Source organism: Mycobacterium sp. 050134, from assembly GCF_036409085.1.
In the GTDB taxonomy this organism is placed as follows: Bacteria; Actinomycetota; Actinomycetes; order Mycobacteriales; family Mycobacteriaceae; genus Mycobacterium.
Genome location: NZ_JAZGLV010000016.1, coordinates 57672 through 115342, shown reverse-complemented (window position 1 = coordinate 115342; position 57671 = coordinate 57672). Strand labels below are relative to the sequence as shown.

The following is a 57671-nucleotide window of genomic DNA, read 5'->3' as shown; positions in this document are numbered from 1 at the left end:
TGTTGAGGCATTCCCAGATCTCGCTGGACGTGACCTCCCGCGCCGACTTCGCGTTCTCCCGGGCCGCCGTTACCGCGTCGACGATCGAACAGCCGCCGGTCGTGTTCGTGCCGAAGGCCACCAAGTCGGTCAACGACCACACGTCCAGGTCGTGATCGGGCGGCTCGATGCCGAGCACCCGCAGCAGGAGCCGCGACGCCTGGTCGGGGTCGACGCTGGAGTCCTCCAGCAGTTGGTGCAGTGCCACGTCGAGGATCCGCGCGGTGTCGTCGGCGCGCTCCACGTAGCGGCCGATCCAGTACAGCGCCTCGGCGTTGCGGGCCAGCATCAGGGGACCGTCCTTTGCTGCTGCTGTTGCTGGGTCTGTTCGTGCTGCGGCGGGTCGGTGGGCTGCGCCGGCTGCTGCGCCAGCCGTGGGGCGCCGTCCAGCGCCGGGTCGGGCATGGACTTCGGCAGCGACCGCACCACCTCGGCGGCGCCCAGCTCGCGGTCGCCGCCGGTCGCCCGCGGCGCCAGCACCCAGGTGTCCTTGGACCCACCGCCCTGGCTGGAGTTGACCACCCGCGAGCCCTCGACCAGCGCCACCCGCGTCAACCCGCCCGGCAGCACCCACACGTCGTCGCCGTCGTTGACCGCGAACGGCCGCAGGTCGACGTAGCGCGGCGCCAGTGCGCTGCCGACCTGCGTCGGGACGGTCGACAGCTCCATCATCGGCTGGGCGATCCAGCTGCGCGGGTCGTCGCGGATCTTCTTGGCGACGGTGGCCAGCTCCTTCTCGGAGGCGTCCGGGCCGAACACTATGCCGTAGCCGCCGGAGCCCTCGACGGGCTTGAGCACCAGCTCGTCGATGCGGTCCAGCACCTCTTCGCGTTCGTCGTCCAGCCAGCACCGGTAGGTCTCCACGTTGGCCAGCAGCGGCTTCTCGCCGAGGTAGTACTCGATCATGGTTGGCACGTAGGTGTAGACCAGCTTGTCGTCGCCGACCCCGTTACCGATCGCGCTGGAGATCACCACGTTGCCCGCGCGGGCGGCGTTGACCAGGCCCGCCACCCCCAGGACCGAATCGGCCCGGAACTGCAGCGGATCCAGGAAGACGTCGTCGATGCGCCGGTAGATGACGTCGACCTGGCGCTCGCCCTCCGTGGTGCGCATATAGACCTGGTTGTCGCGGCAGAACAGGTCCCGCCCCTCGACCAGCTCCACGCCCATCTGCCGGGCCAGCAGCGAATGCTCGAAGTACGCCGAGTTGTAGACGCCGGGGGTCAGCACCACCACGGTCGGGTCGGCCTCGTTGGTGGCCGCGGAGTTGCGCAGCGCGCGCAACAGGTGCGACGAGTAGTCATCGACCGCACGCACCCGGTGGATCGCGAACAGATTCGGGAACACCCGAGCCATGGTGCGGCGGTTCTCCATGACGTAGGACACCCCCGACGGCGACCTCAGGTTGTCCTCGAGGACCCGGAAGTTGCCCTTCTCGTCGCGGATCAGGTCGATGCCGGCGACGTGGATTCGCACCCCGTTGGGCGGGACGATCCCGACGGCCTGCCGGTGGAAGTGCTCGCACGAGGTCACCAGCCGCCGCGGGATGACGCCGTCGTTGAGGATCTCCTGGTCGCCGTAGATGTCGTCGAGGTACAGCTCGAGGGCCTTGACGCGCTGGATGATACCGCGCTCGAGCTTGCTCCACTCCGGGCCCGAAATCACCCGCGGCACGAGGTCGAGAGGGAACGGGCGCTCCTGGCCGGACAGGGAGAACGTGATGCCCTGATCGAAGAAGGCGCGGGCCAGAGCTTCGGCGCGGGCCTTGAGCTCGGAGGCGTCCGACGGCGCCAGCTCCGCGTAAATCCCCTTGTAGGGGCCGCGGACCTCGCCGTGGGCGTCGAACATCTCGTCGAAGGCCTTCGAATACACCTCCGCGTAGGCGTCCGACGCGGTATACCCGCCGAAAATGCGCTCGGAACGGGGCGCGGGCAACCCTCTGGTCTCCTTCAGCTCGTTTGTAACACTCACTTGTCAGATGCTGCCTCAAACCGAGGTTACGGCTGGCTGTGGGTCTCCATTTTGGGAGAAAACGTAACCGACTGCTAACCTGGGCAGTCGCCGTCGGGATAGAGGCGACTCTGACATGCACCGACTCCGGCAGACACCAACGACTTAACGAAGGAACGACACGCGTGGCCAACATCAAGTCGCAGCAGAAGCGCAATCGCACCAATGAGCGCGCCCGCCTGCGCAACAAGTCGGTGAAGTCGTCGCTGCGCACGGCCGTACGCGCTTTCCGCGAGGCCGCCCACGCCGGCGAGAAGGACAAGGCCGCGGAGCTGCTGCTGGTGACCAACCGCAAGCTCGACAAGGCGGCCAGCAAGGGCGTGATTCACAAGAACCAGGCGGCCAACAAGAAGTCCGCGCTGGCGCGCGCCCTCAACAAGATCTGACCTCGGCCGCGTTCTTCAGCGGGACCGGTTGGCGGCCAGCTCCGCGACGGTCCGCACCGCGGATTCCATTGCATAGTCGGCGTCGGCCACGGCGCCTTTGACGTTGGCGTTCAGCGCCGCGACCACCTGCATCGCCGTCGCCACCGATTCGCGCGACCAGCGCCGCCCCTGCTTCTGCGCCTTCTGCACCCGCCAGGGCGGCATTCCCAGCTGCGCCGCCAGGCGATAGGGATCGCCCGAGAGCGGACCCACCCGGCCGATCGAATGGACCGCCTCGGCCAGCGCATCCGCCAGCACCACCAGCGGCTCCCCCCGCATCATCGCCCAGCGCAGCGCCTCGACGGCGCCCTCGACGTCCCCGGTTACGGCCTTGTCCGCGATGTCGAAGCCCTTCACTTCGGCCTTGCCGCTGTGGTAGCGGCGTACGGCCGCGGCGTCCACGGCACCGGCGGTGTCGGCGACCAGTTGCGAGCAGGCCGAGGCAAGTTCGCGCACGTCCGAGCCGACGGCGTCCAGCAGGGCGGTGACCGTCTCCTCGTCGACCTTGACGCGCAGCGCGCGGAACTCCTTGCGGATGAAGTCGACCCGCTCGCTCAGCTTGGTGATCTTGGCGCAGGGATGCACGATCGCACCGAGCGACTGCAGCTCGGTGGCCAGCGCCTTGGCGCGCCCGCCGCCCGAGTGCACGACCACCAGCGTGGTGCCCGCAGTCAGATCGGCGGCGGCCGACGTGATCATGGCCGCCGTCTCCTTGCCCGCTTCGCCGGCCGCCTCCAGCACGACGACGCGCTCGTCGGCGAACAACGACGGGCTCAGCAGCTCGGCGAGCTCGTAGGTGCCCACGTCACCGGCCCGCATCCGGTTGACCGGAATGTCCACGTCGTTCGGGGCTTTGGCCCGCTTGCGGGCCACCCGCAGCACCTCGGCCACGGCGCGCTCGACCAGCAATTCCTCGTCGCCGAGGACAAGGTGCAACGGCGAATCCTCGCTCATCCCACGATGGTGTCACGACCGACCGACGGCCCCGCCGGACGGATCCCACTGTTCGCAGAGCAGCCAGGCCAGCGCCCATAGGCCAAAGGCGATCAGCGTGACGCGGCCGGTCGCCCGGAACCAGCGCCATCGCCACAGCAGGACCGCCGACACCGCGACGGCCCCGACCACCAGCGTGCCTGGCACACCGGCCGGAACCGGGACGGTCGCCGCCGGTATGCCCGCCGCCGACCGCGCCACGCGCAGGACCCACCACACCTCGGGGCCGGTGAACCGGATGAGCAGCTCCGCGGCCGGACGCCACACCACACACGCGACGGCCGCCGCGCTGCCCAGCACGGTGATTGGCGCTATCACCGGGGCGACCAACAGGTTGGCGCCCACCGCGACCAGGCTGACCCGACCGGAGATGCCGGCCACCAGCGGGGCGGTCACCACGTGCGCGGCCCAAGCGACCGCGAACGCGTCCGCCAGCGGCTTGGGCCACCCGCGACTGACCAGGCGCCGCGACCACACCGGGGCCGCGACAACCAGTGCAGCCGTCGCCAACACGGACAGCGCGAAGCCCACGTCGACGGCCAGGTGCGGGGCGACGGCCAGCAGCACGAGGACCGTCGCCGACAGCGCCGGGATCGCTTGGCGCCGGCGGGACGAAAGGATCGCCGCCAGCGCGATGACGCCCATGACGGCCGCCCGCAGCACGCTCGCGGTCGGCTGGACGACGACAACGAATGCCGCCAGCGCCATGGCGGCGAGCGCGACGGCCGCCCTGGGACCGATCAGCCGCGCCGAGAACAGCACCGCGGCGCACACGATCGTGACGTTGGCCCCCGATACCGCGGTCAGATGGGTCATGCCCGCCGCGCGGAACGCGCGGCCTGTTTCGGCGCTCACGGCCGAGGTGTCGCCGAGAACCAGGGCGGGCAGCATCGCGGCCTGGTCGGCGGGCAGGACGGCCCGGACCGCGGCGGCGAACCGGCCGCGCACGGTCTGGGCGGCGCGTTGCGCCGCGCCCGCGGTGCCGGCGGTCGGCCGGCCGGTGGCGGTGAGCACCGCGATCGTCAGATCGTGGCGGAGCGGACGGCCGATGCGCGCCGTGAACCGGACCGGCCGGCCGGGCAGCACCGGTCCAGCCTGAGGGCCGTCCTTCGGGTCGTCTTGGACGGTGAACTCCGAGGCACGCGCGAACACGACGACGCGACCGGACAGCTCGTCGTCGCCGACGCGCCGCAGGTTGGCCCGGAACATCAGCCGGCCACCCCCGAGCGGCACAGCGCTCTCGGTGGGCGTGACCGTCACCGGGGCCGCCCTGCCGTAGGCGGCGGTGATCGGGTGGTGACCGACCGCGTCGGCGCGCAGCGCGATCGCGAACCCGTAGCCCGCGCCGACCACGCCGACCACCGCCAGTCCGGCGCTCACCGCGCGGAGGCGCTCGCCCCGGTAGGGGCGGCGCGCCACGCGCCAGGCCAGCGCGGCGGAACCGGCCGCCAGGCCGACACAACACAGCGCCGCGCCCCGGCCGACCGGCCAGCAGATCCCGGCGGCGGTCACCACCCAACACGCGAGCGCGGCCGGTACGAGCCGCACGTCGACCTTGGCGGGTGCCGGCTCGGCGGCGGGAAGCACGCGGCTCAGACACGGACCAGGGCGCGCAATTTGTCCAGGCGCGCCGGGCCGATGCCGTCGACGTCGGCCAGCTGTTCGACGCTGGTGAATTTGCCGTGGGCCTGCCGCCAGGCCACGATGGCGGCCGCGGTGACCGGCCCCACCCCGGGCAGGGCGTCCAGCTGCTCCATGGTCGCGGTGTTGAGGTCGAGCACCTCTCCCGCCTTGGGCTTGGCCGGGCCCGGCCCACCCCCCGGTGCGGGCGTCCGCGAAGTCGGCGGCGAGCCCGACGCCACCGAGCTGCCCAGCGCGGGCGGCTGCCCGGCGGACGGGGCGAGCCCGACGACGATCTGCTCGCCGTCGCCGACCGGCCGCGCCATGTTCAGCCCGATGGTGTCCGCCCCGTTCACCGCGCCACCGGCGGCCTGCAGCGCGTCGGCGATGCGCGCGCCGGGAGCCAGCGTGACCAGACCGGGGGTGCGCACCAGGCCGACGATGCTGACCACCACCGGGTGGTCGGCCCCACCCGGCGGCCCGGGATTGGCGGAGGACCGCGGGGACGCGGCGGTGGCTCGCTCGACCGGGGGAAGCTTGGCCGACATCACCGGGGCCGGACGGTCGCGCAGCATGGTGAGCACCGTGACCAGGACGGCGAGCACCGCCACGATCGCCAGCCCGATGGCGCCCGCCCGGCCGGGGTCGGCACGCATCCTGGCCGCCCAGCCGCGGGCCGGCGACGCGTCGGGTATCCACCTGGGCAGCAACGAGTTCTGGTCCTCGTCCGGGGACCGGTCGGAGTCCCCCGAGTCCGCCGACGAGAGGTCGGCGCTGGGGGCGGCAGGCGGATCGGCGTCGGGGTCCGCCCCGAGCCTTCGGTGCAGCCGTTCGGCGGGCAGTTCTGTTCGCATGCGCCGACCGTAGGTGCGCCGACCGCCAGACCGGGGCGCCCCGACGGCGCCGCGCGGCCCGCCTGTGCATTAACCCGAGGGTGTGGACAAGCACCGAGGGCGATGGGTCAAGATGGAGGTTGGAGCGAACGACCGGACGGGACGTGGCGCGACCGCAGCGGCTCACCGCGCTCCCCCCGGACCGACAGGAGTCTGCCATGCAACTGGCGCTGACACCGGAGGAAGCCGCGTTCCGCGACGAACTCCGCACGTTCTACACCACCCAGATCCCCGAGGAGCTGCGCGTGGCGGTGCGCGAGGGCGCGCCGGTGACCAAGGAGCACATCGTCACGAGCCACAAGATCCTCCACGAGCACGGCCTGGCCGTGCCCAACTGGCCGGTCGAATGGGGCGGCAAGGACTGGACACCCACCCAGTTCCAGCTGTGGGCCGACGAGATGCAGTTGGCGTGCGTGCCCGAACCGCTCAACTTCAACACCAAGATGGTCGGGCCGGTGATCGCCGAGTTCGGGTCCCGGGAGATCAAGGAGCGTTTCCTGCCACCGACGGCTAGCATCGACATCTGGTGGTGCCAGGGGTTTTCCGAGCCGGAGGCCGGCTCCGACCTCGCGTCGCTGCGTACCACCGCGGTGCGCGACGGCGACAGCTACGTCGTCAACGGGCAGAAGACGTGGACGACGCTCGGCCAGTACGCGGACTGGATCTTCTGCCTGGTGCGCACCGACCCGCAGGCGCCCAAGCGGCAGGCCGGCATCTCCTTCCTGCTGATCGACATGGAGACGCCGGGAATCACCCTGCGGCCGATCAAGCTGATCGACGGCGGTTTCGAGGTCAACGAAGTGTTCTTCGAGGATGTCCGCGTTCCCGCGAATCAGCTCGTCGGACAAGAGAATCAAGGGTGGGCGTACGCGAAATTCCTGCTGGGCAACGAACGCACCGGCATCGCCGGGGTGGGCCGGACCAAGGTAAAGCTCGCCGAGGTGAAGAAGCACGCCGCACAGACCGGGCTGCTGGAAGACCCACTGTTTGCCGCCCGGCTGGCCGAGGCCGAAAACGAGATCCTGGCACTGGAACTCACGCAGTCGCGGGTCACCACGGACTCCACAGGCGGCAAGCCGAACCCGGCGTCGTCGGTGCTCAAGATGCGCGGCAGCCAATTGCAGCAGCTGGCAACCGAATTGATGGTCGAGGTCGCCGGCCCCGACGCGCTGCCGGTGGATGGCGACGGGGCGATCGCGTCCCCCGAGTGGGCGCAGTCCAGCGCCCCGCGCTACCTCAACTACCGCAAGACGTCCATCTACGGCGGAAGCAACGAAGTGCAGCGCAACATCATCGCGTCCACCATTCTGGGATTGTGAGGCAGCCATGGACTTTCAGCTGAGCGACGAACAGAGCCTGCTGCGGGACACCACCCGCGAGCTGCTGTCGCGCACCTACGACCCGGAGAGCCGCAACAAGGTCATCGCCAGCGATCTCGGCTGGAGCCGCGAGGTCTGGAGCCAGCTCGCCGACACCGGGATCCTCGGCCTCGGCTTCGACCCCGACGAGTCGGGCCAGAACGAGATCGCGGTGGTGCTCACCGAGATCGGCCGGCGACTGGCGCCCGAGCCCGTTTTGCACGCCGCGCTCGGGCCCGGAGCGGTGATCGCACAGCTCGGTAGCGCCACGCAAAAAGAACTCCTCGACGAGGTCGCATCGGGGCAGCGGCTGCTCGCCTTCGCCCACCAGGAGGCCGGGCACCGGAAGCCCACCGCCGCCGTCACCACTTCGGCCGAGCGGCAAGGCGATTCGTGGGCGCTCACCGGCACGAAGAACCCGGTCCTGGCGGGCGACTGCGCCGACACGCTGGTGGTCAGCGCCGCGCTGCCCGGCGGCGGCACCGGGCTGTTCCTGGTCGACGGCGAGGTGACGGCGCGGCACCCCTACCCCACGCTCGACGGGCAGCGGGGCGCGCAGATCGACTTCGACGGCACACCCGCCGAACCCCTCGGTGACGCCGCCGAGGTGCGCGACGCCTCGGCCGCCATCCGCGACGCGATCGTCCGGATCCAGTCGGCGCTGTGCTCGGAAGCCGTCGGCGCGATGGAGGAGGCGCTGCGGCTGACCACCGATTACCTCAAGGCGCGCAAGCAGTTCGGCGTCACGCTCAACAAGTTCCAGGCCCTCACCCAGCGCGCGGCCGACATGTACGTGTCGCTTGAGCTGGCGCGCAGCATGAGCTATTACGCCGCGATGTCGATCGCTGACGGCAACCTCGACCCGCTCATCGCGTCGCGGGCCAAGCTCCAGATCGGCCGCTCGGGCCGGCATATCGCGCAGGAGGCGATCCAGATGCACGGTGGCATCGGCATGACCGCCGAATACCCCGTGGGCCATTACGCCGCCCGGCTCACCGCGATCGAGTACACCCTGGGCTCGTCGCAGGACCACCTACACGTCCTGATCGATCGCATCGGCGACTACGACCTCGCGCGGCTGTAACCGCCCGTGACCGAACCCGCGAAGCTCTCCGATCGAGTGGTCTCGTTCCTGTCCGCGGGCACCCGCACCGGCATGCTCGGTTATGTCGCCGCCGACGGCCGGCCGCTGGTGGCGCCGGTGTGGTTCGTCGTGCAGGACGGTCAGCTGGTCTTCAACACCGGCCGCCAGACGGCCAAAGGCCGGGCGCTGACCCGTGATCCGCGGGTCGTCATCTGTGTCGACGATCCGCACCCACCGTATTCGTTCGTGCAGGTGCAGGGCCTGGCGACGACGAGCGAGGACCCGCAGGAGTTGCTGGACACCGCAACCCGGATCGGCGCCCGGTACATGGGCGCCGACCGGGCCGACGAGTTCGGGCGGCGCAACGCCGTGCCCGGCGAGCTGGTGGTCCGGGTCCGGCCGACCAAGGTCAACTCGGCCTTCGACATCGCCGACTGACGCGGGGCGTCAGTTCGGTTCCGGCGCTTCGGTGTCCGGCCCCGCCTGCGGCTGCGGCGACACCGCATCCTCCGGCTCCGGCATCTGAGCGGCCAGGTACTCGGCCAGCCCGCCGATGGTCGGATAGTCGAACACCGCGGTGGCGTTCAGCGTGAACGCGCCCCCGAACTGGCTGTGCAGCCGGTTGCGCAGTTCGACCGCCATCAGCGAGTCCGTGCCCAGGTCCAGGAACCGACTGCTTGCCGCCGGCGGCTGCGCGAGCCGCAGGAAATGCTGCACCTCGCGCTGCAGGAACTCGGTGATGAAGCCGGCGCGCTGCGCCACCGGGATCTCCTGGAGTTGCCGGAGCATCTCACTGTCACCCGTCGCCTCCCCCACCGCGCTCGGTAACACGAGGTCGAGGATCGGTGGGCGCGAAGCGCCCAGCACCTTGGCGGCACGCTGCCAGTTGGCCTTGATCACGGTGGCCTGCGCGGTGCCGTTGGCGACCACCTCGGCGAGCGCGCCGAGGGCGGCCGAGGGTTCCAGCGGAACCAGGCCCTGCGCACCGATGTTCGCGCGCGCGGCCTCCGACGACGCCATGCCGCCCTTGGCCCAGGGGCCGAAGTTGACGCCGGTCGCCGGCAGGCCCCGCGCCTTGCGCGCCGCGACCAGCCCGTCGAGCAGCGCGTTGGCCGTCGAGTAGTTGGCCTGCCCGGGTGAACCTAACAGGCTGGACACCGAGGAGGACACGATGAAGAAGTCCAGTGCGTCGTCCTTCGCCAACCGGTCCAGGTGGCAGGCGCCGAACGCCTTGGGCGCCAACGTCGTCCGGAATCGCTCCGCGTTCTGTTGGGACAGCAGCGCGTCGTCGAGCACGCCGGCGAGATGGACCACCCCGGCCAGCGGCGGCAAGTCCGCGCGGATTCGTTCCAGCAGCCGCTCGACCTGGGCCTCGTCGCCCACGTCGGCGGCGAACGTGTGGATGCGGCACCGGTAGCGCTCGGTGATGTCGTCGATCGCCCGTTGCGCCTCAGCGTCCGGCGTGCGCCGGCTGGTCAACACGATGTCGCCGGCGCCGAGTTGGGCCAGGTAGGCGGCCGTGTGTAAGCCGATCGCGCCCAGCCCACCGGTGATCAGGTAGCTCCGGTCGCCGCGCGGTTGCAGCGGGCTCGGCATCTGCAGCACGATCTTGCCGATGTGCCGGGCCTGCTGCATCCTCCGAAATGCCGTCTTGGCCTCCGTCAGCGGATAGATCTCGGCGGGCAACGGCGTCCACTCGCCACGGGCCAGCCCGTCCGAAACCTCGCCCAGCAGGGTGCGGATGCGTTCGGGCTCCTGGAATGTGACCGTGTCCAGCGCGACGATCTCGTAGGCGATGTCGGGACGGGCCGCCGCCATCTGTTCCGGAGTCCAGATGTCCCGCTTGGCGATCTCGGCGAACCGGCCGTTCTGGGCGGTGGCCCGCACGGTCGCCTCGATGAAGCCCTCGTTGGTCAGGCTGTTGAGCACCACGTCGACCCCGGCGCCGTCGGTGTCGGCGAGGATCTGGTCGGCGAAATCCGTACTGCGCGAGTCGTAGACGTATTCCACACCCAGCTTGCGCAACGTCGCGCGCTTGTAGGCGCTGGCGGTGGCGAAGACGACCGCCCCGTGCTGCTGGGCCATCTGGATGGCGGCCAGACCCACGCCGCCGCTGGCGGCGTGGATGAGCACCCGGTCCCCCGGCTTCAGCTGCGCCCAGTCGAACGCAAGCCTGGCCGTCAGGGCGGCCGCCGGGATGGTCGCCGCGTCCACCGCACTCACCCGGGCGGGAATCGGCGCCAGCAGTTGCGCCGGCACATTGAACCGGCTGGAGAAGGCGCCCTGCATGAAGCCGTAGACGCGCTGGCCGACCTCGAGCCCGGTGACCCCGTCACCCAGCTGGGTGACGGTGCCCGCGAAGTCGCCACCGATCGGGCCGGGGTCACCCGGGTAGAGGCCCAACACGTTGAGGACGTCGCGGAAGTTCAGCCCGGCGGCCTCGACCCGGACCTGCACGTAGCCGTCGTCCGGCGGTGGCACGTCGGCCTCGGTCAGGCGCAGGTTGTCGATCGCGCCGCGTTCCGTGGGCGCCAGCACGTAGTCGGTCGCCCGCGGCACCGCGAGATGACCGCTGCGCGACCACTGCAGCAATCGGGAGGCGAAGAACTTCCCTTGCCGCAGGGCGAGTTCGGGCTCCTCGACGGGCGCGCCGAGCAGGCCGGCCAGCGAGCGCACGGCCTGCTCCGACCCGTCGTGGTCGACGAGTCTGCAGCGCAGGGCCGGCTCCTCGTTGACGATGGTGCGGCCGAGTCCCCACAGCGCGGCCTGCACCGGGTCGACGGGCTCGCCGGATTCGGTGGCCACCGCCCGTTCGGTGATGATCCAGAGCCCGTTGGGCAGTTTCATCGCCTCGCCGGCCTGCACCGCGTGCACGGCGCTCAGCAGCTGGGCGACCTCGGCCTCCAGCCGTGCGGCGCCCTCGGCGCCGGATTCGTCCGCGCCGGGTGCGCCGGCGCGCCAGACGATCCCGGAGAACGGCATGCCGCGCTCCTTGGCCTGCGCCAACAGCTTCCCCACCGGCTCCGGGTCCGTGGTCCGGTCGAACGAGACGCAGCCGGGCAGCTCGGCCGCCAGTTCGTCGAATCCGGCCACCAGCCAGGTGCCCATCGCGTCCCCGGGCGCGTCGGCCGTAAGCGGCACCTCGTGCCAGCCCAGGGCGTACAGCAGCCGGGTGGCGTCACCGCCGAGCCCGCGCAGCAACGCCTCGCGGGGGGCGCGTTTGACGGTGAACTCGCGGATCCCGCCCAGCCGGCGGCCTTCTCGGTCGACGAAGTCGAGATCGAAGACCTGGGTCTCGCTGTCGAGGCCGCTGGTGTGCCACCTCGCGCGGCAGTAGAACCGCCGCGGCATCTTCTCCCGCAATTCCACCTGCCCGTACCGCAGCGGCAGGAACAGGTCGTTCACGCCCTGCTCGGCCGCGAGCAGCGCCGGGAACGCGGGGAAGGCGACGCCGGTGCACAGGTCGAGCAGCACCGGGTGGATCGGCTCGGCGCCGAGGTGTTCGGCGAGCTCCTCCCCGACGCTGACGTCGCCGATCGCCTCACCCTCGCCGACCCACAGCGATTTCAGGGAATTCGACCAGGCCGGTCCCCAGGCCAGCTCCATGTCGGCGAAGGTCTCGAACAGCTGCTGCGGACGGGTGCGTTCCATCCCCTCGATCGCCACGTCGACCGGGGCGTCCGACGAGTCGGGCGCCGGCTCGTCCTCGACACCGGTGACGACCTTGCCGTCGGCGTTCAGCGACCAGTCGGCGTCGCGGACGCCGTAGGGGCGACTGTGCACCCGGAAGCTCCAGCTCGCCGCGCCCTGCGGGCCGTCGTCCAGCGGATGCAGAGTCAGCTGCACCTCACGGGAAGCCTTCTCGGGCAGAATGATCGGCTCATAGAAGAAGACGTCTTGCACCCTGGCGGGCGTCCCCACCGCGGCCAGGGCCATCGCCGCGTACGTCGCCCCCGGGACGACGACGGTGCCGTAGATGACGTGATCGGACAGCCACGGCTGCGACTTGACCGACAGCCGGCTGGTGTAGACGGAGTCGCCGGAAGCGAGGTCCTTTGCGCTGCCGACGATTCCGGCCGCACCCGCGCCCGGACCGTCGATGCCGGCGATGCCGCTGGTCCCGGAGGTCTTGGGCCAGAACCGCCTGCGCTGGAACGGATAGGTGGGCAGCTCGAGCTTGCGGCGCGGGTACCGTTGCAGGGCGGCGAAGTTCGGCCGATGGCCGCTGACATACGCCCCGGCGACCGCCTCGGCGATCTGGCGCCGGTCGCCGATGCCCTTGCGCAGGGAGACGATGGCGCGCGGTGAGGCCAGATGGTCGGGCCACACCTGCACGGCGGCACCGGTCAGCACCGGTTGCGGACCGATCTCCATCAGCACCGAGCAACCGAGTGCCGCCACGGTGCGCACGCTCTCGGCGAACTGCACCGGCTGGCGGGAATGCCGCCGCCAATACTGGGCGTCCAGCGGGGTTTCGGCGGTGAGCACGGCGCCGGTGCGGTTGCACACCAGCGGCAGCGTCGGCACCGCGTAGTCCAACCGCGCCGCGTACGACTCGAACTCGTCGAGCGCCGGCTCCAGAAGCTCGGAATGGAAGGCGTGGCTGGTGTCCAGCCAGCTGCAGCGGATCCCGTCGTTGCCGCATCCGGCGACGAGTTGTTCGAGGTCCTCGCCGGGACCCGACAGCACCGTGTTGGGGCCGTTGTAGGCGGCAACCGACACGCGGGGGCACTGACCGGCGATCTCCTCGACGTACTTCGCATCCGCAAACACCGCCACCATCCGCCCGCCGTCGGGCAGGCCGCCGAACAGCCGGCCGCGCTCGGCGATCAGCCGGGCACCCTCCTCGAGGCTGAAGACACCGGCCACGCACGCGGCGGCGTACTGGCCCACGCTGTGCCCCAGCACCACGTCGGGCTGCACGCCCCACGACTGCCACAGCCGGGCCAGGCCCATCTCCACGGCGAACAGAGCTGGCTGCGCAAAAGACGTGTGCCGCAACGTTTCCCCGGCCTGACCGCCGGTGTCCCGGTCGGTGGCGAAGAGCACGTCAAGCAACGGCCGGGGCAGGATCGGATTGACCGCTTCGGCGCAGCGCGTCACCGTATCGGCGAAAACCGGCTCGGCGCCGAACAACTCGCGCGCCATGCCCGGGTACTGACTGCCCTGCCCGGTGAACAGCCACGCCGTCGTCGGCCGGTCGGCGCACTCGCCACGAGCCACCCCCGGGCGCACCCGGTTGTCGGCGAGCTCGGCCAGCGCGTCACGGGCGCTCGCCACCGAATCCACGACCAGCGCGGCCCGGTGCTCGAAATGCGAGCGGCCGGCCCCGGCCGTGAGGCAGACATCGGCGATGTCGACCTTCGGGTTGGCGTTCAACCATCGCCCGTATCGCTCGGCCAGGGCCACCAGCGCCTGGGGCGACCGCGCCGAGAGCGGCAACACCTCGACGGGTTCTTCCTCGTTGGCCAGCTCCGCCGTCGCGAGGACGTCGTCGGGCAGGTCGCCCGTGGAGTATTCGTCGGGCGTCGCCGGCTGGACGGGCGCCTCCTCGATCAGCACGTGCGCGTTCGTGCCGGTGAAGCCGAACGAACTGATGCCGGCGCGCCGCGGCTTGCCGTTGGGCTCCCAGGGAGTCGCCTTGTCCACGACGCGCACCGGCAGCGAATCCCACGGGATGTGCGGCGACGGCTTCTCGAAGTGCAGGCTCTGCGGCAGCATCTCGTGCTGCAGCGAGAGCACGACCTTGATGAGGCCGGCCACGCCCGACGCCGACTCGAGGTGCCCGATGTTGGTCTTCACCGACCCCATCAGCAGCGGCCGGTCCGCGTCGCGGGCGGCACCGTAGACCGCCCCGGCGGCCTGCACCTCGATCGGATCGCCCAACGGCGTGCCCGTGCCATGCGCCTCCAGGTAGTCGACGTCGCCGCCGACCAGGCCGGCCCGGGCCAGCGCCGTGTTGATGAGCCGTTGCTGCGCACCACCGTTGGGCACGGTCAGCCCACTGGACGCACCGTCCTGGTTGACCGCGGTGCTGGGAATGACCGCGCACACCCGATCGCCGTCGCGCACCGCATCGCTCAGCCGTTTGAGGACCAGGATCCCGCAGCCCTCACTGCGCACGTAACCGTCGGCGGAGGCGTCGAAGGTCTTGCACCGGCCGACCGGGGAAAGCATCCGCGCCCGCGAGGCCGCGATGATCGACACCGGGCTCAGCAGGACGTTCACCCCACCGGCCAGGGCCATGTCGCAGTCACCGGAGTGCAGCGCCTGGCACGCCTGGTGGACGGCGACCAGCGAGGAGCTGCAGGCCGTGTCGACCGCGACCGCCGGTCCCTCCAGACCGAGCGCGAAGGCGACCCGGCCCGAGATCGCGTTGAGCGCGTTGCCGGTGATGAAATGCGGCTCGATCTTCTCGACGGAGTCGGCGGACAATAGGTGCGAGTACTCGTTGACCGCGACCCCGACGAAGATGCCGCTTCGGCTGCCGCGCAAGGACGCCGGGGAGTACCCGGCACGTTCCAGGCCCTCCCAGACCGTTTCCAGCATCAGCCGCTGCTGCGGGTCGATCCATACGGCCTCACGCGGCGAGATCCCGAAGAACTCGGGGTCGAATCCGTCGATCTCGTCCAGGAATCCGCCGAAGCGGCTGTAGATCTTGCCCGGTGTCTCCGGGTCAGGGTCGTAGAACTCGTCGATGTCGAATCGATCCTCCGGGATCTCCCGGATCGCGTCGACGCCGCCGGACAGCACCTCCCAGAACGCCTCGGGGTTGGGCGCCCCGGGGAAACGGCACGACACCGCGACGATGGCGATCGGCTCGTCGGTGCGGGTCGTCACCGCCGCGGCCAGCTGCGCCCGCGAGTCGGACGACTGCTCGCTCAGGCCGAGCACGTCGGCGAGCAGGTAGTCGACCACGTCGGAGAGCCGGGGGTGGTCCATGGCCAGCGTCGCCGGCACCTCCTTGCCCACGGCCTGCTCGATGCGGCGCCGCAGCTCGACGGCCATCAGCGAGTCCATGCCGAGGTCGAAGAACCCGGCGTCCTCGCGGATCTCGGCGGCATCGACCCGCGTCACCTCCGCCACGGCGTCGCGCAGGTGGTCGGTGAGCAGCTTCTTCCGCTGCTGCACCGGGGCGTTGGTGAGTTGCTCGACCAGCCGGGTGCGGCCGGACGGTCCGGCCGCGGGAGCCGAATCCGGCAGCTCGCGCTCGAACTCCGACAGGAACGCGCGACGGCCGGCCTGTTGGTAGAGCGGGAGGAAACGGGCCCAGTCGATCCGGGCCACCACCCCTTGCGCCGGCCCCTGCGCAGGTCCTTGCGCGCAGGCGGCCGCCATCACATCGGCCAGCCCGGCCAGCGCGTCGGCGGGGGACAGCGTCCGCACCCCGCGCTCGTTCAGCCGGGCGCGGGACTCCGCGTCGGCCATGCCCGCCGACCACGGGCCGAAGTTGACGCTCACCCCGGGCACGCCCCGCTCGCGCAGCCGCCAGGCCAGGCCGTCGAGGAAGGCGTTGGCCGCGCCGTAGGCGGTCTGGCCGAACCCGCCCCACACCGAGGCGATCGAGGAGGTGGCTAGGAAGAAGTCCAACTGCAGGTCGGCCGCCGCCTGGCTCAAATGCCAAGCGCCCCAAACCTTGCCGGCGAACACCCGGTCCACCTCTGCTTGCTGGGAGGCGTCGTCGAGCGTGCGCAGCGGGGTGGTGCCGATCTCGCCCGCGGCGTGGACGATGCCCGCAAGGGGCGGCAGTTCGGCCCGCACGGTGGCCAACAGCCGTTCGACGTCCTGCCCGTCGGCGACGTCGGCGGCGACGACACGGACCTCGCAGCCGCGCTGTTCGCGGATCGCGTCGATGCGCAGTTGGGCCGCGTCATCGGGCGCGCGCCGGCCGGTCAGCACCAGGTGCCCGGCACCGTGCGCGGCAAGGTAATCGGCGATCTCGAGACCCACCGAGCCCAGGCCGCCCGTCACCAAATATGTTGCATCGGAACGCAACTCCATCGGGACCGCGGCCTGCTGCCCGATCCGGCGAGCCAGCCTCGCGACGTAGACCGCCTGATCACGCACCGCGAGTTGGTCTTCCGCGATCGCCGGGTCGCGGGGCGCCGCCACCAGCTGGTCGATCAGCCGCGACCATTGGTCGGCCTCGTTCTCCGCGCCTCCCGAAAGGTCCGCCAGCCCGCCCCACATCTGCGGGTGCTCCAGCGACGCGGCCCGCCCGAAGCCCCACAGGCAACTCTGGTCCGGTGACACGGAATCGGCGTCGGTGACTCGCTGCGCGCCGCGGGTCACCAGCCAGATGGGCCTGCGCAGCTCGGCCGCGGCCGCCGCGCGGAAGACCCGCCGGGTGCCGCCGAGGACCCGGTGCTGCATGCCGGGCAGCGACCCCATCGATTCGAGCGCCGCGACGTGCAGGATGCGCAGCGCTGGTTCGTCCGCCACCGCGGCGCGCAGCGTGGCCTCGAACCCCTCCTCGTCGGCGTCGGACGCCGGCAATCCGACGATCTGATGCCGGTGCCCGCGCGCGGTGAGCGCGTCGGCCAGGGGCCGGACCGCGCCGGCGTCGTCACCGACGACGAGCCAGGCCGCGGTTTCGGCGTCCGGCGCCGGGGTCCCGGGGGCGGCCTTTTCCCACCGGATTTCGTAGCGCGCGTCGGCGATCGACTGCGTCTTGCGCTGCAGGTTGTGCTGCGCGGCAAGACGAGTCAGCACCTTGCGGGTCTGGCCATCGCCATCCCCGCCGTCAAGCAGGGCCGCGAGTTCCTCGATCCGGCCGTCCTCGAGGAGGCGGACCGCCTCGGTCCGCGCGGACTCGTTCTGGTGCTGGTTGGGACGTTGCCGATCGTCCCGATACCAGTACTGCCGGTGCTGGAAGGGATAGGTGGGCAGGTCGAGCTTCCGCGCGGGCCCGGAGGCGGCCCCGAAGTCGGGCAGGTGGCCCAGGACGTACGCGTCGGCCAGGGCTTCGGCGACCTGCCGGTGGTCGGCCGTGTTGCGGCGCAGGGACGCGATCGCCCGCGGTGCGGTCACCGGGTCGGGCCAGGCCCGCAGGGCGGCGGCGGTCAACACCGGTTGCGGGCCGATCTCGAGCAACACCTTGCATCCAAGGTCGGCCAGGGTGCGCACGCTCTTGGCGAACTCCACCGGCTGGCGCGCGTGCCGGCGCCAGTAGGCGCCATCGAGCTTCACGCTCCTGCCGAGCGCGGCGCCGGTGCGGTTGCACACCAGGATCCGTTGTGGGGCGGCATAATCGAATCGGTCGGCGTACGCCTCGAACTCGTCGAGGATCGGGTCCAGCAGCGCCGAGTGGAAGGCGTGGCTGGTGTCCAGCCCGTCGCAGCGGACCCCGTCGGCGACCAACCCGGCCACCGCCCGGTCCAGGTCCTCTTCGGGGCCCGACAGCACGGTGTTGGCGCCGTTGTAGGCGGCGACCGACAGGCCGGGGAACTCGTCGGTGAGACGCTCGACGCGCTCGGGGGAGGCGAATACTGCGGCCATCCGGCCGCCGGGCGGCAGGCTGCCGAAGAGGCGGCCACGCTCCGCCATCAGCCGCGCGCCGTCCTCGAGGGAGAGGATGCCGGCGACGCAGGCCGCCGCGTACTGACCGACGCTGTGCCCCAGCACCACGTCCGGTTCGAAGCCCCATGACTGCCAGAGGCGGGCCAGGCCCATCTCCACCGCGAACAGGGCGGGCTGGGCGTAAGAGGTCTGCCGCAGCGTCTCGTGGCCGTCCGCGCCATCCGCCTCGAAAATGACGTCCAGCAACGGCTTTTCGAGCCCGTCGTCGACCACCGCCGCGCAGCGGCGCAGCGCCTCGGCGAAGACCGGCTCCGTGTCGAACAGCTCGCGGGCCATGCCCGGGTACTGGCTGCCCTGTCCGGTGAACAGCCACGCCGTCTTCGGCGTGTCACCGGACTCCCCGCGCACCAGGCCGGGCGCCGGGCGGTCGTCCGCCAGCGCGCCGAGCAACTCGCTGGCGGATTCCTTCGAATTGACCACCATCGCCGCGCGGTGCTCAAAGTGTGCTCGCCCGGCCCCGGCGGTGAAGCACAAATCGGCCAGGGTGGCCTCCGGATGGGCGCGCAGCCAGCGGCGGTACTGATCGGCGAGCTCAACCAACGCGGCGGGGGTGCGGGCCGACAGCGGAAGCACGCTGAACCGCCGGTCCGCGGGCCGGTCGAAGGGAACGGGGGCCGGCGCGGGCCGCTCCCCCGGCTCGGCGGGCGCCTCGGAGATGATCACGTGCGCGTTCGTCCCGGCGAACCCGAACGAGCTGACGCCCGCGATGCGCGGTCGGCCGTCGCGTTCCCAGGCGGTGGGCTCCTGGACGACCTGCACGGGGAGTTCGTCCCACGGGATGTGCGGCGAGGGATTGCGGAAGTGCAGGTGCTGCGGGAGCAGCTCGTGCTCGAGGGACAGGATCACCTTGATCACGCCCGCGATCCCCGCGGCCGCTTCGAGGTGGCCGATATTCGTCTTCACCGAGCCCATCAACAACGGCCGGTCCGGCTCGCGGCCGGCACCCAGCGCCGCCCCCGCGGCCTGCGCCTCGATCGGATCGCCCAGCGATGTCCCGGTGCCGTGCGCCTCCAGGTACCCGACATCGCCGGGTGCGATGCCGGCCCGTTTCAGGGCCTCGGTGATAACCCGTTGCTGGGCAACGCCGTTCGGCACCGTTAGGCCGCCCGATGCGCCGTCTTGGTTGATCGCGCTGCCGCGGATCACGGCCCGGATCCGGTCGCCGTCGCGGATCGCGTCCTCGAGTCGCTTCACGACGATGACGCCGCAACCCTCGCCCCGCACGTACCCGTCGGCGGCCGCGTCGAACGTCTTGCACCGGCCGTCGGGCGCGAGCATGTGCGCATGGGAGAAGGTGATCATCGTCGCCGGTGTGAGCAAGACGTTGGCGCCGCCGGCGAGCGCGAGGTCGCATTCGCCCAGGCGCAGCGCCTGGCATGCCTGGTGGATCGCCACCAACGACGAGCTGCACGCCGTGTCCACGGCGACCGACGGCCCCTGCAGCCCCAGCCGGTAGCTGATCCGCCCCGCGGCGGCGGCGTTCGACGTCCCGATTGCCATATAGGCCTCGATCTCGGGGTAGGTCAGCTCGTCGGACGCCATCCCGAGGTAGTCGTGGGTGGCCAAACCGATGAAGACGCCGGTGTTCGTGTTCGCCAAAGACGTTGGCGCGGTGCCCGAATGCTCCACCGCCCGCCAGGCCGTCTCCAGCAGGAGCCGATGCTGCGGGTCCATCAACCTGACCTCGCGCGCCGACATGCCGAAGAACGGTGCATCGAATCCGGTGACGTCGTCGACGAAGCCGGCCCGGCGGGTCACCACCTTCCCGGGCGCGTCGGGATCCGGGTCGAAGAACTCGTCGACATCCCACCGGTCCTGGGGCACCTCGGAAACCGCGTCCCGGCCCTCGGCCAGCACCTGCCAGAACTCGTCCGTGTCCGCGGCACCCGGGAAACGCGCCGCGTAGCCGACGATCGCAAAGCCCCCCGAACCCAACGCCCGCCCCATCGGGTCCTCGACGGATGTCATGCGGTTGTCCTTCCTGTCCAGCCCGGAGGATTTTTGCCCGCGCCTTTGCGGCGCCGGGGCCGTGGTTGCTCCGAACCACCAGTTGAGCCGCTCAGCAACGCACGCACCCAGGCTGAGACCTGGTGTAAATCCCCCCGGCGTACTGGCTCCAGCGACCGTCGTGGCGAATGTACACATGCCGGACTGGTTGCCGCAGCCGAATCACCTCCGACGTCAAGTATGGCAGCGCGGATGCTTGCGGGGGCCGCGCCGCGCACGTCCCGCGCGCGTGGCGGGCACCGGGCTCACCGGGGCCGGGCCCTTCGCCGGCCAGTGCGCGGTCTATGCGTATCGGCGCATGTGGGCTCGGCCGACGGCCCGGGAGGTTATGTTGGTGTCGCTGCCGGTGGGGGCCGGGCTAGGCATCCACAGCAGAAAAGCCATTCACCGACGAAAAGCCATCCAGAGCAAAAAGCCGTCCGGAGGAGAAGAGCTTGCGGATTGGGAAGATCACGATCGGCTCACTCGGCGATTACTCGCCGAAGCCAGGATCGGTCATCTCGTGGCAGCCGACGGCCACGGCCCGGGAGAAGGCCCGCCATGCGCCGGTCAGTTCCGTCCCGGTGAGCTACATGCAGGGCCAGCATCTGCGTAATTACCACGAACGGACCTCCGCTGGCCTGGACTTCTCCCGGCAGATCATCGCCACCTGTGAGGTTCCCGGCCAGTGCGACGTCGCCGCCATGGATCACGCCCTCAACGCCTACCTGCGTCGGCACGACACGTTCCGCAGCTGGTTTCAGCACACCGGCGACGGAGAGTTCGTCCGGCACACCCTCACCGACCCCGCCGACATCGAATTCGCGCCCGTCGAGCACGGCACGATGACGGTCGACGAGATCCGCGCCCACGTCGTCGGCATACCGAATCCGCTGGAGTGGGGCTGCTTCACCTTCGGCGTCGTCCAAAGCGAGGGCCACTTCACGTTCTTTGCCGCCATGGATCACGTCCACGGGGACGCGACGCTGATCGGCACCACGATGCTCGAGGCCAACGGGATGTATGCCGCGCTGAGCGGGGGCGGTGAGCCGCTGGCGCTCCCGGACGCCGGCAGCTTCGACGACTTCTGCGCCCGCGAGCGGCAATACGCGTCCACGCTGACCACGGACTCGCCGCAGGTGCGCCAGTGGATTGACTTCGCCGAGAACAACAATGGTGGCTTTCCCGAATTCCCGCTGCCACTGGGCAACCCGTTGGAGCCCAGCGACAGCGAGATGGTGTCCGAGCTGCTGTTGGACTCGGCGCAGACGGAACGGTTCGAGGCCGCCTGCACGGCGGTCGGCGCGCGCTTCGTCGGTGGCCTGTTCGCCTGCCTCGCCCTGGTGGAGCACGAGTTCACGGGCGCTCCGACGTACTACGGGCTGACCCCGCGGGATACCCGCAGGACCACGGACAACTTCATGACGCAGGGCTGGTTCACCGGCCTGGTCCCGATCACCGTGCCGATCGCGGCGGCCTCGTTCGGCGACGCCGCGTGGGCCGCGCAGTCCTCGTTCGACTCGGGCCTGCACCTGGCGAAGGTCCCGTACTACCGCGTGCTGGAGTTGGCGCCGTGGCTGAGCTGGCCGCAGCCGAATTTTCCGGTGACCAACTTCCTGCATGGCGGCGCCGCACCGCTCAACGCGGTCCTGGCGGCGGCAGAGCTGGGTTACGCCAACAACATCGGGATCTATTCGGACGGCCGGTTCTCGTATCAGCTGACCGTGTACATCTTCCGGTACGGCGAGGGCACCGCGATGGCGATCATGTTCCCCGACAACCCGATCGCCCAGAAGTCGGTCGTCCGCTACATGGAGGCGATGAAGTCCGTATGCGCGCGGGTCGCGCAGAGCGGACACTGGGGACGCGTTGCTTAGCGAGGGTAGTGCGATGTCTCTTGATCGACCCGGGTCGCGAAGCCGCGGGCCGGCCGGGCGCGGCCCGGGGGTGAAGGCGACATGCGACGGCTAGCCGATTTCGTCGTCCGGTGGCCGTGGCTGGTGATCGGGGTGTGGCTCGCGATCGCCGTCGCGCTGCCGCTGACGTTCCCGTCCTTGAACGCGATGGCCCAGAAGCATCCCCTGGGCATCCTGCCCAGCGACGCGCCGTCGAGCGTCACCGCACGGAAGATGACCGAGGCGTTCCACGAGTCGGGTTCCGAAGACCTCCTGCTGGTGGTCCTGACCGACGACAAGGGGCTGGGCCCCGCCGACGAAGCCGGTTACCGCAAACTGGTTGACGCGCTGCGCCAGGACACACGCGACGTCGTGATGCTGCAGGACTTCATCAGCGCGCCACCCCTGCGTCCCATCCTGACCAGTGCGGATCACAAGGCCTGGGTCCTGCCGGTCGGCGTCGCCGGCGAGTTGGGCACCCCACACGCGTACGCCGCCTTCAAGCGGATCGGCGACATCGTCGAGCGCACCGTCGCCGGAACGCCGCTGACCGCAAACCTCACCGGGCCCGCGGCGACCGTCGCCGACCTCACCGTCGCGGGCGACAAAGACCGGCTCCCGATCGAGCTGGCGATCGCCGTCCTGGTGCTGATCGTGCTGCTCGTGGTCTACCGCAGCGCCATCACCATGCTGCTGCCGCTGATCACCATCGGGCTGTCCCTGGTCATCGCGCAGGCGCTAGTGGCCGGCTATTCCCAATTGACCGGCTCGGGCGTCTCGAACCAGTCCATCGTCTTTCTGAGCGCGATCATGGCCGGCGCCGGCACCGACTACGCGGTCTTCCTCATCAGCCGATATCACGACTACCTGCGTTCGGGCGACGGTTACGACGAGGCCGTCAAGCGGGCGATGGTCTCGATCGGAAAAGTGATCACCGCCTCCGCCAGCACCGTGGGCATCACGTTCCTGCTCATCAGCTTCGCCCGGATGGGCGTGTTCAAGACGGTGGGCGTCTCGTCGGCGATCGGCATCGGCGTCGCGTTTCTCGCCGCGATGACGTTGCTGCCCGCGATCGTCGTGCTCTCCGGGCCGCGTGGCTGGATCAAGCCGCGCCGCGAACTGACCGCCACGTTCTGGCGTCGTTCCGGCATCCGGATCGTGCGTCGGCCGAGGCTGCACCTGGTCGCCAGCGTGCTGGTGTTGATCGTCCTGGCCAGCTGCGCTGCGCTGGTGCGGTACAACTACGACGACCGCAAGGCCCTGAAGGCGTCGGCTCCCAGCTCCATCGGATACGCCGCGCTGGATCGCCACTTCCCGGTCAACCAATCCATCCCGGAGTACATCCTCGTCCAGTCCCCGCACGACCTCCGCACGCCGCAGGCCCTCGCCGACCTCGAGCAGATGGCGGACCGAGTGAGCCAGCTGCCGAACGTCGCCGCGGTCAGCGGCATCACCCGGCCAACCGGAAACGTGCCGGAACAGTTCCGGGCCACCTATCAGGCCGGCGCGATCGGCACCCTGCTGGCGGGCGGGTCCACGCTGATCAACGACCACACCGGCGACCTCAACCGGCTGGTCGACGGGGCGGGCACGCTGGCCAGCAGCCTCGGCGACGTGCGCGGCCAGGTCACCCAACTCGCCGCCAGCGTGCAGGAGCTGGAGAACGCCTTCGCGTCCGCGAAGAACCAGTACAGCGGCGACGCGCTGGTCCATGAGGTCGACATCGCGGCCCAGCTCGTCGACCACGTCAACTCGCTCAGCAACGCCATGGGCTGGAACTTCTCGGCGGGCAAGAACATGTTCGCCTGGATCGGCCCGGTGCTGGCGGCGCTGCAGGGCAACCCGGTGTGCGACGCCGACCCGTCGTGCAGCGCCACCCGCGGGACGTTCGAGCAGCTGGCCGGGTCGCGCGACCAGGCCGACCTCGACGCGATCAACGACCTGGCCCATCAGCTGCAGGTCTACCCGGACAAGCGGGCCCTCAAGGCGTCGACGGACCGCCTGCGGGCCGCGCTGACGAAGATCACCAACGTGCTGCACTCGCTGGGGATGGACCGACCCGGCGGCCTGCAGGCGAACCTGAACAGCCTGCAAAGCGGCGCCGACCGGTTCGCGGGCGGGAGCCGGCAGGTGGCGGACGCGGTGGCCCAACTCGTCGACCAGGTCAAGCAGCTGGGCGCCGGCCTCAGCGAGTCGGCGGCGTTCCTGTTGTCGCTGAAGCGCGATGCCGCACACCCGGCGATGGCCGGGTTCAACATCCCGCCCCAGCTGCTGCACCTGGAGGAGTTCCAGAAGGCCGCCAAGGCGTTCATCTCGCCCGACGGCCACACGGTGCGGTACCTGGTGCAGACCAAGCTGAACCCGTTCAGCACGGAAGCCATGGATCAGGTGAACGCGATCGGCGCGACCGCGCGGGGCGCCCAGCCGAATACCGCGCTGTCGGACGCCACGGTGTCGATGGCGGGCTTCACCGTCGGCCTCAAGGACACCCGCGACTATTACCGACACGACATCCGGTTCATCATCGCGGTGACCCTGCTGGTTGTGCTGCTGACCCTGGTCGCGCTGCTGCGCGCGATCGTGGCGCCGCTGTATCTGGTTGCTTCCGTCATTGTTTCGTACCTGTCGGCGGTCGGGGTCGGCGTTCTGGTCTTCCAATTCCTGCTCGGCCAGCAATTGCATTGGAGCGTGCCGCCGCTGGCCTTCGTGGTGTTGATCGCGGTGGGTGCCGACTACAACATGCTGCTGGTCTCGCGCATGCGTGACGAGTCCCCGCACAGCATGCGGTACGGCATCATCCGCACGCTCGGTTCGACCGGCGGTGTGATCACCGCGGCGGGCCTGATCTTCGCCGCCTCGATGTGCGGTCTGCTGTTCTCCAGCATCGGCACCGTCGTGCAGGGCGGTTTCGTGATCGGCGTCGGGATCCTGCTGGACACCTTCCTCGTGCGCACCGTCACCGTTCCGGCCATCGCCGCGCTGGTCGGGCGGGCGAACTGGTGGCCCTCCCGGGTCGACCCTCCCCGGTCACCGGCGGGGCGCGCCGAGCCGCAGCCCGGTTAGCGGGCACCCATGGCGTATGTGAAACTTAGATCCGAGGGGTCAGGGGTAGGGATGAAGAAACTACTCGCAGGAGTCGCGGCGCTGGTAACCGTCGGCGCCACAGGATTTTTCGGCCTCCGTACCGCGTCGGCCGACGACACGCCCGGCACTCCCATCGGCGGCCCGCCGACCCCGGGAGCGCCGGGTGACCAGACCGCGTTCGCCCTCGGCGGCGCCCACGTCCTGGGTATCCCGTACGACGAGTACATCCGCCAGGAGGGCGCCCAGTGGTTCCCCGGCCAGAAGCGGGAAATCGTCCGCTACCCGGCCGGGCAGGTTCAGGGCCACGTGCTGGAGCGGCTCTTCCCGGGCATCGGCCGGCTCGACGAGCTCTTTCCCGGGCTGGGCCTGGACGGCCCCAGCGTCGGCGAGTCGGTGGATGTGGGGATCAACAACCTCGACGCGGCGATCAAGACCGGCCGGCCGGGCACAGCCATCGGGCTGTCCGAGGGCGGGTTCGTGGTCGACGGCGAGCAGGCCCGGCTCGCGCATGACCCGGCCGCTCCCCCGCCGGGCACGCTGAACTTCGCCACCTTCGGCGACCCGATCGGACACCACGCCTTCGGCCAGAGCTTCCTCTCGGCCATGTTCCCGGTCGGCAGCGTCGTGCCCGCGCTCGACTACACGATGCCGCCGCCGTACGAGAGCCAGTACGACACCAACCGGTTCGTGGCCGCCTACGACTCGATCGCGGACTTCCCCGACCGGCCGGACAACATGTTCGCCCTTGCCAACACGGTGATGGGCCTGGCCACCGGTCACACGGCAGTGGCGTTCACGAATGCCAGCATGGTGCCGCCGCAGAACATCCGGACCACGATCAACTCACGGGGCGCGAAGGACACCACGATCATGGTCCCGGAGAAGCACCTCCCGCTGGTCATGCCGCTGGCCTACATCGGGATCCCGGAGGACACGCTGAACAAGCTCGACGCCATCCTGATGCCCCGGGTCAACGCCGGGTACTCGCGCAACGACGACCCGGCGACCGCGCCGGTCCAGGTGGACCCCGTCCACGGCTTCGACCCAGCGGAGGTGACCGCGCCGGCCAACCAGGCGACGTTCGGCGGTGGCGCGGACCCGTTCTCGCAGATCCTGGCCGGCGCCATGTCCGTGCTCTCGCACGGCGCGGGAGAGGCAGAACACTGACCTCAATGCGGTGCATCGGGGGGCCAGTACGGACATCCAGACCAATGCGGACATCCAGACCATTGCGGACATCCAGACCAATGCGGACATAGTGTGACGCCGATGCAAACGACGCCCCAATCATCGATCCTGTCGATGCTGCACGGCCGCGCCAGCCTGCGGCCCGCCGACGTGGCGTTCACGTTCACCGATTACGACAACGCTCCGGCGGGTGTCCCCCACAGCCTCACGTGGTCCCAATTGTCGCTCCGCACAACGAATCTGGCGCGTGAGCTCGGCCGGCACGGATCGACAGGGGACCGGGCCGTGATCCTGGCCCCGCAATCCCTCGACTACGTCACGGCGTTCCTGGGATCCATGCAGGCCGGCCTCATCGCCGTCCCGCTCCCCCTGCCGCACCGCGGCTCGACCCATGAGCGGGTCAGCGCCGTCGTTGCCGACACGTCGCCGACCGTCGTGCTCACCACATCCGCGGTGGCGGCCGATATCGCCGACTACGTCGACCAGGCCCGCCTGGACTGGGCCCCGAAGATCATCGAAGTCGACGCGCTGAACCTCGACGGCGATTCCGAAACACCAGCCCGCACAGGCGATCTGCCCGACACCGCCTACCTGCAGTACAGCTCGGGGTCGACCCGGCTGCCCACCGGGGTGATGATCTCGCACCACAACCTGCAGGTGAATTTCGAGCAGTTGATGCGCAGCCTGTTCGCGGATTCCGGCGTCAAGGTTCCCCCCGACACCGCGATCGTGTCGTGGCTGCCCTTCTACCACGACATGGGCCTGGTCCTGGGGGTGTGCGCGCCGATCCTGGGCGGCTATCGCGGCGAGCTGACAAGTCCGGTCGCGTTCCTGGAAAGGCCGGCGCGGTGGGTGCGCGCCCTGGCCGAGAACCCCCACACATTCTCGGCGGCGCCGAACTTCGCCTTCGACCTGGCGGCGCGCAAGACGACCGACGCGGACCTGGCCGGGCTGAGCCTGTCCAGCGTGCTGGGCATTATCAGCGGCGCCGAGCGCGTCGAGCCGGCCACCCTGCAACGCTTCGTCGACCGATTCGACCACTTCGGTTTCCGGGACCACATGGTGCGGCCCTCGTACGGCCTGGCGGAGGCCACCGTGTTCGTGGCGGCCGGCACGTGGAGCGAGCACTCCAGCGCGGTGCGCTTCGACCCGGACGAGCTGGCCGCCGGCCGGGTTCGCCGAACCGCGGCCCGCACCGGGACGGCGCTCATCAGGTACAAGGTGCCGCAGTCGCCCACGCTGCTGATCGCCGACGGCGACACCGGCCGCGAGTGCCCGGAGGCGGTGGTGGGCGAGATCTGGATCCACGGCCCCAACGTCGCCGGCGGCTACTGGGGCAAAACTGAAGAGGAGCAGTCCTGCTTCGGCGCGACGCTCGCCGAGCCCGCGCCGGGCAGGCCCGACGGCCCGTGGCTGCGCACCGGTGACCTGGGCTTCTTCTTCGAAGGTGAGCTGTTCATCGTCGGCCGCATCAAGGATCTGCTGATCATCCGCGGGCGCAATCACTACCCCGAGGACATCGAGGCGACGGTGCAGGAGATCACCGGTGGCCGGGTGGCGGCGATATCGGTGCCCACCAACAGCACCGAGGAACTGGTCACGGTCATCGAGCTCAAGAAGCGCGGCGAATCGCGGGAGGGTGCCGAGGATGCCAAGCACTGGCTCACCCGCGTCAAAAGCAACGTCACCTCGGCGATCGCGAATGCGCACGGCCTGAACGTCGGGGACCTCGTCCTGGTACCGCCCGGGTCGATCCCCACTACTACCAGCGGAAAAATTCGGCGCGCCGCCTGCGTCGAGCAGTACCACCGGGACCAATTCACCCGGCTCGACGCGTGAGCCGCTGATCGAAAGTCGGGGAGCCCTCCTCGCCCGCGCCGGGTTGCTCATAATGAGTCAGATCGCACCGGCAAAGGAGCCTTCGATGAGCGCAACCAGCACCGACCGACCGCTGCGGGTAATCCAGTGGACCACCGGCAACATCGGGCGGCGCTCATTGCACGCGATCATCGGCAGACCGGACATGGAGCTGGTCGGGGTGTACGCGCACGGGCCGGAAAAGGTCGGCGTCGACGCCGCCGACCTGGCGGGCTGGCCGGAGCCCACCGGAATCAGGGCCACCGATGACATCGATGCGCTGCTCGCCGTGGGCGCCGACGCCTGCTGCTACAACCCGTTGTGGCCCAGCGTCGACGAACTGGTGCGGCTGCTCGAGTCGGGCGTCAACGTGTGCTCCAGCGCGGCGTGGATCACTGGCGGCAAGCAGACGCCGGAGGACCGCAATCGCATCGAGGATGCCTGCGCGAAGGGCAATTCGACGGTCTTCGGCAGCGGCGCGCACCCGGGGATGACGAACCTGGTCGGCATGGTGCTCAGCGGGGCCTGCGAGCGCGTCGACGAGATCCGGATCACCGAATCGGTGGACTGCTCGACGTATGAGTCGGCCGAAACGCAGACCGCGATGGGGTTCTCCCAGGACCCCGACACCCCCGGGCTGGCGGAGAACGTGCGACGTGAGAGCGAGGTGTTCGCGGAGTCGGCCGCGATGATGGCCGACGCGATCGGCGCGAAGCTCGACCGGATGACCTTCGACGTCACGTTCACCGCTGCGACGGCCGACTCCGACCTGGGCTTCATGAAGATCCCCGCGGGCACGGTCGGCAGCGTCTACGGCTACCACCGCGGCTGGGTGGGCGACCGCAACGTCGTCAGCGTCGGGTTCAACTGGACCATGGGCAGCCATGTGGTCCCCCCGAAGCCGCTCGAGCACGGCCACGTCATCCAGGTGTTCGGGCTGCCCAACATGCGCACCGTCCTGCACTGCCTGCCCCCGAAGGGCTGGACGGAGCCCGGCTTCATGGGGCTGGGGATGATCTACACCGCGATGCCGGTCACCAACGCGGTGCCGGCCGTGGTGGCCGCCCGCCCCGGGATCGTTACGCTCGCCGACCTGTCGCCGGTGACCGGCCGCTTCGCCCCTGTGGTATGACGTACGACACACCAACTCGCTCGGGAGGAACGCATTCGTGCACTAAGGTTTAGAGTTCTTAGCCGAGCAAAGTTGCTGGCGACAACGCATGTCGCCAAAGGTGTTGGCGGGTTTTGCGGCAGGACGGCAGGACCACGGGCGGCAGTATGGAAGGCGGTCAGGCGGTGGCCAATCCAAAATCGGGTTCCCTTTCGGGCAAGGTGACCCGCGGGCTCAAGCGGGCGTGGATACCACTACTGCTGTTGGTGGTGCTCAGCATCTCCGCGGTGGGCGTCTCCCGGCTGCACAAGGTCTTCGGGTCTCAGGACCTCAACGCCAACGCCGGCGCCGGGATCGAGATCGTCCAGTTCAATCCGAAGTTCGTCGTCTACGAGGTATCCGGGCCGCCGGGAAGCACGGCAAACATCAACTACTGGGACGCGGAGGCGAACACGCATCAGGTCGATGGTGCGGTGCTGCCGTGGACAGCGACGATCGCGACCACGCTGCCGTCGGTCAGCGCCAACATCATGGCGCAGGCCGACGCCCGCGAGATCAGCTGCAAGATCACCGTCGACGGGGTGGAGCGCGCGCACGAACAGTCGGAAGGCCGTAACGCCCAGACCTTCTGCCTGGTGAAGTCCGCATGAGCGAGGTCAACCACCGCGGTCAACCACTGACCCAGAACGCCGGTGACGGCGCTGACGGAGAAGCCACCGGTCCGATCCAAACCCCGGCCGCCGCCAAGGCCGAGCGCGGTCCCCGCCCGTTCATCCCCCACATGATCCGCCTCTTCGCGGCGCCGGTCATCATCGGCTGGGTCGTCGTCACGGTCCTGGTGAACGTCCTCGTCCCGAGGCTGGAAGTCGTCAGCGAGATGCACTCGGCGCCGATGACCCCCCTGGACGCGCCGTCCATGAAGGCGATGATGCTCATGGGCCACAACTTCCACGAATTCGACTCCAACAGCACGGTCATGATCGTGCTGGAAGGCCAGCAGCCGCTCGGCCCGGACGCCCACAAGTACTACGACGAGCTGATCCGCCAGCTGCGACAAGATCCCCAACACATCCAGCACATCCAGGACTTCTGGGGTGACCGGTTGACGGCGGCGGGAGCGCAGAGCGCCGACGCGAAGGCGTCCTACGTCCAGATCAACCTCGCCGGCAACCAGGGCACAACGCAGGCCAACGAATCCGTCAACGCGGTCCGCAAGGTCATCGAGCACACCCAGGCGCCGCCGGGCGTGCGGGCCTACGTGACCGGGCCCGCCGCGCTGTCCGACGACGTGCACATCATCGGCAACGCCAGCTTGGCAAAGATCACCCTGTTCACACTGGGCGCGATCGCGCTCATGCTGTTCCTGGTGTACCGGTCGATCTGGACCACACTGATCCAGCTGTTCATGACCTTGGTCGGGCTGGAGTGTGCACGGGGTGTGGTCGCGGTCCTGGGCTACAACAACGTCTTCGGACTCACCACCTTTGCCTCCAACATCCTCACCATGCTGGCGATCGCGGCCGCGACCGACTATGGGATCTTCCTCGTCGGCCGATATCAAGAGGCACGTCAGGCCGGTGAAGACCCCGAAACCGCCTACTACACGACGTTCAAGGGCGTCGCCCCGGTCATCTTGGGCTCGGGCCTCACCATCGCCGGCGCGACATACTGCCTGAGCTTCGCGCGTCTGCCGTGGTTCAGCACCATGGGCGCACCCGTGGCAATCGGCATGCTCGTGGTCGTGCTCGCCGGGCTCACCCTGGGTCCCGCAATCGTCGTCGTGGGCAGCCGGTTCCACCGCTTCGAACCCAGACGGGCGGCCAAGAAGTCCGGGCTGTGGCGGCGCGTGGGTGTCGCGGTCGTGCGTTGGCCCGCACCGGTTTTCGCGGTCAGCGCCGCCGTCGTCCTCGTCGGTATGATCGTGCTGCCGAGCTTCAAGACGAGTTACAACGACCGCTACTACCTGCCGGCGTCGGCGCCGTCGAACTTGGGGCAGGAGGCCGCCGACCGGCACTTCTCGCAGGCACGAATGAACCCCGACCTGCTGATGATCGAATCCGACCACGACATGCGGAACACGGCCGACATGCTCGTGCTGGACCGGGTCGCCAAAAACGAGATGCGCACGCTCGGCATCGCGATGATCCAGGACATCACCAGGCCACTGGGCATTCCGATTCAGCACAGTTCGATTCCGTTCCAGAACAGCATGCAAAGCCAGATGACGATGCAGAACATGGGCTTCCTCAAGGAGCGCATAGCCGACGTCCTCAGAATGGCGGACGACCTGCAGACCCAGATCGAAACCACCGAGCGCCAGTACCAGGTGTCGCTAGATCTCGCGAAGGCCGCCGACGACAGCGCCAAGACCACGGCCGCGACCTCGGAGATCACCGATAGCCTGCGCAACCACATCGCCGATTTCGACGACACCTTCAGGCCGGTGCGCTCCTATTTCTATTGGGAGAGACACTGCTACGACATTCCCCTGTGTATCGGGATGCGGTCGCTATTCGACTCAATCGACGGCTTCGATCAGCTCGCCGAGCAGTTCCACGGCCTCAGCAAGGACATCCAGCACACGGCCAACGCCACGCATGAACTGGCCGCGCTGTTTCCCACGCTGATCACCACCCTGAAGACCACCAGGGGCATCACGCTGACGCTCTACCAGACGTTCAAGGCGATGATCGACCAGATGGAGGCGATGAGCAACACCGCGATTGTGATGGGGCAGAGCTTCGATGACTCCAAGAACGACGACTTCTTCTACCTGCCGCCGGAAGCGTTCGACAACCCGGACTTCCAGACGGGTCTTCGGATGTTCTTGTCGCCAGACGGGAAGTCGGCCCGCTTCTTCATCACCCATCAGGGCGACCCGATGACGCCGGAAGGCATTTCGCGGGTGGGTGCCGAACGCACCGCCGCGCAGGAGGCGCTGAAGCAGTCCTCCCTGTCCGACGCCAGGGTGTATCTCGGCGGGACGGCCGCGACCTTCAAGGACATAGCCGACGGCGAGAAATACGACCTGATGATCGCCGTGCTGTCCGCCCTCACGCTGATCTTCATCATCATGGTGATCTTGACCCGCAGCGTGGTGGCCGCGGTGGTCATCGTGGGCACGGCGGCCAGCTCGATCGCCGCGTCGTTCGGCCTCTCCGTGCTCATCTGGCAACATTTGGTGGGCTTGAACATCCACTGGATCGTGGCGGCGCTGTCGGTGATCATCCTGCTGGCGGTCGGCTCGGACTACAACCTGCTGCTGGTCTCCCGGTTCCGGGAAGAGATCCATGCCGGGCTCAAGACCGGGACCATCCGGTCGATGGGCGGCACTGGCGGAGTGGTGACGGCCGCGGGTCTGGTGTTCGCCTTCACGATGGCGGCGATGCTCGGCAGCAACCTGAAGGTGCTGGGCCAGTTCGGCTCCACCGTCTGCATCGGTCTGCTGCTGGACACCCTGATCGTGCGCACGTTGCTGATGCCGTCGATCGCGACCCTGTTGGGCCGCTGGTTCTGGTGGCCGCAGGTAGTCCATCCCCGCGGTAACAACGCTTTTCGGGCCAATCGGGCTAATCGGGCCCCGGTGGCCGGCGCCGCGTCAGGGTAGCTGCAGGCACACCGCGACGGCGCCGGCTCCGACATGCAGGGCGAGCACCGGGCCGAGCGGGGTGACCAGGGCGGGCTGGCACGCCGGTAGCCGGCGGGCCAGCGCCGTGGCTACCTCCTCGGCACCGCGAGGGTTGGCCACGTGGTGCACCGCCAGCTGGGCCGACTGGTCGCCGACCGCCTCGCAGACCCGGTCGAGCATCGCCTCGGTCGCGTGCGTCTTGGTCCGCACTCGTTGCGCCAGAACGAGTTTGCCGTCGTCGATGCGCAGCAGCGGCTTGACCGCCAGCGCCGTGCCGAGCCACGCCTTGGCGCCGCCGATGCGCCCGCTGCGGCGCAGGTTCTCCAGCCGGTGCACCACCACGAACGCATGGCTGCGGGCCACCGCCGCCCTCGCGGCCGCCGCGACCGCCTCCAGGTCGCCGCCCGCGGCCGCCGCCCGCGCCGCGGCCAGCGCGACGAAGCCGGTCGACATCGCGGCCGACTTCGAGTCGATCACGCGCACCCTGGGGTCGAGGTCGGCCGCGGTCCGTTCGGCGGCGGCGTAGGTGCCCGACAACGCCGACGAGATGTGCACGGCCACCACGCCGTCGCCGCCGCTGGCGGCCAGGGCGTCGGCGTACACGCCGGCCAGCTCGGCCGGCGTGGCCGCCGCCGTGGTGGCCTGTTGCCTGTAGATGTCCTCCGGGATGTCGTCCACGCCGTCGCGCAGATCGCGGCCGTCGAGCAGGATGTGCAGCGGCACCACGCGGATCGCCCACTCGTCGCGCAGGTCGGCCGGCAGGCGCGCGGACGCATCGGTCACCACCGTGACGGCCATGGCGTTACCCGCGCGGCTTCTCTTGGTGGACCGCAGACTTGCCCAACGCTTGGGCCAGCGCCTTGAGCATCAGCTCCGCCACCGCCCGGTGAGCCTCGAAGTTCCAGTGGATGCCGTCGGGGTTGCCACGCCCGCTCATGACGTGTTCGTCGACGGCCTCCTTGAGGTCCACCAGCGGAACGTCGTGCCGCTGAGCCCATTCGGTGATGGCCGCGGCGGTGGCCGCGCGGCCGTGATGCGCCTTGCCGTAAGTCTCGGCGACGTGCACCGACGGCAGCGACGCCACGATTGGGATCCCGGGTCGGTTGAAATCGATTGCGCCCCTGGTCTGTTCGAGGTATTCGGCGCTCAGTCGGGGAGGCAGGGCGGACCTGGCCACGGGCGAGAGCCTGGGCTGCAGCCAGCCGTAGCCGTCGCGCACCCACCGCCGCAGCCACGGCGGCCGCACATAGCGGATCAGCTCCCGCAACGCCGTCGGCAGCACCGAGGGCAGCGAATCCATGCCGCCCGTGGCAAAGACCACCGCGCCCGCCCGGGGCAGCGCCGCCCACGCCCGCGGGTCCTGCGTCGCCGCCCACCAGATGTCGCGGCATGTCCAGCCGATGCGGCCGATCAGCTCCACGTCCCAACCCAGTTGATTCGCAACGATATTGGGCCAGATCCGGGGATCGTCGGCGGGCAGCCCGCCGGCTGGCCCATAGTAGGCCAGCGAATCGGCGAACACCAGCAGCGTGGGCCGCGCCTCAGAGGATGTCATTGGAGACCTGCGCCGAGGCGTTCCACACGTCGAGACGCCACCGGATGCTCTCGAAGTCGGCGCTGCCGGCCCCGGCGTTGTCACCGGGGTCGTGCGAGTGGCCCGACAGCTGCACCCAACTGGCGTTGCCCATGCCGCCCAGCACCGGCCAGTTCGCGATCGGCAGCCGCAGCAGCACGGCGGACAACGCGGCGATCAGGCCGCCGTGGGCGACTAGCACGACCGGCCGGTCGGCGTGATTCGGGTCGCCCCATTCCGGCTCGCCGGCCACCAGTTCGGCGACCACCGGCCCGCTCCGGGCGGCGACGTCGACCCGGCTCTCCCCGCCATGCGGCGCCCACGTGGCGTCCTCGCGCCAGGCCAGCCGGGCTCCGGGGGCCCGCGCGTCGACCTCGGTGTGGGTCAGGCCCTGCCAGTCGCCGAGATGCGTCTCGCGCAGCCGGTCGTCCACCGACACCTTCAGCCCGGTCCGCTCCCCGAGCTTCAGGGCGGTGTCGTAGGCGCGCCGCAGGTCCGACGAGACGATGCGCAGCGGCTGCAGCTTGCCCAGCACCTCCGCGGCGGCCGCCGCCTGAATCCGCCCCAGATCGCTGAGTTCCGTGTCCAGCTGGCCCTGCATCCGGCTGCCGAAGTTGAAATGCGTCTGCCCGTGCCGCAGCATCACCAACCGACGGACCGTCATTGCGCGCCCGTCGAGCCCGTGGCGCCCTCAGCCTCTTCGGCGTCGCCGGCGTCTTCGGTGTCCGACAGGTCGACCGGCACCACCGGGCAGTCGCCCCACAGCCGATCCAGGGCGTAGAAGTCGCGGTCGTCCTGATGCTGAATGTGCACAACGATGTCGCGGTAGTCCAGCAGGGTCCAACGACCTTCCCGGGCGCCCTCGCGCCGCGCCGGCCGGTAGCCCGCCCTGCGCATCCTCTCTTCGACCTCGTCGACGATCGCGTTGACCTGCCGTTCGTTGGACGCCGATGCGATGACGAAGCAGTCGGTGATGGTGAGCTGCTCGGAGACGTCGATGACGATCACGTCGGTGGCCAGTTTGGCCGCCGCCGCACGGGCGGCCACGTTCGCCATGTCGAGCGCCTCGGCGGTGGCGGTCACGAGTTGTTCCCCGAGGCCAGCGTCTCGCCCACGGACTCGTCGGCGCCCCGGCCGGCGTGGTACAGCCTCCGCTTGGAGACGTACTGGACGACGCCGTCGGGCATGAGGTACCACAGCGGCCGGCCCCGCTCGGCGCGCACCCGGCAATCGGTCGACGAGATCGCCAGGGCCGGGATCTCGACCAGGGTCAGCACGTCGTCGGGCAGCTCACCCAGCACGCCGGTGATGTGCTCGCGACGCAGCTCGTAGCCGGGCCGGCTGACGCCGACGAAGTGGGCCAGCTCGAACAACTCCTCCCAGCCCTGCCACGTGAGGATCGAGGCCAGCGCGTCGGCGCCGGTAATGAAGTAGAGCTGCGAATCGGGATTGAGGGCGTGCAGGTCGCGCAGCGTGTCCCGGGTGTAGGTGGGCCCGGCGCGGTCGATGTCGACCCGGCTCACCGAGAACCGCGGGTTGGACGCGGTGGCGATCACCGTCATCAGGTACCGATCCTCGGCGGCCGACACCCGACGGTTCTTCTGCCACGGCTGACCGCTCGGGACGAACACGACCTCGTCGAGGCGGAACAGGTCGGCGACCTCACTTCCCGCGACCAGGTGCCCGTAATGGATGGGATCGAACGTCCCACCCATTACCCCGAGCCTGCGCAGGTGCTTTTGCACGATTCGCCAGCTTACTTGAGCCCGCGGCCGGGGCTGATTTCGCAGTTTCGGTGGGCGGGCCGGCGGCGCTCACACGGGCAGCAGTTGATCGATCACGGCCGCCAGTTGTTTGGCGGAGCGGCACTCGTGCATCGTGATCACCTCTTGATAGCGCGGCACCGCCGAGTCGCCGCTGCCCCACAGGTGCCGGGGCTCGGGGTTCAGCCAGTGCGCGTGCCGGCTGGCGGTCACCATGTGGGACAGCAGGTCCGTCTCCGGGTTGCGGTAGTTGGTCCGCCCGTCGCCGAGCACCAGCAGCGAGCTGCGCGGCGAGAGCACGTTCGGGAAGCCCTGCACGAACGACGCGAAGGCGTTCCCATAGTCCGAGTGGCCGTCGCGGCTGTAGACGCCGGCCTCGCGGGTGATGCGCTGGATCGCGACGGCCAGGTCGGCCTCCGGGCCGAACATGTGCGTCACCTCGTCGGTGGTGTCGATGAAGGCGAACACCCGCACGCGGGAGAACTGTTGGCGCAGCGCGTGCACCAGCAGCAGGGTGAAGTGGCTGAACCCGGCCACCGAGCCCGAGACGTCACACAACACCACCAGTTCCGGCCGCGCCGGGCGGGGCTTGGCCAGCACCAGGTCGATCGGCACCCCGCCCGTGGACATCGACTTGCGCAGGGTCTTGCGCAGGTCGATCACGCCGGACCGGGTGCGGCGCCGCCGGGCCGCCAGCCGGGTCGCCAGGGTGCGGGCCAACGGCGCCACCACCCGGCGCATCTGGCGTAGCTGTTCGCCGGATGCCCGCAGGAATTCGACGTTCTCCGAAAGCTGCGGAATGCCGTACATCTGGACGTGATCGCGGCCGAGCTGCTCGGCCGTGCGGCGCTTGGTCTCGGCGTCGACAAGCTTGCGTAGCTGCGAAATACGCTGCGCGGCAAGAGACTTGGCGATCTGCTCTTGGGTGGGGGTGGGTTCGTCGCCGTACGGGGCGAGCAGCCCGGCGAGCAGTTTGCCCTCCAGCTCGTCCAGCGCCATCGCCTTGAGCGCCTGATACGACGAAAACGAGGGCCCGCGGCTCGAGCTGTATTTGCCGTAGGCCTCCACGATCCGGGCGATCATCGCGACAAGGCGGTCGTCGGAGTCCGCGAGGTCGGGGTGCTGGGTGAGCATGTCGAGCAGCATCTGGCGCATCGCCTCGACGTCGTCGGGCGGCAACGCGGCATCCGGCGCCTCCTCGGCGTCGGCCCCGGTGACCACGGCGCGCGCGCCCAGCGCCGCGGGGAACCAGAGGTCGAACATGGCGTCGTAGGTCTCGCGGTGTTCCGGACGGCGCAGCACGGCGCACGCGATGCCCTCGCGCAACACCTCCCGGTCGCCGAGGCCCAGGGTCGCCATTACCCAGCCAGCGTCCACGGTCTCGGACGGTCCCACCGAAATCCCCACCCCGCGAAGCGCTTCCACGAAGCCCACCAGGTGGCCGGGCAGCCCGTGCGGGGCGAGCGGCCGGGCGGGGCGGATGCGGCGAGGTGCCATCGGCGCGTTCCTAGTTCAGCCGCAGCTCGCCGGTCGCGCGCTGCTGGTCGGATTGGTGTTTGAGGACCACGCCGAGCGTCGCGGCGACCACGGAGTCGTCGATGGTGTCGAGGCCCAGCGCGAGCAGCGTGCGGCCCCAGTCGATGGTCTCGGCGACGGACGGCAGCTTCTTGAGCTGCATGCCGCGCAGCACGCCGATGATGCGGACGAGTTCCTGGGCGAGGTGCTGCGGCAGCTCGGGCACCCGCGACAACAGGATGCGGCGCTCGAGCTCGGGGCTGGGAAAGTCGATGTGCAAGAACAGGCATCGACGCTTGAGCGCCTCGGACAGCTCGCGGGTCGCGTTGGAGGTCAGCACGACGAACGGCGTGCGCTCGGCGGTGATGGTGCCCAATTCGGGCACGGTGACGGCGAAGTCGGACAGCACCTCGAGCAGCAGGCCCTCGATCTCGATGTCGGCCTTGTCGGTCTCGTCGATCAGCAGCACCGTGGGCTCCGTGCGCCGGATGGCGGTCAGCAGCGGGCGTTGGAGCAGGAACTCCTCGCTGAACACGTCGGTCTTGGTGGCGTCCCAGTCGCCCGAGCCGGCCTGGATGCGCAAGATCTGCTTGGCGTGGTTCCACTCGTACAGCGCTCGGGCCTCGTCGACCCCCTCGTAGCACTGCAGGCGGACCAGCCCGGAGCCGGTGGCCTGCGCGACGGCCCGGGCCAGCTCGGTCTTGCCGACACCGGCGGGGCCCTCCACGAGCAGCGGCTTGCCGAGCCGGTCGGCCAGGAACACCGCGGTGACGGTGGCGGTGTCCGGCAGGTAGCCGGTTTCGGCCAACCGGCGCGAGACGTCGTCGATGTCGGCGAACAGCGGCTTGGGCCGGGCGGGCACGCTCACGATTTCAGCTCTCCTAGAAGCTCTTTTCAGGCCGGACGGATCTGCCCGTCGCCCCATGCGATCCATTTGGTCGAGGTCAGCTCCGGGAGTCCCATGGGGCCGCGCGCGTGCAGCTTCTGGGTGGAGATGCCGATCTCGGCGCCGAAGCCGAACTGCTCACCGTCGGTGAACGCCGTCGAAGCGTTGACCATCACCGCGGCTGAATCCACACCGTCCGTGAAGCGCTGCGCCGCAGCCATATTGGTGGTCACGATGGCCTCGGTGTGCCCGGTGCCGTACTCGTTGATGTGGGCGATCGCGGCGTCGACGCCGTCGACCACCGCCAGCGCGATGTCCAGCGACAGGTATTCGCGGCGCAGGTCGTCCTCGCTGGGGTCCAGGTGCACCGTCACACCGGCGTCTTGCAGCGCCGCCACCAGCCTGGGCACGGCCTCCCCCGCGATCGCCGCGTCGACCAGCAGCGTCTCGGCGGCGTTGCAAACGCTCGGCCGGCGCGTCTTGGAGTTCAGCACGATGCGTTCGGCCACATCGATGTCGGCGCCCTCGTGCACGTAGACGTGGCAGTTGCCGACGCCCGTCTCGATCGTGGGCACCTGCGCGTCGCGGACCACCGCGTCGATCAGGCTGGCCCCCCCGCGCGGGATCACCACGTCGACCAGGCCGCGCGCCTGGATCAGGTGCGTCACCGTGGAGCGATCCTCCGACGAGAGCAGCTGCACCGAGTCGGCGGGCAGGTCCTCACTGACCAGTGAGGCACGCAGCACCTGGACGAGCGCCTGGTTGGACCGCGCCGCGGACGAGCTGCCGCGCAGCAGCACGGCGTTGCCCGACTTGAGCGCCAGCCCGAAGGCGTCGACGGTCACGTTGGGCCGGCCCTCGTAGATCATGCCGATGACGCCGAGCGGAACCCGCTGCTGACGCAGGTGCAGCCCGTTGGGCAGGGTGTAGCCGCGGAGCACCTCGCCCACCGGGTCGGGCAGTCCGGCGACCTGGCGCAGGCCGGCGGCGATGCCCTCGACGCGCTTGGCGTCCAGCGCCAACCGGTCGAGCATCGCGGCCGGCGTGCCGGCGCCCCGGGCGGCGTCGACGTCCTCGGCGTTGGCGGCCAGGATCAACTCGACGTTGCCGGCGATCGCCTGCGCCGCGGAGCGCAGGGCATGATCCTTGGCGACCGTCGGCAACAAGGCGAGGACGCGCGACGCGACACGGGCGCGGCGGGCGGCGTGGTGTACCTCGCGGCGCAGGTCCGGCTCCCGCTGCAGGGTCGCACCGCTCCGCGATGGTGCTCGCAGACTCATCGACCCAGGGTATAGGGCGTTGACCGATCCGGTGTGGTTGGCCCAGGTGGGAGCGCCTTCGGTGGCGGTCAGCCCACCCGGTCGCCGCGCCCCACCCGACGCACCTTGTTGCGGCGCTCTTCGAGGATGCGGCCAAAGTTCTGCAGCAGCAACGGTTCCCGCATCACCAGGTGCTCGAGGTGTTCGCGGTCGATCTCCAGCGCGGTCACCTCCTCGAGCGCGTACGCGCTGGCGAGGTTCGGTTGCCGCGTCAGGGCGGTCAGGCCGAGGAAGGAGCCCTCGGCCAACGTGCTGATCGGCATGATCGACCCGTCGTCGGCCGTCGCCGCCAGCTGCACCCGCCCGACGACCAGGAAAGTCATCCCGGCCGGCACCTGCCCGGTGTATTCGACCGTCTCGTCGGCGCCGTAGCGGACGAGCCGTGCCCGCGAATACAGCGACCGCTCCTCGTCGGCATTGAGCCGCAAGGCGGGCGCCACCACCGTCCGCAGCGCGTATTCCACCCGCTCGGGCGTGGAGAAGTCGTCGTCGAGCCCGTCGAGGTGCAGCTGCTCCCGGCGAGCCGCATACCAGACCCAGCGCAGGAACGTCGACCGCGCGGCGCCGTCGTCGGCGGGCGACTTGAGCCCGATGCTGGTGCGGTACTCGCCGCCGCCCACCGGCACCGAGCGCGGCACGCTGTCGATCCTGAGCTGCGGGAGGCCGGTCGCGACCCGCGAGAGCATCGCGCACACCCGATCGGGCGGGTCGCCGGCCGAGAACGTGGTCGTCATCCCGAGCTTGTACACGCCGGCAGGCCGGCTGAGATTCGTGAAGGACGTCGTCGCCAGCATCGAGTTGGGCATGACCCGGATTCCGCCGCCGGTGTCGATGTGCACCGAACGCCAATTCACCTCGATGACGCGGCCTCGCCCCGCGGTGGTGTCCAGCCAGTCGTCGATGCGGAACGGCTGTTCGAACAGCATGAACAGCCCCGACACGATCTGGCCGACGGAGTTCTGCAGCATCAGACCGATGACCACCGAGGTGACACCCAGCGCGGTGAACAGGCCGCCGACGCGCACGCCCCAGATGTACGACAACATGAAGGCCAGGCCGACGCCGATCAGGGCGAAGCGCGCCACGTCGAGGAAGATCCCCGGCAGCCGCTTGCGCCAGCTCTCCTCGGGCGCGCCCTCGAACACGGTGGCGTTGAGGCCGGACAGCAGCACAAGGAGCACCAGGAAGCCGAACGCCGTCGTCAGCATCCGTACGGGTACGTCCCCGGCCGGGACCTGGGAGGCCTTGACCAGCAGGAGCAACAGCGCGCCCAGCGGCAGGACGTAGGTGCGCAGCAGGCCCACCTGCCGGGCGAGCCGGTTGCCCCTGCGCAGCAGCGTGTTGTGCAGTTCGGTGAGCAGGATCAGGGTCAAAGGAAACCCGACCGCGATCGCGATCGCCCAGTAGAACCATGGGGAGTCCCAGGCGTGCTCCACGGTCACCGCTCCACCAGCCGGTAGATCGGTTGGTCGGTGCCGCCGACCGAAATCGTTCCCGCGGGTGCGAACTGGCGCACGTCGCGCAGCGCCTCGTACACCTGCGCGCTGACGTAGATGCCGGGCTGCGGCGACCCGCTTTGCATTTGGTAGGCCAGGCTGACCGCGCCGCCCCACATGTCGTAAACCAGGCTGGACCGGCCCACCAGCCCGCTGATGACGTTGCCGGTGTTGATGCCGACCCGGAGGCCGAGCTGGTGGCCCGTCTGGCTGTTCACCCGATCGACGATGTGCCGCATCTCGAGGGCGAAGTCGACGCTTCGGTGGATGCTGTCCAGCCGCGGGGTGATGACGCCGCAACTGGCGAGATAACCGTTGTGGAACGTGCGAATCCGTTCGACCCCAAGGGCTTCGGCCGCCGAATCGAACTGCCGGAACAGGTCGTCGACGATACCCACCAGCTCGTCGCCCGGCAGCTCGTTGGAAATCTCGTCGAGCCCGCTGATGTCGGCGAAGATGATCGCGACGTCTTGGTGCTTCTGCGCGATCGTCTCCTCGCCGCCGCGGTAGCGCTGCACCACCGGCTCCGGCATCAACGCCAGCAACAGGCGCTCGTTTTCGCGGCGCTGCTCGTTGAGCAGCTCGTCCTTGATCGCGAGATTTCGGCTCATCTCGTTGAACGCCGCTGTCAGATCGCCGATTTCGTCACGCGATCGCACCGGGATGTTGACGTCGTAGTCGCCGGCGCTGATCTTGCGGGTGCCGGCCTCGAGGCGCCGGATCGGCCGCATGGCCAGCTGGGCCACCAGCATCGACACCACGCAGATCGCGAAAATCATTGCGGTGACCGCGATCGCCAGCGTCTTGCTGAAATGGCCGAGCCGCGCGAAGGCATCCGAATCGTCCCGCGTCGCCAGGATGGACCAGTGCAGATCCGAGTTGGCGATGTTCAGCGGGGCATAGGCCTCCAGCTCCCGGTTGCCGGTGTAGTCCGTTCCGGTCACCACGCCCGTCTCCCCGCGCTGGGCGGCGCGCAGACCCGAGCTCGGGACCGGCTGCACCAGAATGGTTCCCCCCAACCGGATCGCCCGGTCGACGACGTCCGGCGCGGTGCCGGCGTCGATGGCCTCCCGCCGGTACGCCTTCGGGTCCTGCAGGAAAAGCCGCGAGTCGGAACGCATCAGGTTGTCGGGACCCGCCAGGTACGTCTCGGTCGAGGCGCCCATGCCGGCGCTCTCCCAGTGCTTGTTCGCGGTCATGATGTTGTTGACCTTCGCGATCGGCACGGGCAGCGCCATGAGGCCGGTGATCTTGCCGTTCAGCCCGACCGGCGACACCACCCACGCGGTGGGCGCGTCCAGCTGCGGCTGGTAGGGCTGGAAGTCGGTGATCCAGACGTAGTCGACGTCGTTGGAGCGCAACGCTTTCTGGTAGGCGTCCCTCAGGTTGGACTCGCGGTAGGGGCCGGTGAAGATGTTGGTCCCCAAATCCGGGCCCTTTCGCACGCTGTAGACGACATTGCCCTGCAGGTCGAGGAGCAGTGCATCGCGGTATTGAAACCGGGTGACGATGCCACGCATGTAGAAATCGAAGCGGGCGTTGGCCGCCGACCACGCGCTCCCGTCGCCGGCATCCACGACGGGGAGGCCATCGGGGGGCTGACGGGGAGGCGCGGTGTAGTACGACTGGATGTACTTCTGCGCGTTGGAGGCGGGCAGAACGGCGTTCAGATCGATGAGGTCACCGGTCAGCCGCTTGATCGGATCGATCATCTGGGTCTGGTAATAGCCGGCGAGCTCCTGCTGCTGGGCGGGAGTGATGGTCGCGTTGCCCAATTGGTCGAAGCCCGCCGTCAGCGCGGCGGTCGCGTCGACGATGCTGAACCCCCCGCTGTAGACGATCAGCGAGTTGGTGACTTCCCGGAACAGGGCCTCCACCTGGCGCCGCTGCGACTCGCGCAACTCGATCAGCCGCTCGGACTCGACTTGCCGCAACGCGGTCCGCCCGGAGAGGCCGCCGATCAGGCCGATCACCGCCACACCCAGAATGCTCGACAGCAGCAGCGCCACCATGATCTTGGACTGGATACCGAACCGGATGCGCGGCAGGTGGCGGGCGCCCATCGGGGCCTTGGCGGCCGGCGCGGGCGCGGCCGCGATCGGCGCACCGGTTTCCGCGGACGTCTCCGGGGCCGGTTCGGCGTTTTCAAGCTCGGTCGCTGTCAATCGCCTCTCCCGCCTTTCTTCGATCGAGAATCGGCACCGCTAACGCAGCAGACTAGCGCGCGGACCTCAAGATATCGGTGATTGCGCGCAAAGCGACGGGCCGCAACGGACCCGGGCCCGCCGGACCGCCCGGCTAACGTTGGCGCCATGGCGCGGGTGTGCGTGGTGGGCAGCGTGAACATGGATTCGACGTTTGCCGTCGATGCCCTTCCGCGCCCGGGCGAAACGGTGTTGGCGTCGTCGGCGATCCAGGCACCCGGCGGCAAGGGCGGCAACCAGGCGGTCGCCGCCGCGCGTGCGGGTGCGCGGGTGGAATTCGTGGGCGCGCTCGGGGACGACGCGGCCGCCGAACGGTTGCGGGCCCACCTGCTGGCCAACGGGGTAGGGCTCCGCGCGGCGCTGTCCGTGCCCGGCCCGAGCGGCTCGGCGGTGATCGTGGTCGACGCCGCCGGCGAGAACACGATCGTGGTCTCGCCGGGCGCCAACGGCCGGCTCTCGGTCGACGAGGCGCAGGCGCGCGCGGCCCTCACCGAGTGCGACGTGATGTTGACGCAGTTGGAGATTCCGGCGCCAACGGCACTGGCCGCGGCGCGGCAAGCGCGTTCGGCCGGCGCCGCCGTCGTGACCAACGCATCGCCCGCCGGCCAGGACGAGGAGGCGCTGGACGCGCTGGCGGCGCTGACCGACGTGGTGATCGTCAACGAGCGTGAACTCGAGCAATGGCACTGGGCGGCAAACCATTTGGTGGTCACCCTGGGTTCGCGCGGCGCCCGCTACGTCGGCACCGACGGCGACTTCGTGGTACCCGCCCCGGCGGTCGCGGCGGTGGACACCGCGGGCGCCGGCGACGTCTTCGCCGGGGTGCTGGCCGCGAGTTGGCCGGGCGACGCCGGGTCGCCGGCCGGGCGACTGCGGGCGCTGCGGCGCGCCTGCGCGGCTGGCGCGCTTGCGACCCAGGTCCGCGGCGCCGGCGGCTGCGCACCGGACGCCGAAGCGATCGAGTCGGCGGTGCGCACCAACGGCCGGTGACGGCGCCGCGATTTCCCCGGCGCCGGCCGCCGGTTGGTACTCTCCATGGACTGTCGTGAGGGCAGGTCGCTGGGGTGCACGGTTTTCGGCCGGGAGGATAGGCATGGACGCCCAGCTCATTACGTCATTCGACCCGACGCGCGGCCGGGCCCACGGGTTCGCCGGCGGGGACAACTTTCCGGCATGAAGCGTCTCTTGCGGGCCGTGCAGGAGCTGTCGCTGGCGCGCGGCCTGCCCGCCGTCCACGAGGTGGTGCGGGCGTCGGCGCGCGAGCTCACCGGGTGCGACGGCGCCACATTGGTCCTCCGCGCTACCCGGGAGGCCGCTCGACGTCGTGGGCGATGATCAGGCCGTCGGCCGTCTCGAGTTCGTCGGCCGTCTGGTTGAACAACACGCGACTGCGGCTGGGCGACAGCAGCGCCGACAGGTAATGGTGCGGCGCCCCGGCCACGAACGCCAGGCGGTTGACGCGGAGCAGCGCCGCGCCGATGGCCGTGTCGAGCAAGCGCGCGTTGCGGGGGCCCGCGATCTCGGCCGTGATCTCGTGCCGCACCCGCTCCACGACCACCCCGGCCTCCGAAAGCAACTGGTAGAGCGGCGCGCCGAGCAGCCGGGCTTCGGTGAGCGCCGGGGCCAGGCGCGCCGGGAGCCAGGCGTCGCTGACGATCAGCGGCTCGCTCGTCCGGCGTTGCCGGCGCACCCGCAGGACCTGCAGCAGCTCGTCCGGAGTTTCGAGGGCCTCGCCGACGAGCCGCGGGGGGCGGCGCACCCCGAGCTCGACGACCTCGACCTCGGTCTCGAACTGGGTCTGCCGCAGGCCCTGCATGTACGAGCTGCCGCCGCCCAGGTAGCCGGACACGTCGGCGGGACCGTGCCGGCGCACGAATGAGCCCACGCCGTGCCGGCGCTCGATGTAACCCTGCTCGGCCAGGTCGGCCAGCGCCCGGCGCACGGTGATGCGCGAAACCCCGAACTGGTCGCACAGCGTCTGCTCGGTCGGCAACGCCTCGCCCGGGGCGATCGCGCCGCGGTCGATCTCGTCGTGCAGGACCAGGAACAGCTGCCGGTGCAAGGGCACGCCGGCGGCGGTCGACATTGCTCCCGCTTTGCTCTGCCCCATGGCGGTCAATGCTTCCACAGCGCCTTCCTTGCGCGGCTCGTTCAGTTGTTATATGTATATAACAACTTGGATTCGCAGGGGGTTCGATGACCGTGATGCAGCACGCTCCCGCCACCGATCCGGCCGGGCCGACCGGACGGCTGGCGACCTGGGTCGCCGATCTGACGCTCGACGACGTGCCGCGTCCCGTCGTGCAGCGCGCCAAGCACCTCCTGCTTGACGGCGTCGGCTGCGCGCTGGTGGGGGCTCAACTGCCCTGGTCGCGGGTCGCCACCGGCGCCGTCCTCGGGCTCGAGGGCGACGGCACCGGCACGATCGTCATCGGCACCGGGCGCAGCACCGGCGCCCCGGCGGCCGCCGTGCTCAACGGCACGTTCATCCAGGGCTTCGAACTCGACGACTTCCACCCCCTGGCGCCGCTGCACAGCTGTGCGCTGGTCATCCCCGCGCTGCTGTCGACGGCGTCGACGCGGACACAGGCCACCACCGGGGCCGAACTCCTGTTGGGCGCCGTCGCCGGCTTCGAGGTCGGACCACGGGTCGGCTACACGCTGCACGGCACCCAGATGCTCGACCGCGGCTGGCATTCCGGGTCGGTGTTCGGCACCCACTCGGCCGCGATGGCGTCGGGCAAGCTGCGCGGACTGCCGCCGGCGCAACTGGAGGACGCGCTCGGCCTTGCCGCCACCCAGTCGGCGGGGCTGATGGCCGCCCAGTACGAGGCCATGAGCAAGCGGATGCACCACGGCCTGGCGGCGCGTAACGGCTTCTACGCCGCCGGTCTCGCGGCGGCCGGCTACACGGGCATCAAGCGCATCTTCGAGCGCGAATACGGCGGATTCTTAAGCGTCTTCGGCGAGGGCCACGATCCCGATGCGTCGTTGCTGACCGGACAGCTCGGCGAGCGCTGGAGACCACCGTCATCATGGTGAAGTCGTACGCCGCGATGGGCGGCCTGCACGGCGCCATCGACGCCGCCCGCTCCCTGCGCGCTTCGCTTGCCGGACAGGACATCTCCGCGGTCGACATCGCCGTCGGGGAGACGATCTACAAGCATGGCTGGTGGCCCCCGCAGCGCCCGCTCACCCCGGTGGGCGCCCAGATGAACATCGCCTATGCGACCGCGGCGGCGTTGCTCGACGGAAACGTGCTGCCCGAGCAGTTCACGCCCGCGCGGCTGGACGCCGACGACATCTGGTCGCTGATCGCGGCCACCACGGTGCGCCTCGACGAGTCGCTCGCCGGCGCCGCCTTCGCCGAAAAGTTCCGCACCGACGTCGCGGTGACCACGCGCGACGGCGCCGTGCACCGGGCCCGCGTTGTCCAACCGCACGGCGCCCCTTCGGATGCCGTCACCAACGACGAGCTCGTCGCGAAGTTTCACGCGCTCGCCGACCGGGTGACCAGCCGCCCGCGCGCCGAGGCGATCGAGCGGGCGGTGATCGGGCTGGAGGAACTCGACGACACGAACGACCTGTTCGATGTGCTCGCCGCCCCGGTGGCGGGCGCACTCGACTGAAAGGAGCCGAACCGATGCCCACCACCCCGTCTCGCCGGCGGTTGCGTGAACTGCTCGACAAGCGCGAACTCGTCATCGCGCCAGGCGTTTTCGACGGCATCTCGGCACAACTGACCAAGCGGACCGGCCACCGCGCGGCGTACATGACCGGCGCGGGCGTCGCCGCCTCCGGCTTCGGGCTGCCCGACATCGGGTTGGTCACGGCGACCGAGATGGCTGGCCGGGCCGCGATGATCGTCGACGCGCTGGGCGACATCCCGCTGATCGCCGACGCCGACACCGGGTACGGCGCGCCCATGAACGTGGTGCGCACGGTGCGCTCCTACGACGCCGCTGGGGTGGCCGCGATCCAACTGGAGGACCAGGTGTTTCCCAAGCGGTGTGGGCACCTGCCGGACAAGCAGGTCGTCGACGCGCCGGTGTTCGAGCAGGCCCTTGCCGCCGCGGTGGACGCGCGGTCCGACGACGGCCTGCTCGTGGTGGCCCGCACCGACGCGCGCGGCCCGCTCGGGCTGGACGCCGCGATCGAGCGCGCCAACCGGTACGCGCGGGCGGGCGCCGACATCATCTTCGTCGAGGCACCGCAGGACACCACCGAGGTCGAGCGCATCGCGGCCGAAGTCGACGCCCCCCTGTTGATCAACCTGGTCGTCGGCGGCATGACGCCGCTCGAGTCGGTATCGCGGCTGCAGGAATTGGGTTACGCCATCGCGATCCACCCGGGCAACCTGCTCATGCGGGCCACCTTCGGCATGCTGCAGAGCCTCTGTGAGCTCAACGGCACCGACATCGCCCCGCACCTGCCCGCCGCGCCCGCCGACTTCTTCAACCTCGTCGGCATGCGTGAGTGGCTCGACGTGGACACCCGCTACGCACGCAAGGACGCATCATGGGCATGACCATCATCGAGAAGATCCTCGCCCGCAAGGCGGGCCTGGGGACGGTGTCGCCGGGAGACACCGTCGTGGTCGACGTCGACATGACCGTGTTGATCGACCTGCAGTTCGCCACGATGTGGTTGACGCCCAACCGGATTCATGACCCGGACAAGCTGGCGGTGGTGATGGACCATGCCGTTCCGGCGCCTACCATCAAGGATGCGGCCGGCGGCCCGCAGGCCCGCAAGTTCGTCGCCGACTTCGGCATCGAGCGCTTCTACGACGTCGGCCGCCACGGCATCTGCCATCAGGTCATCGCCGAGAACGGGCTGGCGCGGCCGGGAGAGGTATTGGCCTGCACCGACTCCCACACCTGCGCGGCCGGCGCCTACAACACCGCGGCGCGCGGCCTCGGGCCCGCGGAGGTGTACTCGATCATGTGCACCGGCAGCACCTGGTTTCAGGTCGCGCCGACCATCCGCTACGAATTCCACGGCGCCAAGCCGGATACGGTGAGCGGCAAGGACATCTTCCTGCACATCGCCGACGAATACGGCGACGCCGCCAACCTCAGCCTGGAGTTCGGCGGCCCGGGCCTGGCCCGCATCCCGATGCACGATAGGCGCACCATCGCCACCCAGTGCGCAGAAATCTCGGCCGACTTCGGCACGTTCGAGCCCGACGACGTCCTGGCGTCCTTCCTCGCCGAGCGCGGCGTCACCGGGTACGACGCCGCCGCACCCGATTCCGACGCCGCCTACCAGGAGGTCCGCCGCGTCGACCTCACGGGCCTGGAACCGTACGTCGCGCGGCCGGGCACCGTCAGCCGCAACGGGCTGCCCGTCTCACGGCTGGACCGGCAGAAAGTGGACCAGGCGTTCATCGGGTCGTGCGCGAACGGCCAGCTCGAGGACCTGCGGATCGCCGCGGAAGTGCTGCGCGGCAAGGCCGTTGCCCCCGGCGTACGGCTGCTCGTCACGCCGGCCTCGCAGGCGGTGTACCGGGAGGCCATGCGGTTGGGGTATCTGCAGGACCTCGCCGACGCCGGCGCCGTCATCACCAACTCCACGTGCGGCGCGTGCTTCGGCTACCACATGGGCGTGGTCGGGCCCGGCGAGGTGTGCATCACCTCGAGCACCCGGAACTTCACCGGACGCATGGGCAGCACCGAGGCGCAGATCTTCATGGCATCCCCCGCGACGGTGGCCGCCTCAGCGGTCACCGGCTACATCACCGACCCGAGGAGTGTGACGGCGTGACCGTATCGTTCAGCGGAACGGTGTGGGTCTTCGGCGACAGCCTGAACACCGACGCCATGTATCCGGCCTTCGCGATGAAGATGGACCCCGCCGAGGCGGCCAAACACGTCTTCTACGAGGTGCGGCCCGGCTGGACCGACGAGGTGTCCCGGGGCGACGTCGTCGTCGCCGGCAAGAACTTCGGGCTCGGGTCGTCGCGGCCGGTCGCCGCGCTGTTCGTCGAGCTCGGCGTCGCCGGGCTGGTCGCCGAGGAATTCAACTCGCTGTTCTTCCGCAACGCCGTGAACTCGGGGCTGCCGGCGATGACTGTTCCCGACGCCACCAACCTCTTTCGCGAAGGCGACACCGGGACGTTCGACCTCAGCGCGGGCACCTGGAGCAACGACACCACGGGGGCGGTCGGCAGCGTCGCGAAGCTGCCCGACCTCATCCTCGAGATCGTCGAAAGCGGCGGCGTGCTGCCGCGACTCGTGCGGCAGGGCTACCTCCCCGAGGAGTTGGGCGATCTGCTCCGCTCGCCGGCCGTCGCGATCCGCGGCGCCGGAAGCGGCTCATGATCGCGCCGCTTGGCAGGGCGCTGCGCGGCGTCCGCGCCGGGGTGCATCGAAGCCCGTTGAGTGCCAACGGGTTCGACGCCGGGGGCTCGATCTCGGTGAGCAGCACCGCGTTCACCGACGGAGGCCCCATGCCGCGGTCCGCCGCGGGAAAGGGCGCCGGGGACAACGTTTCCCCGCCGCTGCGCTGGGCCGGGCTGCCGCCCGGTACCGGGCAGGTGCTGCTGGTGATCGACGACATCGACGTCCCACTGCCCCGCCCGCTACTGCACACTGTCGCGCTGATCGAGCCGACACTCGACGAAATCGCGGCGGGTGCGCTGCAACCGGGCAGCCCTGGTGTGCGCTTCGTCCGCGCCGATCTCGGTCACCGCGGTTACGCCGGTCCCCGCCCCATTCCCGGCCACGGGCCGCACCGCTACCGGTTCCACGTGTTCGCCGTCGACCGGCCCATCGTCGAAACGCCGGTCACCGCGAAGGCGCTGTTCGCCTCCGTGAACGGACACGTGCTCGCACGCGGAACGCTGACCGGCACTTACGAGCGGTGAACCATGGGTGGTTGATGATCGGCGGTTGATGATCGGCGGTTGATGCCCGTCGGTGCGCCGCCGTCGGGCCGCGTCGAGTGTGCATCCTGGGCGTCTACTGGGCACTGAGAGCGGGGAATTCGCACGATTGGCCGCCCCCACCGCACACTCAACGCCCGGGATGCACACTCAACGCCCAGCCCCGAAACCGAAAGGCATCCCACCGCCAGCGATCCACGCTCGGGGTTCAACCACCGAACTTCTTGATGGCGTCCTCGGTCACCGGAGTGAACAGGTTGACAAGGTTGCCGTCGGGATCGCGGAACAGGATGGAGCGATTGCCCCATGGCATGGTCGTGGGCGCCTGTACCCATTCGCTCACGAGCGGCTGCAACCGCTCGTATTCGCGGTCGACGTCGTCGACCCTGAATTCAATGATGGCGCTGCGGTTCGCGGCGGGGCGCGCCGAGTCCTCACCGAACAGCCGAGTGGTGTCTGTGTGGCCGATCGCCAGGGTGAACGACGGGAACGCGAGCTCGGCGAACACCGGGGTGTACCGGGTCCCCGAGACGCCGGTCAGCTGTTCGTAGAATCCGACCAGCCGCTCCAGGTCGTCAGTGATGATGCGCAGCGAAACTAGATCCATGCTTCTCCTGATGAATTGGTGGATACCGCTAGCTCTCGGGGATCTCGCGCTCGATCTCGTCGAGCCAGATGCGGGCGGACATGTCCGACGGGGCCCGCCAATCGCCACGTGGGGAGAGCGCGCCGCCGTGCGACACCTTGGGGCCGTTGGGCAAGGCGGAGCGTTTGAACTGGCTGAACGAGTAGAACCGCTGGGCGAACACGCCGAGCCAGTGCCGAATCTCCTTTAGCGAGTAGGACGGCCGCTTGTCCTCGGGGAATCCGGGCGGCCAGTTGCCCTGTTCAGGATCGCTCCACGCGTGCCAGGCCAAAAACGCGATCTTCGACGGCCGGAACCCGAAGCGCAGCACGTGGAACAGCGAGAAGTCCTGCAGCGCATAGGGTCCGACCTTGTCCTCACTGCTCTGCAGCTCCTCCTCTTCGCCGCGGGGGACTAGCTCCGGCGAGATCTCGGTGTCCAGCACCGACCTCAGCACGTCGGTGACGTCGGAGGAGAACTGGCCGGACGAGATGACCCACCGGATCAGGTGCTGGATGAGCGTCTTCGGGATGCCGCCGTTGACGTTGTAGTGCGACATCTGGTCGCCCACCCCGTACGTCGACCAGCCGAGCCCGATCTCGGAGAGGTCTCCCGTGCCGAGCACGATGCCGCCGCGCTGGTTGGCCAGCCGGAAGAGGTAGTCGGTGCGCAGGCCGGCCTGAACGTTCTCGAAGGTGACGTCGTAGACCTTCTCGCCGCGGGCGAAGGGATGATCGATCTCCTTGAACATCACTTTGGCGGTTTCGGTGATGTCGATCTCGGCGAAGGTGACGCCTAGCGCTCGGCACAGCTCTATTGCGTTGCGCTTGGTGCGATCGCCGGTCGCGAACCCGGGCAGCGTGAACGCGAGGATGTCGCTGCGCGGCCGCTCCTCGCGGTCCATCGCCCGCGCCGCGACGATCAGGGCGTGCGTCGAGTCGAGGCCGCCGGAGATCCCGATGACGATCTTCGGGAAGTTCAGCGCGCGCAGCCGCTGCTCGAGCCCGGAGACCTGGATGTTGTAGGCCTCGTAGCAATCCTGTTCCAGGCGTTCGGCATTCGCCGGGACGAATGGAAAGCGCTCGATGTCCCGGCGCAGCCCGATGTCGCCGCCCGGCGGATCGAGCCGGAACTCGATGCGCCGAAACGACTCCGCGCTCCGGTGATGGCGCCGGTTGTCGTCGAAGGTGCCCATCCGCAGCCGTTCCGACCGAATCAAATCGGTGTCGACATCGGCGACACTGCGCCGCTCCCCCCTGGGGAAGCGCTCGGATTGAGCTAGCATGACGCCGTTTTCATAGATCATGGTCTGCCCGTCCCAGGCCAGGTCGGTGGTCGACTCGCCCTCACCCGCGGCGGCATAGACGTACGCCGCCAGACAGCGCGCCGACGCCGAGCGGGCCAGCAGGCAACGGTCCTCGGCGCGCCCGATGGTGATGGGGCTGCCGGACAGGTTGGCCAGCACGGTGGCGCCCGCCAGCGCCGCCTCGGCGCTGGGCGGAATCGGCACGAACATGTCCTCGCAGATCTCGACGTGCAGCACCAGGCCGGGCAGGTCGGACGCGGCGAAGAGCAGGTCGGGGCCGAACGGGGCCTCGACGGGGACGGACGGACCGGCGATGCGGATGGTGCCGCGCTCGTCGTCGCCGGGCGCGAGCTGGCGGCGTTCGTAGAACTCCCGGTAGGTGGGCAGGTAGGACTTGGGCGCGACGCCCAGCACCGAGCCGCGGTGGATGACCACGGCGGTGTTGTAGATCCGGTGCCGATAGCGCAGGGGCGCCCCGACGACCAGCACGGGAAGAAGATCCGCCGACGCCGCGACGATGTCCGCGAGGGCGCGCTCGACGTCGTCGAGCAGCACCTCCTGCAGCAGGATGTCCTCGATGGAGTAACCGGACAGCGTCAACTCGGGGAAGACGGCAACGGCAACGGCGTCGTCGTGGCACTCCCGCGCGATCCGCAGCACCGACTCGGCGTTGGCCGCCGGATCGCCGATCGCGGAGTGCTGGGTGCACGCGGCGACGCGAACGAAGCCCTGGCTGTAAATGTTGTAAAAGTCCGTGCGAGAACTCATGGCCCTTCCATTGTCGCCTCCCGGGTGTCAACTCATGGCCGCCGGGTATCCCGACAGCATGAGTGACACTGCTGTCCTGGTGGTCGACATGATGAATACGTATCAGCATCCCGACGCTGAAGACCTGATACCCAATGTCGGCAAGATCGTCGACCCTTTGGCCGATTTGGTCCGGCGGGCGCGCGAATCCGACGACGTCGACCTGGTGTACGCCAACGACAACTACGGCGACTTCAGCGCCGAGTTCTCCGACATCGTCCGCTCCGCACTCGACGGCGCGCGACCCGACCTGGTGAAGCCGATCGTGCCGCAGGAGGGCAGCCGGGTGTTGACGAAGGTGCGCCACAGCGCGTTTTACGCGACGGCGCTGGCGTACCTGCTCAACCGGCTGGAGACCAAGCGGCTGATCCTCACCGGCCAGGTCACCGAGCAGTGCATCCTCTACACCGCGCTCGACGCGTACGTGCGCCACTTTCCCGTCGTGATCCCGACCGACGCCGTCGCCCACATCGACGCCGACCTGGGTGAGGCGGCGCTGCGGATGATGGAGTCGAACATGTCCGCGGAGCTCACCCGCGTGGCGGACTGTTTGGGCTGAGCCCGGCCCGGCCGACTCCAACCCGGCGCGAGCGTGCGCAGAATGCCGGGCTCACAGGCGTGTCGCCGTACAGACACGCACGCTCGCGGGCGAGGGTTACCCTCGACGAGGTGATGGCCCCCTCTTGCCCCTCTTATTCGGAGGCGCCCGAGCTGCTCGCGCTGCTGGCCGGTCGGCGCGTGGCGGTGCTGACCGGCGCGGGGCTGTCCACCGACTCCGGCATCCCGGACTATCGCGGGCCCGACTCGCCGCCGAGCAATCCGATGACCATCCGCCAGTTCACCTCGGATCCGGTGTTTCGGCAGCGCTACTGGGCGCGCAACCACGTCGGGTGGCGGCACATGGACGACACGCTGCCCAACGCCGGTCACCGGGCGCTGGCCTCACTCGAACGTGCCGGGGTGGTCACCGGCGTCATCACCCAGAACGTCGACCTGCTGCACACCAAGGCCGGCAGCCGCAACGTCGTCGACCTGCACGGCACCTACGCGCGGGTCGTCTGCCTGGACTGCGGTGCGACCACGAGCCGGGCGGCGCTGGCCGAGCGGCTCGAGGACCTCAACCCGGGGTTCATCGAGCGAGCCGGCCGGCGAGCCGCCGGGGGCCTCGCGGTGGCGCCCGACGCCGACGCCGTGGTCGCCGACACGACGTCGTTCCGCTACCTGGACTGCGCGCGGTGTGGCGGCATGCTCAAACCCGACATCGTGTACTTCGGCGAAAGCGTGCGCAAAGAGATTGTCGCCCAGGCCTATTCATTGGTCGATGAGGCGGACGCGCTGCTGGTCGCCGGCTCGTCGCTGACGGTGTTCTCCGGTTACCGGTTCGTGCGCCACGCCGCCGCCACCGGCAAGCCGATCGGGATCATCAACCGCGGCCCAACCCGCGGCGACGACCTGGGCACCGTCAGGGTCGACGGCGGCTGCTCGGAGACGCTAGTGCTGCTGTCCGAGGAACTGGTGCCGGTAGCGCCCCGCTAGAAGCTGCACGGCATGCTGCGGATGGCGTGGATGAAATTGCCGGGCACGTAGGCCGGTTCGCCCGCCTGAATGTTTGGCAGCTGCGCGAGCAGCTCGCCGAAGAGGGCGCGCAGTTGCGCCCGCGCCACGTGCGCGCCGAGGCAGAAGTGCACGCCGCCGCCGCCGAAACCCATGTGGGGGTTGGGGTCCCGGCCGAGGTCGAGGCGCTCCGGGTGATCGAACACCGCGGTGTCCCAGTTGGCCGACGAGTAGAACATCACCACCTTCTCCCCCGCCCGGATGGCCTGGTCGCCAAGGTCGAAGTCGCGTGCGGCCGTGCGGCGGAAGGTCATGACGGGCGTGGCCCAGCGAATGAATTCCTCGACGGCCGTACCGGCGCGATTCTCGAAGGCCGCCAGCAGCCATGCCCGCTGATCGGGGAAGTCGGTGAGCGCCTTGAGCGCGTGGCTGGTGGTCTGACGGGTGGTGTCGTTGCCGGCCACCGCGAGCAGCACGAAGAAGGCCGACACGTCGGCGTCGGTGAGCCGGTCGCCGTCCACCTCGGCGGTGACCAGGGCGCTGAAGAGGTCGTCGCCCGGGCGCTTGCGCCGCTCCGCGGCCAGCGCGCCGGCGACCTGGTGCAGGTACATCTGGTTCTCGACGAGCACCTCGAGCGGGTTGCGGCCGTCGAGGTAGACGGCATCGGCCCAGGAGACCAGCGCGTCGGCGGCGCGCGCGACCTGCTGACGCTCGGAATCCGGGATGCCCACCATGTCCGACAGCGTGCGCAGGGGCAGCTCCTTGGCGCAGTGCTGGACGAAGTCGGCGCCGCTGCCGGCGGCCCGCAGCTCCTCGACGATGGTCTTCGCGTTCGCCTTAATCGAGTCCTCGATCCGACGGACCTGGCGCGGGGTGAAGGCGGCGCTGACGAGCTTGCGCAGCTTGGTGTGCCGGGGCGGGTCCATCGCCAGGAAGGACTGTGACGCCTCGAGGAGTTCCACCGGAATGTTCTCGAACATGACGCCCCGCCCGGACAGGAACACGTCGTTGTTGCGGCTGACGGCGACGACGTCCGAACGCCGGGTGACCGCCCAATAGCCCCGGTCGTCGGGGTCGTGCACCAGCGCGTCCTGCACCGGCGGGTGCCAGCTCACCGGCCGCTCGGCCCGCAGCACCGCGAACGAGCGTTCCCGCTCCGCCGCGGACTGAGACCAGAACGCACGCGAGGAAAGATCGATCGCGTCGTAGGCGCGATTGCTGCCCGACGTTCCCGCCATCACCGTCATCGTTGACCTCCGCCTGAGTATGACTCCCGTCACAAGTTAGGCCCGACCATATGTCTAGACAGTATGTCTAGTCAAGATGTCGAATCGGTGGCTATGCTCGGCGGATGCCGTCGATCACGCGCAAGCCGCCGGCCCGCCAGGAGCGGGGCCGGGAACAGCGGCGCGAGGAGCTGGAACGCCGGCTGCTGGACGCCACCGACCGGCTGATGCGCGACGGCACCAGCTTCACCGAGCTGAGCGTCGACCGGCTGTCGACCGAGGCGGGAATCTCGCGGGCCAGCTTCTACATCTATTTCGAGGACAAGGGCCACCTACTCCGGCGACTCGCCGGGCAGGTGTTCGGAGACCTCGCCGCCGGCGCCGAACGCTGGTGGGGAGTGGCCGGGAGGCACGACCCGGGCGACGTCCGTGCCGCCATGGCCGGCATCATCGAGACCTATCGGCGGCACCAACCCGTGCTCGTCGCCCTCAACGAGATGGCCGCCTACGACCCCGCGACGGCGCAGACGTACCGCGAGCTGCTGACCGCGATCTCGGATCGCCTCACCCGGATCGTCGAGGACGGCCAGGCCGACGGCACCGTCCGCCCGCAACTACACGCCGCCACCACCGCGAGCGCGCTTACCTGGATGGTCGAACGCGCATGCCAGCAGAACTTGCCCGCGAGACCGCCCGAGTACGACGCCGAGCTGGCCGCCACGCTGGCCGAAATCGTCTGGGGTGCGCTGTATCTCCAGGACACCGCGGCGCACTGACCCGACGGGCGGTGTCCCGGTGTGACGAGCAACATAGTTAGCACCCTAACTATTAGGACTACGATGCGAATATGGCGCCGCCGGCCGTATCGCAGATCGACCCGCTCTCCCTCGAACGGCAGGTCTGTTTCGCGCTGAGCGTGACCAACCGCGCCGTCCTCGCGGTCTACCGGCCGCTATTGGAGCCGCTGGGATTGACCCACCCCCAGTACTTGGTGATGCTGACGCTCTGGGACCACCAGAAGTCGGCAGCCGGGCTGCGAAAGCACCTGTCGGCCAAGGACATTGCCACCACATTGCAGATGGATCCGGCTACCCTGTCGCCAATGCTGAAGCGCCTGGAGGGGCTCGGCCTGATCACCCGGACTCGAAGCGCGATCGATGAGCGCTGCGCCGACGTCAGACTCACCGACGGTGGCACCGCCCTGCGTCGGCGCGCGCTGAAGATCCCACCCGCCGTGGTCGCGCGTCTGGGTGTGGGCTTGGACGAACTCCAGCACCTGCACCAGGTGCTTACCCGCATCAACGCGGCCGCCTTGGCAGCGGGCGCATTACAGTGCTGAAAACCGCCCGCCCCCAAGGAGCCCCATGACGAGCAGCAAACCCAACATCTGGCAGTACATCGCCTATTCGTACGGTCGATGCCTGCCCGCCTCGATGCGCGACTGGGTCGCCCACGACCTGGCGGGCGACGGAGCCGTGCGCCGGCACATGATCCGGTGGGCCATACCGCCGCTGGTCGTTCTCGCGCCGTTCTGGCTGCTTCCCGCTTCGCTCTATGTGCACACCGAAATGACGGTGCCGCTCTACATCTGGGCCCTACTGATCTCGCTCGCGTTGAACAAGGTCTGGCGCCGACACCGGCTGGCGCAGCACGGCCTCGACCCGAATCTGGTCGACGTGATCAAGAACAAGAAACAAGCGAAGATGCACGAGGACTACGCCCGCCGTTTCGGGCCGCGCCCCGAATCCGCGGCGTGGCAGG

42 protein-coding genes and 1 pseudogene (2 of these 43 cut by a window edge) are annotated in these 57671 nt (G+C 69.6%); 23 read left to right on the top strand and 20 right to left on the bottom strand.

Annotated features, from left to right (window positions below):
• Together SKC42_RS19615 and SKC42_RS19610 are read right to left on the bottom strand one after the other, a co-directional pair.
• Window positions 1–328, bottom strand: the start of a protein-coding gene (locus SKC42_RS19615; protein WP_330965933.1) for an alpha-E domain-containing protein. The gene continues 650 nt to the left of window position 1, outside the view; 328 of the gene's 978 nt are visible here — the first part of the coding sequence; the start codon lies at window positions 326–328; its stop codon lies beyond the left edge, outside the window.
• A complete protein-coding gene (locus tag SKC42_RS19610; RefSeq protein ID WP_330965932.1) occupies window positions 328–2010 on the bottom strand; it encodes a circularly permuted type 2 ATP-grasp protein in 1683 nt (560 codons plus the stop codon). The genes SKC42_RS19615 and SKC42_RS19610 overlap by 1 nt, the downstream gene beginning before the upstream one ends.
• A gap of 164 nt (window positions 2011–2174) precedes the next feature.
• On the opposite strand from SKC42_RS19610, the gene rpsT reads away from it, so the two are divergent.
• Window positions 2175–2435 carry a 30S ribosomal protein S20 gene (rpsT, locus tag SKC42_RS19605; RefSeq protein WP_330965931.1) on the top strand — a complete coding sequence of 87 codons (261 nt, stop codon included), beginning with the start codon at window positions 2175–2177 and terminating at the stop codon, window positions 2433–2435.
• 15 nt (window positions 2436–2450) lie between these two features.
• Here the strand turns inward: rpsT and holA are convergent, their stop codons facing one another.
• Genes holA through SKC42_RS19590 form a run of 3 tightly spaced genes read right to left on the bottom strand, consistent with a single transcriptional unit; the run spans window position 2451 to window position 5941 of the window.
• Window positions 2451–3410, bottom strand: a complete 960-nt coding sequence (gene holA, locus SKC42_RS19600; protein WP_442932200.1) for a DNA polymerase III subunit delta — start codon at window positions 3408–3410, stop codon at window positions 2451–2453.
• 30 nt (window positions 3411–3440) lie between these two features.
• Complete coding sequence (locus SKC42_RS19595) at window positions 3441–5054, bottom strand: ComEC/Rec2 family competence protein (protein WP_442932196.1); 1614 nt, start codon at window positions 5052–5054, stop codon at window positions 3441–3443.
• A gap of 5 nt (window positions 5055–5059) precedes the next feature.
• The gene (locus tag SKC42_RS19590; RefSeq protein ID WP_330965929.1) at window positions 5060–5941 is read right to left on the bottom strand and encodes a ComEA family DNA-binding protein; all 882 of its coding nucleotides are present in this window, start codon (window positions 5939–5941) and stop codon (window positions 5060–5062) included.
• Window positions 5942–6138: 197 nt separating this feature from the next.
• Between SKC42_RS19590 and SKC42_RS19585 the strand changes: the two genes are divergently transcribed.
• From SKC42_RS19585 to SKC42_RS19575, 3 genes are read left to right on the top strand one after another with little or no spacing between them, the layout of a single operon-like run.
• On the top strand, window positions 6139–7299 hold the full coding sequence (locus SKC42_RS19585; RefSeq protein ID WP_330965928.1) for an acyl-CoA dehydrogenase family protein: 1161 nt from the start codon (window positions 6139–6141) through the stop codon (window positions 7297–7299).
• Window positions 7300–7306: 7 nt separating this feature from the next.
• Window positions 7307–8422 carry an acyl-CoA dehydrogenase family protein gene (locus SKC42_RS19580; RefSeq protein ID WP_330965927.1) on the top strand — a complete coding sequence of 372 codons (1116 nt, stop codon included), beginning with the start codon at window positions 7307–7309 and terminating at the stop codon, window positions 8420–8422.
• Window positions 8423–8428: 6 nt separating this feature from the next.
• Window positions 8429–8860 carry a PPOX class F420-dependent oxidoreductase gene (locus tag SKC42_RS19575; RefSeq protein WP_330965926.1) on the top strand — a complete coding sequence of 144 codons (432 nt, stop codon included), beginning with the start codon at window positions 8429–8431 and terminating at the stop codon, window positions 8858–8860.
• 9 nt (window positions 8861–8869) lie between these two features.
• Here SKC42_RS19575 and SKC42_RS19570 read toward each other — a convergent pair whose 3' ends face one another.
• Window positions 8870–19969, bottom strand: coding sequence for a type I polyketide synthase (locus SKC42_RS19570; protein WP_330965925.1), 11100 nt, complete (start codon window positions 19967–19969; stop codon window positions 8870–8872).
• A gap of 473 nt (window positions 19970–20442) precedes the next feature.
• Between SKC42_RS19570 and SKC42_RS19565 the strand changes: the two genes are divergently transcribed.
• The 7 genes from SKC42_RS19565 to SKC42_RS19535 all read left to right on the top strand — a co-directional run bounded on the left by SKC42_RS19565 (window position 20443) and on the right by SKC42_RS19535 (window position 32729).
• Window positions 20443–21864, top strand: coding sequence for a condensation domain-containing protein (locus SKC42_RS19565; RefSeq protein WP_330965924.1), 1422 nt, complete (start codon window positions 20443–20445; stop codon window positions 21862–21864).
• 81 nt (window positions 21865–21945) lie between these two features.
• Complete coding sequence (locus tag SKC42_RS19560; RefSeq protein WP_330965923.1) at window positions 21946–24945, top strand: MMPL/RND family transporter; 3000 nt, start codon at window positions 21946–21948, stop codon at window positions 24943–24945.
• Between the two features lie 51 nt (window positions 24946–24996).
• Window positions 24997–26133: an acyltransferase PE gene (gene pe, locus SKC42_RS19555; RefSeq protein WP_330965922.1), complete on the top strand. Its 1137-nt coding sequence runs from the start codon at window positions 24997–24999 to the stop codon at window positions 26131–26133.
• A 102-nt stretch (window positions 26134–26235) separates the two neighbouring features.
• Window positions 26236–27993 (top strand): AMP-binding protein, encoded by a 1758-nt coding sequence (locus SKC42_RS19550; RefSeq protein WP_330965921.1) that lies wholly within the window; start codon window positions 26236–26238, stop codon window positions 27991–27993.
• 85 nt (window positions 27994–28078) lie between these two features.
• Window positions 28079–29143: an NAD(P)H-dependent amine dehydrogenase family protein gene (locus SKC42_RS19545; protein ID WP_330965920.1), complete on the top strand. Its 1065-nt coding sequence runs from the start codon at window positions 28079–28081 to the stop codon at window positions 29141–29143.
• Between the two features lie 146 nt (window positions 29144–29289).
• Window positions 29290–29772, top strand: a complete 483-nt coding sequence (locus SKC42_RS19540; protein ID WP_330965919.1) for an MmpS family transport accessory protein — start codon at window positions 29290–29292, stop codon at window positions 29770–29772.
• A complete protein-coding gene (locus tag SKC42_RS19535; RefSeq protein ID WP_330965918.1) occupies window positions 29769–32729 on the top strand; it encodes an MMPL/RND family transporter in 2961 nt (986 codons plus the stop codon). The genes SKC42_RS19540 and SKC42_RS19535 overlap by 4 nt, the downstream gene beginning before the upstream one ends.
• On the opposite strand, the gene SKC42_RS19530 is transcribed toward SKC42_RS19535, so the two are convergent.
• The 10 genes from SKC42_RS19530 to SKC42_RS19485 all read right to left on the bottom strand — a co-directional run bounded on the left by SKC42_RS19530 (window position 32721) and on the right by SKC42_RS19485 (window position 43365).
• Window positions 32721–33548, bottom strand: coding sequence for a DegV family protein (locus tag SKC42_RS19530; protein ID WP_330965917.1), 828 nt, complete (start codon window positions 33546–33548; stop codon window positions 32721–32723). The two genes, SKC42_RS19535 and SKC42_RS19530, sit on opposite strands and share 9 nt — an antisense overlap.
• 4 nt (window positions 33549–33552) lie before the next feature.
• Window positions 33553–34305: a diglucosylglycerate octanoyltransferase gene (gene octT, locus SKC42_RS19525; protein WP_330965916.1), complete on the bottom strand. Its 753-nt coding sequence runs from the start codon at window positions 34303–34305 to the stop codon at window positions 33553–33555.
• Window positions 34292–34987: a glucosyl-3-phosphoglycerate phosphatase gene (gene gpgP, locus SKC42_RS19520; RefSeq protein ID WP_330965915.1), complete on the bottom strand. Its 696-nt coding sequence runs from the start codon at window positions 34985–34987 to the stop codon at window positions 34292–34294. The genes octT and gpgP overlap by 14 nt, the downstream gene beginning before the upstream one ends.
• Window positions 34984–35406 carry a ribosome silencing factor gene (gene rsfS / locus SKC42_RS19515; protein ID WP_330965914.1) on the bottom strand — a complete coding sequence of 141 codons (423 nt, stop codon included), beginning with the start codon at window positions 35404–35406 and terminating at the stop codon, window positions 34984–34986. Before rsfS ends, gpgP begins: the two co-directional genes overlap by 4 nt.
• A complete protein-coding gene (gene nadD / locus SKC42_RS19510; protein WP_330965961.1) occupies window positions 35403–36056 on the bottom strand; it encodes a nicotinate-nucleotide adenylyltransferase in 654 nt (217 codons plus the stop codon). The genes rsfS and nadD overlap by 4 nt, the downstream gene beginning before the upstream one ends.
• 81 nt (window positions 36057–36137) lie before the next feature.
• A complete protein-coding gene (locus SKC42_RS19505; RefSeq protein WP_330965913.1) occupies window positions 36138–37583 on the bottom strand; it encodes a vWA domain-containing protein in 1446 nt (481 codons plus the stop codon).
• A 10-nt stretch (window positions 37584–37593) separates the two neighbouring features.
• A complete protein-coding gene (locus tag SKC42_RS19500; protein WP_330965912.1) occupies window positions 37594–38469 on the bottom strand; it encodes an AAA family ATPase in 876 nt (291 codons plus the stop codon).
• A gap of 26 nt (window positions 38470–38495) precedes the next feature.
• On the bottom strand, window positions 38496–39767 hold the full coding sequence (locus SKC42_RS19495; RefSeq protein ID WP_330965911.1) for a glutamate-5-semialdehyde dehydrogenase: 1272 nt from the start codon (window positions 39765–39767) through the stop codon (window positions 38496–38498).
• Between the two features lie 68 nt (window positions 39768–39835).
• Complete coding sequence (locus SKC42_RS19490) at window positions 39836–41242, bottom strand: mechanosensitive ion channel family protein (protein ID WP_330965960.1); 1407 nt, start codon at window positions 41240–41242, stop codon at window positions 39836–39838.
• Between the two features lie 2 nt (window positions 41243–41244).
• On the bottom strand, window positions 41245–43365 hold the full coding sequence (locus tag SKC42_RS19485; protein WP_330965959.1) for an adenylate/guanylate cyclase domain-containing protein: 2121 nt from the start codon (window positions 43363–43365) through the stop codon (window positions 41245–41247).
• Between the two features lie 249 nt (window positions 43366–43614).
• Between SKC42_RS19485 and SKC42_RS19480 the strand changes: the two genes are divergently transcribed.
• Window positions 43615–44496: a ribokinase gene (locus SKC42_RS19480; RefSeq protein ID WP_330965910.1), complete on the top strand. Its 882-nt coding sequence runs from the start codon at window positions 43615–43617 to the stop codon at window positions 44494–44496.
• Between the two features lie 183 nt (window positions 44497–44679).
• Complete coding sequence (locus tag SKC42_RS27800) at window positions 44680–44841, top strand: hypothetical protein (RefSeq protein WP_442932195.1); 162 nt, start codon at window positions 44680–44682, stop codon at window positions 44839–44841.
• On the opposite strand, the gene SKC42_RS19470 is transcribed toward SKC42_RS27800, so the two are convergent.
• Window positions 44807–45616, bottom strand: a complete 810-nt coding sequence (locus SKC42_RS19470; protein ID WP_330965958.1) for a GntR family transcriptional regulator — start codon at window positions 45614–45616, stop codon at window positions 44807–44809. The two genes, SKC42_RS27800 and SKC42_RS19470, sit on opposite strands and share 35 nt — an antisense overlap.
• Window positions 45617–45702: 86 nt before the next feature.
• Here SKC42_RS19470 and SKC42_RS19465 point away from each other — a divergent pair.
• From SKC42_RS19465 to SKC42_RS19445, 5 genes and pseudogenes are all read left to right on the top strand, one after another.
• Window positions 45703–47135, top strand: a pseudogene (locus tag SKC42_RS19465) (MmgE/PrpD family protein).
• 14 nt (window positions 47136–47149) lie between these two features.
• Complete coding sequence (locus tag SKC42_RS19460) at window positions 47150–48034, top strand: isocitrate lyase/PEP mutase family protein (RefSeq protein ID WP_330965909.1); 885 nt, start codon at window positions 47150–47152, stop codon at window positions 48032–48034.
• Entirely contained in the window at window positions 48025–49272 is a 1248-nt protein-coding gene (locus SKC42_RS19455; RefSeq protein ID WP_330965908.1) for a 3-isopropylmalate dehydratase large subunit, read from the top strand. Before SKC42_RS19460 ends, SKC42_RS19455 begins: the two co-directional genes overlap by 10 nt.
• Window positions 49269–49829 carry a LeuD/DmdB family oxidoreductase small subunit gene (locus SKC42_RS19450; RefSeq protein WP_330965907.1) on the top strand — a complete coding sequence of 187 codons (561 nt, stop codon included), beginning with the start codon at window positions 49269–49271 and terminating at the stop codon, window positions 49827–49829. Before SKC42_RS19455 ends, SKC42_RS19450 begins: the two co-directional genes overlap by 4 nt.
• On the top strand, window positions 49826–50374 hold the full coding sequence (locus tag SKC42_RS19445; protein ID WP_330965906.1) for a YbhB/YbcL family Raf kinase inhibitor-like protein: 549 nt from the start codon (window positions 49826–49828) through the stop codon (window positions 50372–50374). Before SKC42_RS19450 ends, SKC42_RS19445 begins: the two co-directional genes overlap by 4 nt.
• A gap of 226 nt (window positions 50375–50600) precedes the next feature.
• Here the strand turns inward: SKC42_RS19445 and SKC42_RS19440 are convergent, their stop codons facing one another.
• Entirely contained in the window at window positions 50601–50999 is a 399-nt protein-coding gene (locus SKC42_RS19440; RefSeq protein WP_330965905.1) for a VOC family protein, read from the bottom strand.
• Between the two features lie 28 nt (window positions 51000–51027).
• The gene (locus SKC42_RS19435) at window positions 51028–53091 is read right to left on the bottom strand and encodes an NAD(+) synthase (protein WP_330965904.1); all 2064 of its coding nucleotides are present in this window, start codon (window positions 53089–53091) and stop codon (window positions 51028–51030) included.
• Between the two features lie 58 nt (window positions 53092–53149).
• Here SKC42_RS19435 and SKC42_RS19430 point away from each other — a divergent pair, with 58 nt between their 5' ends.
• Window positions 53150–53689 (top strand): cysteine hydrolase family protein, encoded by a 540-nt coding sequence (locus tag SKC42_RS19430; protein ID WP_330965903.1) that lies wholly within the window; start codon window positions 53150–53152, stop codon window positions 53687–53689.
• 113 nt (window positions 53690–53802) lie between these two features.
• Window positions 53803–54666: an SIR2 family NAD-dependent protein deacylase gene (locus SKC42_RS19425; RefSeq protein WP_330965957.1), complete on the top strand. Its 864-nt coding sequence runs from the start codon at window positions 53803–53805 to the stop codon at window positions 54664–54666.
• Here SKC42_RS19425 and SKC42_RS19420 read toward each other — a convergent pair.
• Window positions 54663–55931 (bottom strand): cytochrome P450, encoded by a 1269-nt coding sequence (locus tag SKC42_RS19420; RefSeq protein ID WP_330965902.1) that lies wholly within the window; start codon window positions 55929–55931, stop codon window positions 54663–54665. The two genes, SKC42_RS19425 and SKC42_RS19420, sit on opposite strands and share 4 nt — an antisense overlap.
• 104 nt (window positions 55932–56035) lie before the next feature.
• Here SKC42_RS19420 and SKC42_RS19415 point away from each other — a divergent pair, with 104 nt between their 5' ends.
• From SKC42_RS19415 to SKC42_RS19405, 3 genes are all read left to right on the top strand, one after another.
• Entirely contained in the window at window positions 56036–56686 is a 651-nt protein-coding gene (locus tag SKC42_RS19415) for a TetR/AcrR family transcriptional regulator (protein ID WP_330965901.1), read from the top strand.
• Window positions 56687–56757: 71 nt separating this feature from the next.
• The gene (locus tag SKC42_RS19410) at window positions 56758–57249 is read left to right on the top strand and encodes a MarR family winged helix-turn-helix transcriptional regulator (protein WP_330965900.1); all 492 of its coding nucleotides are present in this window, start codon (window positions 56758–56760) and stop codon (window positions 57247–57249) included.
• A gap of 25 nt (window positions 57250–57274) precedes the next feature.
• Window positions 57275–57671 carry the 5' portion of a DUF5313 domain-containing protein gene (locus SKC42_RS19405; RefSeq protein ID WP_330965899.1) on the top strand. 23 nt of this gene lie beyond the right edge of the window, so 397 of the gene's 420 nt are visible here — the first part of the coding sequence; it begins with the start codon at window positions 57275–57277; the stop codon falls past the right edge of the window.

What these genes read in the sequence shown, in the direction of transcription:
- SKC42_RS19590 (WP_330965929.1), bottom strand. Translation starts at nt 5,941, where the DNA reads ATGCGAACAGAACTGCCCGCCGAACGGCTGCACCGAAGGCTCGGGGCG.
- SKC42_RS19585 (WP_330965928.1), top strand. Translation starts at nt 6,139, where the DNA reads ATGCAACTGGCGCTGACACCGGAGGAAGCCGCGTTCCGCGACGAACTC.
- SKC42_RS19580 (WP_330965927.1), top strand. Translation starts at nt 7,307, where the DNA reads ATGGACTTTCAGCTGAGCGACGAACAGAGCCTGCTGCGGGACACCACC.
- SKC42_RS19570 (WP_330965925.1), bottom strand. Translation starts at nt 19,969, where the DNA reads ATGACATCCGTCGAGGACCCGATGGGGCGGGCGTTGGGTTCGGGGGGC.
- SKC42_RS19560 (WP_330965923.1), top strand. Translation starts at nt 21,946, where the DNA reads ATGCGACGGCTAGCCGATTTCGTCGTCCGGTGGCCGTGGCTGGTGATC.
- pe (WP_330965922.1), top strand. Translation starts at nt 24,997, where the DNA reads ATGAAGAAACTACTCGCAGGAGTCGCGGCGCTGGTAACCGTCGGCGCC.
- SKC42_RS19550 (WP_330965921.1), top strand. Translation starts at nt 26,236, where the DNA reads ATGCAAACGACGCCCCAATCATCGATCCTGTCGATGCTGCACGGCCGC.
- SKC42_RS19545 (WP_330965920.1), top strand. Translation starts at nt 28,079, where the DNA reads ATGAGCGCAACCAGCACCGACCGACCGCTGCGGGTAATCCAGTGGACC.
- SKC42_RS19540 (WP_330965919.1), top strand. Translation starts at nt 29,290, where the DNA reads ATGGAAGGCGGTCAGGCGGTGGCCAATCCAAAATCGGGTTCCCTTTCG.
- SKC42_RS19535 (WP_330965918.1), top strand. Translation starts at nt 29,769, where the DNA reads ATGAGCGAGGTCAACCACCGCGGTCAACCACTGACCCAGAACGCCGGT.
- SKC42_RS19530 (WP_330965917.1), bottom strand. Translation starts at nt 33,548, where the DNA reads ATGGCCGTCACGGTGGTGACCGATGCGTCCGCGCGCCTGCCGGCCGAC.
- octT (WP_330965916.1), bottom strand. Translation starts at nt 34,305, where the DNA reads ATGACATCCTCTGAGGCGCGGCCCACGCTGCTGGTGTTCGCCGATTCG.
- gpgP (WP_330965915.1), bottom strand. Translation starts at nt 34,987, where the DNA reads ATGACGGTCCGTCGGTTGGTGATGCTGCGGCACGGGCAGACGCATTTC.
- SKC42_RS19505 (WP_330965913.1), bottom strand. Translation starts at nt 37,583, where the DNA reads ATGGCACCTCGCCGCATCCGCCCCGCCCGGCCGCTCGCCCCGCACGGG.
- SKC42_RS19495 (WP_330965911.1), bottom strand. Translation starts at nt 39,767, where the DNA reads ATGAGTCTGCGAGCACCATCGCGGAGCGGTGCGACCCTGCAGCGGGAG.
- SKC42_RS19485 (WP_330965959.1), bottom strand. Translation starts at nt 43,365, where the DNA reads ATGGGCGCCCGCCACCTGCCGCGCATCCGGTTCGGTATCCAGTCCAAG.
- SKC42_RS19480 (WP_330965910.1), top strand. Translation starts at nt 43,615, where the DNA reads ATGGCGCGGGTGTGCGTGGTGGGCAGCGTGAACATGGATTCGACGTTT.
- SKC42_RS27800 (WP_442932195.1), top strand. Translation starts at nt 44,680, where the DNA reads ATGAAGCGTCTCTTGCGGGCCGTGCAGGAGCTGTCGCTGGCGCGCGGC.
- SKC42_RS19470 (WP_330965958.1), bottom strand. Translation starts at nt 45,616, where the DNA reads ATGGGGCAGAGCAAAGCGGGAGCAATGTCGACCGCCGCCGGCGTGCCC.
- SKC42_RS19460 (WP_330965909.1), top strand. Translation starts at nt 47,150, where the DNA reads ATGCCCACCACCCCGTCTCGCCGGCGGTTGCGTGAACTGCTCGACAAG.
- SKC42_RS19455 (WP_330965908.1), top strand. Translation starts at nt 48,025, where the DNA reads ATGGGCATGACCATCATCGAGAAGATCCTCGCCCGCAAGGCGGGCCTG.
- SKC42_RS19445 (WP_330965906.1), top strand. Translation starts at nt 49,826, where the DNA reads ATGATCGCGCCGCTTGGCAGGGCGCTGCGCGGCGTCCGCGCCGGGGTG.
- SKC42_RS19440 (WP_330965905.1), bottom strand. Translation starts at nt 50,999, where the DNA reads ATGGATCTAGTTTCGCTGCGCATCATCACTGACGACCTGGAGCGGCTG.
- SKC42_RS19435 (WP_330965904.1), bottom strand. Translation starts at nt 53,091, where the DNA reads ATGAGTTCTCGCACGGACTTTTACAACATTTACAGCCAGGGCTTCGTT.
- SKC42_RS19430 (WP_330965903.1), top strand. Translation starts at nt 53,150, where the DNA reads ATGAGTGACACTGCTGTCCTGGTGGTCGACATGATGAATACGTATCAG.
- SKC42_RS19425 (WP_330965957.1), top strand. Translation starts at nt 53,803, where the DNA reads ATGGCCCCCTCTTGCCCCTCTTATTCGGAGGCGCCCGAGCTGCTCGCG.
- SKC42_RS19420 (WP_330965902.1), bottom strand. Translation starts at nt 55,931, where the DNA reads ATGACGGTGATGGCGGGAACGTCGGGCAGCAATCGCGCCTACGACGCG.
- SKC42_RS19415 (WP_330965901.1), top strand. Translation starts at nt 56,036, where the DNA reads ATGCCGTCGATCACGCGCAAGCCGCCGGCCCGCCAGGAGCGGGGCCGG.
- SKC42_RS19410 (WP_330965900.1), top strand. Translation starts at nt 56,758, where the DNA reads ATGGCGCCGCCGGCCGTATCGCAGATCGACCCGCTCTCCCTCGAACGG.